This is a genomic window from Pseudoalteromonas sp. SG43-1, from assembly GCF_014164415.1.
GTDB classification, from domain to species: domain Bacteria; phylum Pseudomonadota; class Gammaproteobacteria; order Enterobacterales; family Alteromonadaceae; genus Pseudoalteromonas; species Pseudoalteromonas distincta.
In genome coordinates, this window is record NZ_JACJFD010000001.1 from 285,874 (window position 1) to 343,213 (window position 57,340).

Consider the following 57,340-nt stretch of genomic DNA (forward strand, 5'->3'; position numbering starts at 1 on the left):
TGTTTTTATAGTATATGGGCAGTCAAACGCGAGAGGGACACCATTAACAACTGATGGAAAAATTGAATATATATCTGATAAAGCGTTTATGTATGATGGGAGTGAGGTAGTAAAGCTATCTACTAAGATGAGAACCCAGAATGATGGTGATTCGATTGGTTCTGCTTGGCCTGCCTTTGCAAATGAGTACATTGCAAAGACAGGTAGAAAATGTGTTATTGCAAATTGTGCAAAGGGATCACAATCCATTAAGGACTTACAAAAAGGTGAGTCGAATACTAACTATAGTGGATTAGTTGATTGGCATAATGAAGTGGTAGCGATGATTTCTAACAACGGAAACATAGTAGGAAATGTGTCAATTCTTTTCAATCAAGGCGAACAAGATCAAAAATTGCAAACAAGTTACAAAGACTATTACAGTTTTTTGCATCAGTTATGGATGGATATTAAAAGTGATACAACGATAACTCAATTATTCATTTGGGAGCTAGGTCTTCATTTAGGATCTTCAATAAGAGGTGCATGGGCTATACAAGCTGCACAGAGGCTGTTTTGTAATGATAATGCTGATGTTTGTATGGCTTACGACAAGTTAGGAGGATTTAATTCATCTAATGGACTAAGTGATAACGCCCATTTAACCCAAATTGGTTATAACAAAATGGGAAGAGAAGGTGCAAAAGCGGTTGCTTCAACTTTATTTGACAATGGTGTAGCTAGTGATGATTCGCCGAATAAAAATGGCACATTAGAATTGTCGAGTTTTCAAAAGTGGCAATATGCAACGGCTACTTTTACTAAAAATAATGGTAGTTGGGACTATAATAATACAACAGGAAGGTCAGGGTCTTTTATTATAGAAATTGATGATGAAAGCGACCTAAATGAACTAAAACTTAAAGTAAGTAGCCCAGTAAAACAATATATACATTATTCGATTACAGCTGAACAACAACAGGCATCTGTGGGTATTTCGCCTTGTATGCGAGTTAATAGTAATACTGATGAAACTTCAAACGATTATGTAGGAGTAAAATTTTTTATAAATAGTCTGCCTATAAGAGTTGATTTAGAGCAGCAAACAATGGATGTAGACTCTTTGGGTAGCTCACTAAATTATGGTGAACTGCTTAACAGTATTACTGCTGATTGGGGCATAGGCTCACTAGATTTAATTACACCTAATCAAAACGGCCTGCCTTATGGCTCTATAAGAGGTGCAGTTGGTAAACATTTACGTGTTAATTCATTAGGAACAACGAGTACGAAAGTTAGGTTAACTGATTTAGCAGATGAACCTATTAATGATTCAATCAATTTAACTTTAAATAATGTAGAGATTCCACTGGCAGATATTCCTAACGGTGTTGAGGTGTCTGTAGGGTTAATATTCTCAACATATAGGGTTTAGGTTTATGCAACTAAACTCATTAGTAATTAATCTTAAATCACTCCGCATTATTGCAAGCCTTGAGCTTGCCAGCGAGGATGCAAGCGGCCAATCATCCAGTACCGACCAAGCTGAAACAGGAACTAAAGCTAAAAAGCTGACGGTGAGTGGTTTATTACCATTCACTAAGGCTGATCATTTAGCTGAGCTGTTTACATTGGCCGAAGCAACTGAAAGTGGTGCGCGTTCTATTTATCGTATAAGTAACCCCACGGCCAGTGCAATGGGTGTTAAGCAAGTGCGCTTTAGTAGCAAGATTGAAGCGGTGGAGCAAGAAACCACACGCCAATGGGCTGTAAGTTTTACGCTGAGCGAATACCGATCAGTACCACAAAAAGTGGAAGAACGTACACCCGATGCAACGGCCAATGTGCAAGGCGGTGATACTGGTGTTCAATATGCAAATATTAGCCAGCATTTAAACGAAAACTTTGCCGCATTGAGAACAGTATAATGGCGACGGCTAACGCGCGTTTTTTATCACGTGCTTATGTCAACGATTCAAAAGTTGATATGAAAGAGCACTGGATAGTACTGCAATCATCAACGCCAGGTACATGCCAAATTACGGTTAATCAAAAGGCTGTTAAATTGGCACCGGTTGCGGTTGATTTAGGCTGGGGTGATATGGTCGACCGTGTATTTAGCGGCTATGTTGAGCGTGTAATGCCAGCAGTAAATGGCTGGTATACATTGTTTTGCCGTGAATGGGCTGCATCGCTTGCTTATAATTTAAGTGTAATGCTGCGCCACCCAACTATGCGTCAGGTACTTGACGAAATTACTCATCAAACAGGTATAGAGTTTGTTATACCAAACGCTGCTTATGTTGATACGGCCATACCGTGTTTTTACTCTGATTGCTCAGGCTATGCCATTTTAAATAACATAGGCCGCGCATTTAAGATTGATGATTTTGTATGGTATCAGCAGGGCAACGGTAAAGTTTACGTGGGCAGTTATGCTGATTCGTTTTGGTCTGATAAACCAATTTCTATAGCGAACGGCCTAATGACAGATCATCAAGCAGGTAAAGCTGCCACTATGCCAGCCGCCCCAATGATACGCCCAAACGTAACCGCTAATGACGAACGTATAACAGCGGTTGAGTTTAAAGGCACTAACATGCAGATAAGTTGGTGAATATGGATAAATCAATTCAAAGAATAGTGCGCCGGTTGTTTCCAGAACTAACCGGACAATTACATTTACCGCGCTGGGGTAGAGTAGTTGCATTGCCTGAACTACCAACTGATGATGGCGAACGCGGTAGCGATGCATTCTACCCACGCTATGCTGTTAATGTTCAGCTTATTGACGAAAACGGAACAGACACCAAATCAAAGCCACTTCAAGCCGTGCCGTTACCATTACCAGGTGCGGGTGATAAAGCAGGTCGATTAGAACCGCCGGCTATTAATTCTATTGTAGAAATTGGCTTTGCCTATGGCCGAGCTGATAAACCGTTCATTAGAACAGTATTACCTTTTGGCTGGGACTTACCTGCTATTAAAGAAGGTGAAACCCGTACCCAAGTACGTGAAGGGGTTTATCAACACATTGATGACGCTGGTAACTTTGAAAACAAAACCGACGAATCATTAAAAGACATCATCGGCAAATTAGCCGACCTACAATGTGAAACCCGCAAAGTAATAGCAACTAAAGAGCAAGACCACCGTAGCCCAAAAACATGGTTAGGCAGTGAAGGCGAAAACGTACTTAAGTTATTATCAGAACTAATGGCAACAGTCAGTGCCTTGGCTAACACATGCGCAAGCCACACACACCCGGGCGTCGCTGCAGGAACCGCAAAAACCCAAGTACCAGAACAAGCCGGAGACTTTAGCGGTCAAGCATCACAAGCCGACAGCCAAAAAGGCAGGCTCGACCCAATAACAAAATAACGCACAAGCCCTACAATCAAACCCAGCCACTCGCTGGGTTTTTTATTGCCCGCCATTCACTGCAGTAAAGTTATCACCGTCTATGTTGGGCAGTGTAGTTTCAGCCACGGAAAACAACCCCACACAGAATGTATGCCACGAAATCCGCACTCTTCCTCACCCTCCTGCGCGCTCTTTATCGTTATTTTATTACAGTTTTAAAGTACTTCATTTAAAGCGCCAGCCAGCGCCCTATATAAGGTTCTTAGCAGATCAAAGATCTGAAAAGATCGTGATTAATTTCACTGTTTTACAGTTTAACCGCCTGTAATTCATAATAAATAAAACAAAATAGAATTGCCAAACAATAACTTAGCTCGTTTACGTGAGGTTTTGAGGATCAATAGTTTTTTTTGGGTTAACTAAAAAGTTACTTTAAAACATGAGCTTAATAATGACTTAAACTGAAAAGTAGTAAATTTGTTTTTGGATGTAAAATAAGCTATTTTTAAAAAATGGAATAAATAAATAGAGAAAAAAATGGACCCATTTAATTCGTTACCAACAAGAAGTATGTCAGATATGGCTGAACTTCTATCACCTCCAGGCTTACCTGAGATAAAAAACCAAAATTCAGCTTCTGAGTTTCATGATAGATTGATTGCATGGATTAATGATTTTCATCGTGGTTTAGATGATGAACATGAAGCTGGTGCACAGCTAGTTAACTTTGGACAATCTATTACATTTCATATTGAAGATATAGGGTATTGGAACCCATCATTAATTTCATTCATTGGAAAAAATGAGAATGGAGAAACTATTAAGCTTGTACAACATGTGTCACAAATAAGTGTTTTATTGATAGGACTAAAAAGAACTAATTTAGAGCAACCTAAAAGACCAATAGGCTTTGCTAGTTGGGAAGAATACGACACAGAAATGAAAGATTAATTTGAATTAGTCTCTAAACTTCTCATGCAATTTATGCGGGAATAATTGCGTATAAACTTGCCACAAAATATTTAAATTACGGTGGCCTGTAACTTGGGCCACTTCTTCAATTGAATAACCTTTTTCAAATAATCGGCTAGCGCCTTCGCGGCGTAAATCGTGATAGCGCAAATCTTCAATACCTAACGAATTACGCACCCGCTGAAAACCAGCAGTAACCGATCGTGAGTTATAAGGAAATATCAAAGCATCATTTCTAGGCTGCTTAATTGCAATATCAAATGAGCCAGCTAGCAAAGGCACAATCATATGATTACCTTCTTTCTTGCGCGGGTCCTTTCTATCGCGGACTAAAATAGTTTTGTGAGCTTCGTTTAAATCTTCCCAGCGCAGTTTGCAAACTTCACCAATACGCATGCAGGTTAAAATACTAAAATCTAAAATATCTAAAAAAGGAATGCGCACTTTACCGTTTGGCCTGTAGTCCATGCGTTCCTTTAAGCCTTCACGCAATTTATCTAATTCATTATCGGTAGGGCGGCGTGTTCGCTTTTGGCTTTTGCCAACTAACCCCATTTCGATTAGCACCGGTACTGCGTCTTCAAATATTTTATGGTTAGCATCAATATTCCATACTGGCCCAGCCTTTTTCATAACACTGCGCAAATATGCAATATCATGATAAATAGTCGCAGGCCCTGCACCAGCGCTACGCCTATTTTTACAATGTTCAATTAAATCACTAGTGCGTAACTCATTTGATAAAACCGATGCTATGTCGCAATCAATCAGCATCTTAATAACAAATTGTTTAGTACGGCCTGTAGCATTCCATAAATCATGGTTTTCATAATACATATTCATCAGGGTGCCTAGGGTGACCACTTGCTTTGTTTCAGTCACCCTCGATTGCTCAATATCGTTAACTTGTTTCTTGCCCCAGCTCTCAGCCAACACTCTTTTACTGAATGTTTTACTTTCATTGTGTATAATCTTGCCCTTAGATTTCTCGCGTACTACGCACTTATAGCGGTAGTCGCCTGAAGCAAGACGGCGTTTTTCGATATTATATGAAGCCATGATTTAACCCTAAGTTATTGAACAGTCCAACCCCATGAGGGTGACTATAGGGTGACTGTATATCGAAACTCGCGGCGATTCAAGGCAATTCAAGGCAATTCAGACTATATGAATAACACACTAAATATGGGCTCTAGCCCAGTAATGGCAAGTAATACAGGGTTTAGACGGTTTAGCGTGGCACCTATGCTTGATTGGACTGATCGCCATTGTCGTACTTTTCATCGCAAAATGACTAAACATACTGTGCTTTATACTGAAATGATAACCACAGGGGCTATTTTATTTGGTCGAGGCGACTACTTACATTTTAATAAACACGAAGGCCCAGTTGCGCTGCAACTTGGTGGCTCTGATCCTAAAGCGCTTGCGCAATGTGCAAAACTTGCAGGTGAGCGTGGTTATGACGAAATAAATTTAAATGTAGGTTGCCCGTCAGACAGAGTTCAAAATGGCCGATTTGGCGCATGTTTAATGGCTGAACCTCAATTAGTTGCTGAGTGCGTAGCAGCAATGAAAAACGAAGTAAGCATTCCTGTTACCGTTAAAACGCGTATTGGTATTGATGAGCAAGATTCGTATGAGTTTTTATGTGCGCTTATTGAAGCGTCTCATAAAGTAGGGTGTGATGATTTTATTATTCATGCTCGTAAAGCATGGCTTAATGGTTTAAGCCCGAAAGAAAATCGTGAAGTTCCACCGCTTGATTATCCACGTGTTTATCAACTTAAAAAAGATTATCCGCAGCTAGACTTAAGCCTAAATGGCGGTGTTAAAACAATTGAGCAGAGCCTAGAACATTTGCAACATATTGATGGTGTAATGATTGGGCGTGAGGCTTACAGCAACCCATTTATGCTCAATGACGTTGATGAGAAAATTTATGGTGATGCTGCAAACACGCAGTCACGCCACGACGTAGTGCGTTCAATGTATGACTACATTGAAGAAGAAATGCGTTTGGGTGCTAATTTTTGGCATATTGCACGTCACATGCTCGGTATTTTTCAGGGGCAGCCTGGTGCGCGAGGTTTTAGACGCCACCTTTCTGAAAGTGGTCACGGTAAGCAAGCTGATTTATCGGTAATGGATAAAGCATTAAGCTTTGTACCAGAATAAAAGCTAAGCTTTAAAAATTCTAAATTTTAGCCACTTTCGAGTGGCTTTTTTGATCCTAAAAATTAGTCAAAATCATAATTTATTGGCCAATTACACTCTATGTTGTTCAGCTTAAAGTCACTAAAATTTAGAGTGATTATTGTTTATCATTATGATTTTAAATGTTTTATTTTTGTTTTGATGGACTTGGCACAACTCTTGGAATCTTCTTGTTGAAATTAATTAAAAATCAACAGGAGAATACCATGGGAATCTTTAACCGCGTAAATGATGTAATTCAATCAAACATTGTCGCCATGCTTGATAAAGCAGAAGATCCAGAAAAACTTTTAAACCTAATGCTTACCGAGATGCAAGATGCATTGAATGAGTGTCGTAGTACAGCAGCCGCTTTATTGTGTGAAGAGAAAGTAATTAATCGCCAAATTGATACTAAAAAAACAGAATTAGCAGCTTGGCAAATAAAAGCAGAACGTGCGGTTGAGAAGGGCAGTGATGACCTTGCTAAATCAGCTTTACTTGAGAAGCAACGCGTTAACGAAAGCATTGAAAATAAGCAAACTCAACTAGAAACATTGCAAGAGTCTATTGCAAAAATTAAGTCTGATTGTGAACGCTTGCAGCAAAAAATGGCTATGGCTAAAACTAAGCAAGCTCAGTTAATGCAACGCCATAATGTTGCTATTGCTAGAGGGCGAATCAGTACGCAACTACAAAGCGATAAAGTAGCTCATGCGTTGTCTCGTTTTGAACAAATAGAGCAGCGTGTTGAAGGTATTGAAGCTCAAGTAGAGGCTTATGAGCTGACTGATACAGCAAGTTCTACCAGTGCCCAAATTGAGTCGTTAGTTAAAAATGAAAAAGTTGATGCTGAGTTGGCTCGCTTAAAGGCGAACTTAAATACTAATTTAAAACACACTGCTTAGGAGATTGCTATGAACAGCTTTAATCGTCAACAAGGTTGGTATAAAGATACTCTGAATAAAAAAATATCTGGTGTTTGTAGTGGTTTAGCCCATAGATTGGACTTTCCGGTTTGGGCAACACGCGTAGTTACTATTTTGTTGTTTTTGAGTTTTCCGTTTGCAGTTGCACTTGGCTATTTTATAGCGCATTGCTGCCTTGAAAATAAAGAGTATTAATACCAACAGGCATAAATATTTGAACAATTTAACGAATTAAATCACCCTATAACGTTGTTAAAAATTTTAATTTAGAACAGCTAGGTATAAAAATTTTTGCCTAGTTATAGCGCAATTTTCTTATCGTTAAATAGACCTCATGTATAAGCCGGTTGGTATAAGGAGAATTACTATGAAAGCTTTGGCAGTATGTGTAATTATCTATTTATTACTGTTTACTGATTTAATAACGTTTGTGCAGATTGATTCTTGGCAGTTGCCGTTATGGATTGCTGACATTAGTTGGGCTGGGCTCGAGCTTGTAGGTGCTTTGGCCGCAATTATTGCTGTAGTTGCGGTAGTGGCTTTAATTACTATGGGATTAGTTGGTGCTGGTGTAGTGGCATTAGCAGGGACTGTTTTAGCGCTTTTATTCGGATCTATAATGATTGCATGGCCGTTACTATTTGTTGCAGTGTTGTGTTGGCTTGTTGCCGATAACAAAAAAGTAGCCTCTTAATCCTTAATTTGACTGACTATTATAGGTTAACTATGTTAAATTTAGCCTGTAATTTAAAGTTTTCATAAGGATAAGAATGATGACGAAACTATGTTTTTCGATGGCTTCTGCATTAATATTTAGTTTTTTTTCGTCATCGTTGGCGGCGCACTCAGGGCACGATCATGGTTCTGATGTGGCTGTGCTCGAAGTAACTAACGCGCAAGTTAGAGAGTTTTTACCTGGCAGTACTTCAACTGTAGGTTATTTAACCCTTATTAATCACAGTGGAGCCGCAGCAACTTTAACTAAGGCAACTATTGATGGCTTAGGGCGTGTTGAAATACACGAACATTCACATGTAGACGGCATGATGAAAATGCTACAAGTTGAATCGGTTGAAATTAAGGCGCACGAAAGTGTCAGCTTTCAGCCTGGCGGTTATCATTTAATGGTATTTGAACCACAAGAGCCATTAAAAGTAGGACAAGAACGTAAACTCACACTATATTTTAGTGACGGTAATCGCTTATTTACTAATGCTCAAGTCGTGTCGCTTGAAGCGCAAGCTAAGCAGTCAAAACCATCTACTCAACACGCTCATCATTAGGAGTACACATGTCGCAACATAAAGGAAAAATAGCAGGAATAATTGTTTTACTGCTTATCATTTTTTACGCAATTGCTGTTTATTGGAGCACAGAACCTTCACGTTTTGACGTTGTTGCAAACGCGAAAGAGCAAGCGCACCTTCGTAATGAAAAAATAGTAACGGGTTATGTAACTACTTCTACATTAATTACGGTAGCCAATACCTTACTAGATAAACCGGGTGGCTACTTATCAAATGATGTAATACCACCAAGTATTATTATGGATGATATGCCAGCGTGGGAATATGGCGCACTAGAAATGGTACGTGATTTATCGCTTTCTATGCGAAAAGATTTTAGCCGTTCTCAATCACAATCAACGGAACATGAAGCCCTTAAAAAGGCGCAGCCGCAGTTTAATATAAGCTCTGAGGCATGGGCATGGCCAAGTGCCGAAGGTGAGTACCAAAAAGGTATTGACTACTTAATGGTATATCGTGGACAAATTGCTAATGAGCATGAGCGCGATAGCCAATTTTACGCACGAGCAGATAACTTACGTAGTTGGCTTAAAGAAGCTGAAAAACGTTTAGGTAGCTTAAGCCAACGTTTAAGTGCCAGTGTAGGCCAAGAAAAAGTAAACACCGATTTAGCGGGTAATTCATCTAATAAACAAGCAACTCTTGCGCCACTGCAGCAGCAAGTAAGAACACCATGGTTAGAAATTGACGATGTGTTTTACGAGTCGCGCGGTGCTACTTGGGCGTTACTGCATTTTTTACAAGCGATAGAGTATGACTTTAATGACGTGCTTGAAAAGAAAAATGCACGTGTAAGCTTACAACAAATCATACGTGAACTTGAGGCGACTCAAGAAACAGTATGGAGCCCACTTATTTTAAACGGCAATGGTTTTGGCTATGTGGCAAACCATTCTTTAGTTATGGCAAATTATATTTCTAGAGCCAATGCGGCTTTAATCGAACTCAGCGAACTACTAGCTCAAGGATAAAAAATGAAAAAGTATTGTTTAGCAGCAGCCCTTTCAATGGCATGTTTAGCACCAGCAGCGCAAGCTGACACTCTACTAGGTTTATACGTAGGTGTTGATGGGTGGAAGTCAGATAACGATGGTCAATTTTCTTATAAAAATAATGCATCTCAAGATTTTAATTTTGAAGATGAGACTTTTGTAAGTTACTACGCGGCACTTGAGCACCCTGTACCATTAGTTCCAAATATTAAATTAAAGTATACCGAGCTTGAGTTAAATGGTTCTGCGCTACTTACAGATACATTTAGCTTTAATGGCTCTGATTATGTTGTAGGCTCTACGGTAAATACGGTAAGTGATTTAACACACATCGATTACATTTTTTATTATGAGATTTTTGATAACGATTTAATCTCAATTGACTTAGGTTTAAATGCTAAGCAGTTTGATGGTGATATTGTTGTAAATGGTACTACTCAAAATGGTGGTACTAACTTTACCGAAACAAAAGATTTCTCTGGTTTTGTTCCTCTTGCATATGGCCGTGCCGAAGCCGGCTTACCATTTACTGGTTTAAGTGTATTTTTTGAAGGTAGCTTTTTGGCTATTGACGATAGCAAAGTACAAGATTACCAAGTAGGCGTAGCGTGGGAACTTATTGATAACCTAGCAGTAGATGTTGCTGTTAAAGCAGGTTACCGCTCTATGGTATTAGAACTTGATGATGTAGATGATATTACGACTGATATTGATGCATCTGGCCCATTTGCGGGTATTCAGGTTCACTTTTAATTAGTATTTTCTAATTAAACAAAGCGTGGCATATTATTTTATTGCGTGCCACGCTAAATCAAACTCTCCCTCCAGCGCATTATTAATTAACTGCTTATAAATTTTATTTACAGGAAAATTAATGAGTTTAGATAACTCATCACCTGTTTGCGTGAATTTATAATAGCTCAATACCAAATCACTACTTTTTGCTTTTAACGTTACTTTTTGCGATAAAAATGAAAGGGTAAGTTCTTGCCCCGCTTTAAGCACTGCAGATTCAATTTCTTTTCTATACAGTAAATTAAGATCCATGAGCGTTAAAATATCAGGAAAGCTAATACCCGTTTTTCCTAAATTTAAAGATACTTTATTGCCTTTTCGTAGCAAATCAAACAATGACGGTTTTTTGTAAAAGCCGAGTAATATAAAGTGGCTGTCGTCTTTTTCGTTATAGCCTGAGAGCGACACACATTTTTGTAAAGAGTCAGCTTCTCGCTGTGTCATATGCTTTAATGTTTGCAGACTTTTAATTGAAAACGTACCAGGGTTGAGTGTTTCTCCCGTTAAAATTTTGGCCCATAAAGTTTGCATTGACGCATTTGAAGTATCCTCGCACAGTGCGATAAAATGCTCTACCCAGTCAGCATCGGGTTGTTTAGTACTTGCTACATCGGGGCAAAACCCCATAGCCATTGCTAAAATTGACTCTATATTTTGTTGTTGTTTTATTAGTAATAAATCTTGGCGCTTTTGGGCACGAGCTAAAACAGAGTTTTCACTGTTGATATGATAAAGCGGCTTAACTTGGCCTTTAATATCGTAATTTTGTTCGGGGGTAGGCAGTACTCCGTTACTGCCTATTTTTGTTATAGGGTAACCAAGTAAGGATTCGATAATGTTAGCAAGGTTAATTCTCGCTTGTGCTGTCTTGACTGTCATGGCTGTGCATTGTCCTTTGTGAATGACTAAGCTGAGCAACAGTTTTAAGGTTATTTAACCCCATTGAAACTGTATTACGGAGCACATATTCGCTCAAAATTGCGGTGTAACCCGATATTAAAGGGGCGGTTGTTTGTCCGTTAATCTTACATATTAAAGTGACGATACCGTTTTGCTCACTAAAATTAAAAGTCCCCCTAATAATATGCTCAGCATTTAAAAGTATATTAAAGCTGACCTTATTTTGATTCACCGAAGTTATGATCATTTCACCATACCCCCATTTTCCTTTCCAAGACTGATGAGCCCCTAGGCCAGAGCTAGGTTCGCCCAAGGTAAAACGTATACTTGGGTCTACTTTTTCCCATGGAGACCATTTTTGCCATTGATTAAAGTCAGTAATAAGCGGTTTTACTGCGTCAATATTTGCATTGATTTCTATTGTTTTATTTACACTATAACTTTGAGGAAGTATTAGCCCTACCAGTACTAATACCAATAGCAATAACAGTACGCCTTTGATCAATATTTTTAATGGTTTAATAAGCACACCTTTTATTAGTTTTTTGAGTTGAAATACAACAACTTTTTATTAATCGACTATAGTATGAATTAGATTATAAACCAAAAATAATTTATAAATTGCTACCTAGGAGAGCGAATGTCGTCAGATCAAAACGATTTTTTATTTTTTGAACAAGACTATGAAGATGACGCAGTAATTGAGCCGACTAAGTTTTGGGATATTTTAATTGTTGATGACGAACCTGAGATCCACTCTGTAACAAAGTTAGCTTTGTCTGGGGTTGAGTTTTTGGGGGCAGGCTTGCGATTTCATGATGCCTATTCGGGAGCTGAAGCAATAGAGATTTTAGCTGAAAATAACGATATTTCAGTTATTTTTTTAGACGTTATTATGGAAACTGACGATGCTGGCTTGCAGGTTGTAAAAAGGGTGCGTGACGAATTAAATAATCAACATGTGAGAATTATTTTAAGAACAGGGCAAGCTGGTAATATACCAGAAGAAAAAGTAATACGTGAATACGATATAAATGATTATAAAACTAAAACAGAACTCACTCGCTCTAAATTAGTAACATCGCTCATAACCGCTATTCGCTCTTACGAGCAGGTATGCCAGCTTGAATATCAAAGTGATGCAATGAACACGATTGTTTCTGCATCAAAGTCTATTTTAGGGCTTACTGATATTAAGCAACTATGCAAAGAAATCATCAAGCACATGAGTATTATTTTAAAGTGTTCACCTCGAGGGCTTGTGTGCAGCAAATTAGACGGCGATGACTTTATTCAAGTATTAGGTGGTTGTGGGCATTACGAAGACTACTTTGGTGAAAAATTAATTAATGTTGATAGCAAAGTATTTAAACAAGTTGAGTTGTGTTTTGATTTATTAAAGCATCAACATACAGACTCAAGTGCAACATTTGTATTAAAAAGTAAGCATAGAAAAGCGGCTTTATATATAGAATGTGACCATGTTCCTTTGCAAGCACAATTGCAGTTTGCTGAAATCTTCTTAACAAATGTGAGTGTTGCCCTGGATAATATAAGGCTGTTTGTAAAGTTAAGAGATGCAGCTTATAAAGATGTGCTTACAGGTATTTCAAATCGTACCAATTTTATTGAACGGGTAGAGCGTTATCAAAAGCCGCACGTGAATGATTATGTATTTGTACTACTTGATATAGTTAATTTTGCAGATATTAATAATGGCTTAGGGCAAGAGGTCGGCAATAAAGTATTAATTGGCATTGTGCAAAGGTTAAAAGAAAACTACCCAACAGCTAAGTTACTATCTCGTATTGGTGCTGATGTTTTTGGTTTTATTATTCGCCGTGATGAACTCGACTTAAAAAAATTGAATGAGCAGTTAGGTGTTCCATTTTGCGCAGAAGAGCATACATTGCCTATCGATTTTAGATTGGGTTTATGCCAACAGCAAGACTTTCAAAGTAGCGGGATTGATACACTTAAAGTTGCTTATATTGCACTTAATCAAGCTAAAAAAACAAAACACAAAGAGGGAATTTATTACAGTGTAGACATGCAAGATAAAATGGCTTGGCGCATAGGAATTATTAGGCAATTACGCCATGATTTTGCTCGAAACAAGTTAGAGGTATGGTACCAACCTCAACTTTCATTAGGAGACTTGTCTTTAATTGGGTGTGAGGCATTACTTAGGTGGCCCACCGGTAATGGAGCGTATATATCGCCAGCGGTATTTGTTCCACTTGCAGAAGATGCGGGCTTGATTGTTGATATAGGGCAGTGGGTTTTAGAGCAAGCTTGCCAACAACAAAAGCGCCTAGAAAATATGGGTACCGAAATTTGTATTGCGGTTAATGTGTCTGTTCCGCAGTTTAAAGTAAAAGGCTATGCTCAAAACGTTAAAAATACATTATTAAAATATGGCGTTAAGCCAAAAAACATAGAATTAGAAGTCACTGAAAGCGTAGTAATGGATGAACTCGAAACTGTTATTAATACACTTAGAGAGCTTCAAGAGCTAGGGATGGAAGTTGCTATTGATGACTTTGGGACTGGCTTTTCATCGCTTAGTTATATACAAAGTTTACCCTTGGATAGATTGAAAATAGATCGTGCATTTATTAAGGATCTGCCAAATGATGACACTGGCGCTATTGCTGCCTTAGTTATTTCTCTTGGTGCTAAGTTGGGTTTAAAAACGATTGCTGAAGGCGTTGAAACACAAGAACAAGCTCAGTTCTTAAAAAACTTAGGCTGTGATGAGGTACAAGGTTTTATGTATGCTAAACCAATGCCTGAGCATGAATTGATAGAATTTATAAATAAACGCTAAAAAAGATTAACTTATTATTTAAGCTAATGAACGATTTAGAATTTAAAGCGCGATATGCTTTGACTACTTTGTATATATAAAGAATTTAGTAGGGTATAATTCGCGCCTTTTGTTATTCTACGGCCACAATTATGAGCACACTCAAAGCTAAGCGCGCCTTATTTTCTTACCCTAAATACTGGGCTGAATGTTATGGCACCGCGCCATTTTTACCAACTACACGTGAAGAAATGGATGCACTTGGCTGGGATAGTTGCGACATAATAATAATTAGTGGCGATGCGTACGTTGATCATCCTAGTTTTGGGATGGCTGTAATTGGCCGTGTACTTGAAGCGCAAGGCTTTAGAGTGGGGATTATTGCCCAACCTGCATGGGACTCTAAAGATGCATTTATGGAGCTCGGCAGACCGAATTTATTTTTTGGTGTAACAGCCGGCAACATGGATTCGATGATCAACCGCTATACAGCGGAAAAACGCATGCGCCACGATGATGCTTACACGCCTAATAACGTTGGCGGTAAGCGCCCAGATCGCGCCGTGATGATTTACTCGCAAAAATGCCGTGAAGCATACAAAGGTATCCCAATTGTTATTGGCGGTATTGAAGCCAGCCTTCGCCGTATTGCTCATTACGACTATTGGCAGGAAAAAGTACGTCGTAGTATTTTGTTTGATGCAAAAGCCGATATTTTAATTTACGGTAACGCAGAGCGCCCGCTAGTTGAAGTTGCACACCGTATTGCGGCGGGTGAAACGATGGATACGATTCAGGATATTCGCGGCACGGCTGTTATTCGAAAAGAGCCTCTACCTGGTTGGCGTGGCAGTGATTCTACCGCTATTGATAAAATTGGTAAAATAGACCCTATTCCAAACCCATATGGCGCGGATGATGTTGGCTGTAGTAAATCTGAATTTAAACAAGCGGGTATTGATTTAAAAGCAGAAGCGGCAAAACCAATCATGGTTCAGCCTGCACGTCCTAAGCCGTGGGAAAAAACCTATGTTAAGTTACCTGCTTATGAGCAAGTAAGTGTTAACAAACCTTTATACGCCCATGCCTCGAGAATTTTACATCAAGAAACAAACCCTGGTTGTGCAAGAGCGCTTTACCAACGACATGGCGATCGCTCTATTTGGGTAAACCCGCCAGCATATCCATTAGAAACACATGAAATGGATGCTGTATTTGGTTTGCCGTATCAGCGTATTCCTCACCCAAGTTATGGTGATGCTAAAATCCCTGCTTACGATATGATTAAAACGTCTGTTAATATTATGCGTGGCTGTTTTGGTGGTTGTTCGTTTTGCTCAATTACAGAGCATGAAGGGCGCATTATTCAAAGTCGTTCACAAGAATCTATTATTGAAGAAATTGAACAAATTAGAGATAAAGTTCCCGGCTTTACTGGTGTTATTTCTGATTTAGGTGGCCCAACGGCGAATATGTATAAGCTGCGCTGTACGAGCAAAAAGGCCGAGAGTACCTGTAGACGCTTATCATGTGTATATCCAGATATTTGTAAACACATGGATACAGATCATACGCCAACAATAGATTTGTATAAAAAAGCACGTGAAGTTAAGGGTATTAAAAAGGTATTGATTGCTTCAGGTGTACGTTACGATTTAGCTGTACGCGACCCGCGTTACGTTAAAGAATTAGTAACGCACCATGTAGGCGGTTACTTAAAAATAGCGCCAGAGCATACAGAGGATGGTCCATTATCAAAAATGATGAAACCAGGTATGGGAGCGTACGATCAATTTAAAGAACTATTTGATAAGTACTCTAAAGAAGCCGGTAAAAAGCAGTATTTAATTCCTTACTTTATATCTGCTCACCCAGGTACAAAAGATGAAGACATGGTAAACATGGCTTTATGGCTTAAATCAAACGACTTTAAGCTTGATCAGGTACAAAATTTTTACCCATCACCTATGGCTAATGCTACGACTATTTACCATACAGAGATGAACTCTTTACGTAATATAAAAAACAACTCAGAAGTTGTTCCAGTACCTAAAGGCGCACGCCAACGTAGATTACATAAAGCTATTTTACGCTACCACGATGCAGCTGGTTGGCCAATGATACGTGAAGCTCTACGTAAAATGGGTAAAGCTAATTTAATTGGTAAAGGGCCTAACTGTTTAGTGCCAGAAGAAGGGCGCGATGAAAAATCAGGTAAAGGTGGTAAAAAAGGTGGGCGTCCGGCACTAACGCGACATACTGGTTTTAGCCAATTTAAAAAGGCAAACACTAAGCCAAAAGTGGGCGCTAATCGTCAAAGCACACGTTAGTAATTTTATTCGCTAATAGATAAGGCTAATTGCGGTACGCGTTTTTTAGCTTTTGTATACGTAAATTAAGTCAGCTTTGCTCTTTATTATCTATATTATTGTAGGTGATAAAGAGTGAGGTTTTAGAGCCCCCCTCTCTTTAGATATCCTGTGCTAAGTTTAGCTTTTTTTTAAAGCATTGATGATAACCACAAACGCAATTTAAGTGACCATAACGGCTGAATGCCGGTGAGTCCTTGCGTCATTTTATTATCTTTTAAGATTATATAAGATGGCGTGACTTGTCCCTGCCAATCGGAAAATATCTCCCCGTGTTGATCGTTAACAGTACTGAAGCTGTAGCCTTGCTCATTTAAATAATCATGCAGCTCTTGATCAGAGCCTGATTTTATCGCGATGCTCACGACGGGGTATTTATTCTCGTTTGCGAGTTCGTTTATGGCAGGGGAGGTAATACTACAAATAGGACACCAAGTTCCCCAAAAATACACAAGCGTGGGTTTATCTTGGCTCATTGCTGCTAAATCTATGTTTTGCCCTTCATAGTCGATTAATTGTAATTGAGGATTTGCTGGCATGACAGGTTGCCGCCACCAATTGACGGCGGTATAAATGACGAAAAATATAGAGCTATATACCAGTACACTTTTTAATATGGATACGCTTTTTTGTTTTAGCGTTTTTTTAGGTATGTCATTTTTATGTTTGGTATCCGTTGCCATAGCTACTGATTTACCCTAACTATTTTTGCTGTAGTTTTTTACATTTAAAGCGTTTAATTTATATCAGCAACCATGTAGCAGTACCTAAAAAGGCGAATATACCAACAATATCAGTCACTGTGGTTAGCACCACACTCCCTGCAAGAGCAGGGTCTATATTCATTCTTTTAAGAATTATTGGAATACTTGCACCAGCAACACCTGCCACCACTAAGTTCATAAACATAGCGAAGGCGAGTACGCCACCAAGCATAAAGTCCCACTGCCATAGCGCAATAACACCCGCAATTAATAGTGACCACAAAATACCGTTTAGCGCGCCAATGGCCAGTTCTTTCATCATCAAGAAACGTTGGTTTGTTTGGTTTATATGACCTACTGCAATACCACGGATAACAAGCGTTAATGATTGGCTACCAGCAACACCACCCATAGAAGGGACAATACCGTTAAGCACAGCCAAAATAGGGAGCACATCTAAAGTGCCTTCAAAAAAGCTAGCTACAAAAGCAGCTGCAAGTGCGGTTAGTAAGTTAACTCCTAGCCAAACTGAGCGTTTTTTAGAGCTTTTTAGTACTGGCGCGAATGTATCCTCTTCATCATCAAGACCGGCTAGGCTTAATAAGCTATGCTCGGCATCTTCTCGGATTACATCAACGATGTCATCGATAGTAACACGACCGAGGAGTTGGTCGTTATCGTCCACCACTGGGGCCGATATCCAATTATGACGCTCAAATAATTGCGCTACTTCACTTTCATCCATTGAGATTGGGATAGACTCACAATCTTCATCCATTAAATCGCGGACAATTTTTTCTGGCGGATTAGTTAATAATGTACTCAGCGATAAAGCGCCTATAAAGCAGTTATGTTTATCAACAACATATAAATCATCTGTACCCTCTGGTAACTCACCACGCAGTCTAATATAACGAAGTACAACATCGAGTGTTACATCAGGGCGAATGGTCACCGTATCGGTGTTCATTAGCGCACCTGCTGAACGCTCTTGATATGACAGTGCTTGCGTGGCACGTTCACGGTCTTGAATGTCCATCGCGCTAACAACGTCTTTATAGACGGTATCTGGCAGGCTACGTAATACTTCACCTAAGTCATCGTGGCCCATGTCTTCAGTTGCGGCGGCAATATGCTTAGGTTCCATTTGGGCAATAATGCCTAAACGAACATCTTCAGATAATTCTTCAAGAACATCACCCTGCACATCAGGATCGACCAATTGCCAAAGCAGTCGGCGAATTTTATGCGGTGATGATTCTAATAATAATGCGGTATCACAAGGAGCCGTTTTTGCGAGCATGCGCCTAACTTGAACAAATTGACCACTATTGAGTGACTTCGTCACCTGCTTTAGTTGCTGTAGTGGATAATCTTGTTCAAAAGCTTCTGGCATTGGCGTCCTTTATAAATTGTTATATTACTTTATGGGGGGAGGTGAGTTAACTGGCGTTACTAACCTATTTATTTTATATATCTGTTTTAATTGAAGCACTAGTAATGCGAATATTGTTTTTATAAAACAGATTATTCTTGTTCATTAAAGCGTTGTGCTATTAATTCTCCAACAGCGTGTAAAGCTTGCTCAGAATCAGGGCCTTTACAAACAACTTTAACTTCTTTTCCTTGGCTACTTTCAAGTAACATTAATGCAAGTACGCTATCGCCTGCTGCTTCTTTGTCATCTTGGAATAATGTGATTGTCGCATCAAATTGTACTGCTAATTGCGCAAGCACAGTAGCTGCTCTGGCGTGTAAGCCTAATTTGTTTTTTATTAAAAAGGTATCTTCACAATGCATAACTTACTCTACCTAAGCTGAACAGGTGATTATTCAGCTATATTATTTTTCTTGCTCGCGATGGCGAATTTTTACATTGGGATGTGTCATTGCAAAACTTTCACCGATAGTTTGCGCTAAATACACAGAGCGATGTTGCCCGCCTGTACACCCAATAGCAATGGTTAAATAACTGCGGTTATTTCTTTCTAAATGCGGTAACCACGTTTGTACAAATGTTTGAATTTGCCATGTGAATTTTTGCACTATGCTGTGATTAGCTAAATAGTCTTTAACCGGTTGATCTAACCCATTTAAAGGCTTCAACTCTGGTTCCCAGTGTGGATTTGGTAAAAAGCGTGCATCAAATACGTAGTCTGCTTCTTTTGGTATACCGTGTTTAAAGCCAAATGATTCAAATGTGACAATCAGTTGCTTATCTTTTTTACCTAAAATCTTTTCACGAATAGATTCAGCGAGTTGATGAACACTTAAATCAGTCGTATCTATCATAAAGTCGGCGCGAGTGGTTAATACATCAAGTAATTCTTTTTCTTTTTTGATGGCTAAATCAAGGGGCAACGAGTCTATTGATAGTGGGTGTAATCTGCGTGTTTCAGAAAAACGTTTGATCAATGTCTGATCGTCGCTATCTAAATAAAATAACGTAGGGTTTGCAAAGCCTGGTAAGTATTCAAGAATATCGTTAAATTCATCTTGTTCTTTAGGGATGTTGCGCACATCTATGCTAACAGCAATTTTATCGTAGCTATCAGATACACTGCGAACTAATGAAGGTAGTAGGTTTACTGGAATATTATCTACGCAATAATAACCTAAATCTTCTACAACGCGCAAAGCAACCGACTTTCCAGAACCAGAACGGCCGCTTATGATAATTAACTCCATTTAACACCCTTTATAAAACTATGATTGATCGACAATAACTTGGTAAAGCTCAGTATCAGATTTTGCACTGCGTAACTGTTTACAAAAATCTTTGTTGTTTAGTTTATCAGCAATGGTTGCTAGAGTCTTTAAGTGCTGCTGGTTATCGCCATCTGGTACGATGAGTGCGACAAAAATATCAACAGGGCGATTATCGATTGCATCAAAGTTTATTGGAGTTTCGCTAACGAGCACTAAAGCCAAAGGCTCTTCTGCACCGCTCATTCTTCCATGAGGAATAGCAATGCCACGCCCTATACCTGTACTACCTAATTTCTCTCTGCTCATTAAAGCATTAAGAATATCTTGTTGCGGTAAATACGGAAGTTTGTCGTGAGCAAGTTCGCTAATGAACTCTAAAATTCTTTTTTTGCTATTAAAAAGGACCGCAGCTTTGCTGCAGTCCTGGCATATAAGTGAACTTAATTTCATCATATTAGTGTCGAGCAAGCTTCTCTTTGTGTTTGATTACTTGGCGATCGAGCTTGTCGATCAACGAGTCAATAGCGGCATACATATCTTGATGTTCTGTAGAGGCAAATAGCTCAGCACCGCTTACGTGTATTGTGGCTTCTGCTTTTTGATTTAATTTTTCTACATCGAGAATGACATGAACATTATTAATATGATCAGAGTGTCTTTCAAGCTTCGCAAATTTAGTATTAATATAGTCTCTTAGTGAATCGGTTAATTCTACGTGACGACCAGTTAAGTTTAGTTGCATAAGCATTACCCTCTTAGTTTAGCGTCTTAAATCAGACTTTTACGCTGATTTGACGGTGGAATAGCAAGAGATTCGCGGTATTTTGCGATTGTACGTCTCGCTACTTTAATTCCTTGCTCAGCCAATATATCCGCTATTTTGCTATCACTCAATGGTTTTGCTGAGTTTTCTGCTGCGATTAATTTTCGGATAAGCGCACGTATTGCTGTAGATGAACATTCACCACCGTTTTCAGTACTTACATGGCTTGAGAAAAAATATTTAAGCTCAAATATACCACGGGGTGTATGCATGTACTTTTGAGTAGTAACACGCGAAATTGTCGATTCGTGCATTTCTACCATTTCAGCCACATCATTTAAAACCATTGGTTTCATGGCTTCAGGGCCATGTTCAAAAAAGCCTTGTTGTTGCTTAACAATACAATTAGTAACTTTTAATAGCGTGTCGTTTCTACTTTCTAAGCTTTTAATAAACCATTTAGCTTCTTGTAAATGTGAGCGAATAAACTGGCTGTCGCCACTTGATTTTACAGTGCGAGACATTGCTGCGTATTGGCTATTAACACGAATTTTAGGCATGCTATCTGGGTTTAATTCGACAACCCAGCGGCCTTTAATTTTTTTAACTGACACATCAGGAATAACATACTCAGATTCTTCCCTTACAATAGTATCTGCAGGTTTTGGGTTGAGAGTATGTATTAGTGTCATTACTTCTTTAAGCTCTTCTTCTTTGAGCTTAGTTTTTTTCATTAATGTACGATAGTCGCGAGCTGCTAATAGATCAATATGCTCGGTTAAAATCATTTTCGTTTCATTAATATAAGGTGTTTCTTTATCAAATTGATTAAGCTGAATACACAAACACTCTTGTAAACTACGTGCAGCAATACCAACAGGATCAAACAGTTGGATGCGTTTTAATACCGCTTCAATTTCATCAAGTTCGACTTCGTTATCATCTTCGTTTTCTTGATTAAAGCTTTCTAAAATCTCTTCGCAGCTTAGTGTTAAAATACCTGAATCATCGACAGCTTCTACAATAGCAATAGCAATAGCTTCGTCTGTAGGGCTAAATGGCGTTAGTTGTAATTGCCACATTAAATACTCATGGAGCGTTTCAGTAGAGGCGCCTTGGTATATTGATTCGTCTTCGGGCATTGGACCTGATGAGGCTGCAGGAGCGGCACTCATGTACTCATCCCAACTAACATCCATAGCCATGTCGTCACTTAGCGTGTCTTTTGCAAGTGCTTCACCAGTATCTTGTTCATATTCGCTCGGAGCATCATCAGCAGATGCGCTAACAGTTATGTCATCGGTATCAGCTTTTTGCTCGTTTTTACCAGCAGCGTCTTCGGAATAGTCTGCCTCTTCAACCTCTAATAGTGGATTACTGTCGAGAGCTTCTTGTATTTCTTGCTGGAGATCCAATGTACTGAGTTGCAACAAACGAATAGCTTGTTGCAACTGTGGAGTCATTGTAAGTTGCTGGCCCATGCGCAGCTGTAGTGATTGCCTCATGTATCTCTAACAATCCTTTTATGTTGTTATAATTAATACTAGCAGATGCTTAAAGACATGGCGTAAATGTTACAGCCTAAATTGCTCGCCTAAGTAAACATCGCGTACTGTTTTATCATTTAATACGTGTTCTGGAGTACCTGATGCAATCAGCTCCCCATGAGAAACAATGTAGGCTTTTTCACAAACATCAAGGGTCTCTCTTACGTTATGGTCGGTAATTAATACACCAATCCCACGATTTTTAAGATGTTCTATTATTTTCTTTATATCTAATACCGAAATAGGGTCAACACCGGCAAACGGTTCATCCAGTAATATAAATTTAGGATCTGCTGCCAGCGCTCGTGCTATTTCTACACGACGACGTTCTCCACCCGATAATGCCATACCTTGGCTATCACGAATGTGTTGTATGCTAAATTCATCTAATAAGTTATTGAGCGTGTCTTCTCTGGCTTGTTTATTTAGTTCTTTGCGTGTTTCTAAAATGGCCATTAAGTTTTGATAAACAGTCAGCTTTCTAAAAATCGATGACTCTTGTGGTAAGTAGCCTATGCCTAATCTAGCACGACTATGCATAGGTAAAAGAGTAATATCGTTATCATCAATAGATATTTTACCTTTGTCGCTAGGAACAAGCCCTACAATCATATAAAAAGTCGTTGTTTTACCAGCACCGTTAGGGCCAAGTAAGCCAACTATACTGCCAGCTTGTACTTCAAGGCCGACGTTTTTTACAACTTCACGACCTTTATAGCTTTTTGCCAATAGTTCTGCTTTTAATGTGCTCATGGTTGACCTTTATCGCCTTTTTTACTTTTTTTAGCTTCGATCGGTACTAAAATTGTGTGAACGCGGTCAGTTGAGTTTTCATCTTTTTCGGCACTGATGAGCTGCTGCTCTATGTCGTAGGTAATGCTTTTAGCATTTATTTTTTGTCCGGCTTGCGAAACTTGTGCATTACCAACAAGCGTTAAAAAACGCTTAGATACATCATAACGTACTTCGTCAGCACTGGCGCTCATAGTCGTGCCGTCTGATTGCTTTTCTTCAAAGTGCGCAGGGCTACCTGTGGCAATTAATAATTGTTTATTATCACCAAGTTCATCACGTTTGTGTACTTCTAGGCGATCGGCTGTAATGCGGCGATTACCGTGAATAATCTCAACGTTTTTCTCAAAAATACCCACATTAGCTTTCAATTGACCTTCTTGCTTGTCGGCACTTATTGAAATTTGATTGGCAGCAGGTTGCGTGTTTTGCTCTGCAGCACTACTATTAAACGCTAGTATAAGTGTAGGAATTATAAGTGATTTTAATATTTTATTGGTCATAATATATGGTTCGCGTATGGTTAATTAGTTTTATCACTTCGGTTTTCAAGTCGGCTTCTAGGCCTTTACCGGTGATTTTTAAATTGGGTCCAGTGATAATGACGGGTTGCTCCGAACGCATTGTTAATAACTTTATATCAACCTGAATATTATCAGCATTGATTTTGTCTATCATGGCGTTATCGGTTAAATTTTTGGCAACCACATTACCTTCTAAAATTAATTGTTTATCTTCATATAATGTTGCTTCGTCTGCATTTATTTGCCACGTTTGTTGCTCGTTATATAAAGTAAAAATGGGTTTTTCAAAAAACGTGAAACCTAATTGCTGGTATAGCTCCATTTTAGCCGCAGTGACTTTGTGGCTAATTTTACCTTGCTCATCATAGGCTGTCTGTTTGAGCTCAATAGCTATGTAATCAGGCTTAGCAACAACTTCAGGCTCAGCCTGAGGCACAATATTTGTTTGTGTAAAATAAGGGTACCAAAGCCAAACCATACAGCTAATGAATAAAACGCTTAATATTATGCGCGCTGCATTCATGAACTAGTGCCTTGTGTAGTCAATGCTTTACCATTTTCAAGCATGAGCAAATCGGTGAGTTCTCTCACAGCGCCAAAACCACCAGGCATTTGCGTTACATAATGTGACAAACGCTTAATAAGAGGGTGGGCATCATTTACTGCAACGGCAAAGCCTACTAACTCCATAACAGGCATGTCAGGACCGTCATCACCAATATAAGCAATTTGTTCATCGCTAAGGTTGAGTTTATCTTTTAATTCTTGATAGGCAATGAGCTTATTTTCTTGGCCTTGATAAATATGCTGTACGGTTAAGCTGCTCATACGTTGTTGTACTATCTGTGAATGACGACCAGTAATAACAGCTACTTCAAAGCCACTGTTTATAAGTGCTTTAATGCCAAAACCATCTTTTGTATTAAATGCTTTTAGCTCTTCACCTTGATTGCCAAGGTAAATACGGCCATCAGAAAATACACCATCAATATCGCATATAAGTAGTTTTACTTTTTTAGCGCGTGCTTTTGCATCATCGCTCAGCGGTTGATAGAGTTCTTCAAATTGCATTTATAACACTCCTGCTTTTAATAGGTCTTGCATATTTAATGCGCCAATAGGTTGGTTTTTCTCATTGACGACGATTAGGCCATTTATACGTTTACGTTCCATAATATTGAGCGCTTCAGCGGCTAAAATATCTTGTGTAGCTGTAGTGCATGACTTAGTCATAACAACATCTATTTGTGTTGTATGAATATCAATTCTTTGTTCTAAAATGCGACGTAAGTCACCATCGGTAAATAACCCTACGAGTTGCTGATTTTCATCAACAATGGCTGTCATACCTAATCCTTTAGCTGACATTTCTATTAGAGCATCTTTAACTGTTTGTGAAACATCAATAATAGGTGTATTTGCGCCGCTGTGCATAACATCTTTTAAAGTAAGTAATAAGCGCTTGCCTAAACTACCACCTGGGTGAGATAGCGCGAAGTCATCAGCTGTAAAGCCGCGAGCTTCTAATAATGCAACTGCCATGGCATCGCCCATCGCAAGCGTTGCAGTGGTACTTGATGTAGGGGCTAGACCCAATGAACAAGCTTCTTTTTCTACTTTAATGCACACATGTACATTAGCAAGGGTTGCCATGGTTGATTGTGTATTGCCAGTCATCGCTATCATTTTGGCACCAAGTCGTTTTAAAACCGGAATGATATTTAAAACTTCGCTGGTTTCCCCTGAATTAGAAATAAGCATAACCACGTCATTTTTAGTGATCATACCTAAATCACCATGACTTGCTTCACCAGGGTGAACAAAAAACGCTGGGCTGCCAGTACTTGCAAGGGTTGCCGCTATTTTATTGCCAATATGGCCTGATTTTCCCATGCCAATGACAATAATACGGCCTTCACAGTCGTACATTAATTTGCACGCGTTATGAAAATTTTCATCTACATATTGTGCAATATCACTAAGTGCTTGGCGCTCAACATCTAAAACGCGAAGGCCTTGTTCAATAAAGTTTAGCGTTGCCATCATTTACCCTACTTGACTAAAAATATACCCTTGGTAACCCAAAAACGCTATTAGCAATAAGCCGCCTTCTACCCTATTGATACGCTGGGTGCCTCTAAAGTTCAATGACATAATAATAAGAGCAAGTGTTGCACCAATCATAATTAATATATCTCGGCTTACTAACGATGGATCAATTGCTGAAGGATTAATAATACCTGCTAGAGGTAATACAGCTAAAATATTAAATATGTTTGAGCCAACAATATTACCTAGTGCTAAATCATCTTCATTTTTAAGTACACCTGCAACCGAGGCGGCAAGTTCAGGCAAGCTAGTACCAATGGCAATAATTGTTAAACCAATGACTAAGTCGCTTAAGCCGAAGTATTTAGCAATATCAACAGCTGAGCCGATTAAAAAATGAGAACTAACCGGCAGGAGTATCATGCCAACAATTAACCAAAATACCGCTTTTTTAGTAGGTACATCGTTTGGTACATCGTCGCAGGCTTCTGAGACAAATGGGTCATCTTGGTTTTTTGCACGCATAGATACAATGATTAACCCACCGATGAATACGATAAAGCCAACTAAAAGCGCAACACCTTCACTAAATGAAAAGTAGTTATCTGAGAACACATACCAAGTAGCTAAAGATACGAGCATCACTAATGGCATTTCACGTTTTAACGTACTAGATGAAACTGAAAGAGGGCGAAATAGAGCAGTGATACCTAACACAAGTAAAATGTTTGTAATATTAGAGCCAACAGCATTGCCAACGGCTGTGTCGGTTTTGTTAGCCAGAGCGGCAGAGGCTGAAACCATCATTTCAGGGGCTGAAGAGCCCATGGCTACAACGGTCAAACCAACAATAAGTGTAGGTACACCAAAGTTTTTAGCAAGAGCCGCAGCCCCATAAACAAACCTATCGGCACTCCAAACAAGAGCTGCAAAACCAAGAATTAAAATAACAAACGAGGTAACCATTGTGTTAAGCCAGTTATACAAAATACGGATGGCGCGAATAGTAACAAAAGCCAAGATGAAAGTATAAATAAAAGAGTAAGGTCAACTAGGTAACAATGTTGCTTTTAAACAGCTAATTTAAAAATTTAAGCCGGGGTTAAGCTGTTTTGAGCGAGTCTTATAATCCTTTTCATGGGTGTATTACAAAATCTTACGAATTGTTTTTTCCATCTTTGACAAAAAAGCTTTAAAATAGGGGCACTAGTGAACATTTTTATGGAGAGCGACTTGTCGCAATCAATAGTAGAAGTCAAGGATGTTAGCTTTTCGAGAGGCAATAGAACCATATATAAAAATATGAGTTTTAGCGTTCCTAAAGGTAAAATTACTGCGATTATGGGGCCAAGCGGAATTGGCAAAACCACTATGTTGCGTTTAATTGGTGGTCAGCTTAAACCAGATTCAGGTGATATTTTATTTGAAGGTGGCAGCATTCCTAAAATGTCTCGTAAAGAGTTATACGAAGCACGTACTAAAATGAGTATGCTTTTTCAAAGTGGTGCGTTGTTTACTGATATGTCGGTATTTGACAATATCGCGTTCCCTATAAGAGAGCACACAAAGCTAAGTGAAGACCTGATTCGATTAGTTGTGTTAATGAAACTGCAAGCGGTTGGACTACGTGGCGCTAAAGATTTAATGCCATCTGAGTTATCCGGCGGTATGGCAAGGCGTGCTGCACTTGCACGCGCTATAGCACTTGATCCAGAGCTAATCATGTACGATGAACCATTTGCAGGGCAAGATCCTATTTCGATGGGCGTATTGGTTAAGCTAATTAAGTCGCTCAACGAAGTATTAGGTTTATCGTCTTTAATCGTGACGCACGATGTAACAGAGGTAATGAGTATTGCCGAACACGTTATAATTATCGCCGATCAAGGGGTAATTGGTTCTGGTACTCCAGATGAAATGCGTAATCATGAATCTCCTTTAGTTCAACAGTTTTTAAAAGGCTTGTCGGATGGTCCTGTACCATTTCATTTTCCGGCTCAGGCTTATGCAGACGAACTACTTGGAGAAAAAGCATAATGTTGGATTTATTTCAAAAGCTAGGACATAAAACGCTAGGACGCTTTGCGGCCCTTGGTCGTTCTGCTTATATGCTGTTTAGTGCATTAGCGCATGTTCCTAATTTTAAAAAAGGCACACCGTTACTTGTTCGCCAGCTTTATATGGTTGGTTCGCAATCGTTACTCATTATTATGGTGTCGGGTTTGTTTATCGGTATGGTGTTGGCTTTACAAGGTTACACCGTATTGGTTGGTTATGGCGCTGAGGATAGTTTAGGGCCGTTAGTGGCACTGAGCTTATTGCGAGAACTAGGCCCGGTTGTTACTGCATTATTATTTGCAGGACGCGCAGGTAGCGCTTTGACAGCTGAAATTGGCTTAATGAAAGCAACAGAGCAACTTTCATCACTTGAGATGATGGCAATCGATCCGCTAAAACGTATTATTGCACCGCGCTTTTGGGCGGGTTTTATAAGCATGCCATTGCTTGCATTGATATTTTCAGCTGTAGCAATTATAGGCGCTCATTTAGTGGGGGTAGATTGGCTGGGGGTTGATACTGGTAGTTTTTGGTCAATCATGCAATCGCAAGTGTCGTTTCAGCAAGACATACTAAACGGTATTATTAAAAGCTTTGTATTTGCCATAGTGGTGACCTGGATTGCGCTTTATAAAGGATATGACTGTGTGCCGACCTCAGAAGGGATCAGCAAAGCAACCACCGAAACGGTTGTTCATTCGTCATTAGCAGTTTTAGGTTTTGACTTTATTTTGACAGCGGTAATGTTTACCAGCTAATAGGGTATAGATAATGAATTCACGGAAATTAGAAATTTTAGTTGGTTTTTTTGTAGCACTTGGCATTTTAGCTTTTGCGATGCTTGCACTTAAAGTTGCCAATTCAGGTATTAGTGGCTCTGGCGAAACATATACGCTTAATGCCAAGTTTGAAAACATCGGCTCGTTAAAAGCGCGTGCGCCAGTAAAAGTAGGTGGTGTTGTAATTGGCCGTGTTGAATCAATTTATGTTCACCCACAAGAGTTTTTACCAGTCGTTAATATGACCATTGACGCACAGTACTTATGTCGTTTTTCAGACACAAGCTCAATCTCTATTTTAACGTCGGGTATTTTAGGTGAGCAGTACTTAGGTATTCACCCTGTAATTTCTCCAGATTCTGCTAAGCAACGTTGTTTAGGCGAAACAGTGACAGAAAACAAGCAAGATGAAGCAATTGACGATTTATTTGGTGTGGAAAGTAAAGCACTAGGTGATGGCGATTCAATCACTGATACTAAGTCTGCCATTGTACTTGAAGAATTAATCGGGCAGTTTTTATTCAACCAAGGTAGTGAGTAATTATTATGTTGAAAAAGTTTTTAGCTATTGTAGCAATTGGCACAATGACGCTAACTCAAAGCGTAAGTGCAGCAGATGTGAAATTAGTCGATCCTAATAAAATGGTACGCCAAGTTGCCGATAATACATTTGCGCGCATTAAAAAAGATCAGCCATTAATTGTTAAAGATCAGGAATACCTTCGCGTAATAGTCGAAGAAGAATTAATGCCTTATATCGACTATAAATATGCAGCACTTCGTGTACTTGGCAGTGAAGTATCTAAAGTTCGTGCAATTACCGACGAGGCTGAAAAGGCCAAAGCAATTAAAGAAATTCAACGCTTTATTGGTGTATTTAGAGAGTACTTAGTTGCTACTTATGCAGGTGTATTTACTCAATACACAAATCAGAAAGTTGAGTTTGGTGCAGAGCAAGCGTTTAAAGGTAAAGACGTCGTTGTTGTTAAGACTAAAATTATTGAAGACGGTAAACCTGATATCAGAATCGATTTTAAAGTACGCGAAGACCGCGACGGTGAATGGCGCGCGTACGATATGATTGCCGAAGGTATTAGTTTACTGGATGCAAAGCAAAGCGAGCTGCAAGGTATTTTGCGTCAGCAAGGTATTGATAATGTAAGTAACCTTTTAGAGCAAAAGAGTCAGCTACCAGTTCAGTTTAGAGGCAGTAACTCGAATGACTAAATTGGCAATAAGCCAAGTTGATGGACAACATTTTGGAGTAAGCGGTGAGCTTACTCGAAATTCAATTGGCGATGAACAGCTTCTGAACAATAAGTTATTAACTAAGCATAAAATCATCTATTTCGACCTAAGTGGAGTATCAAGGGTTGACACAGCTGGCTTAGCTTGGTTAATTCACTCTTTTGCAGAATTAAAGCAGCAAGGCATTCGCCTTGAATTGCAAAACCTACCTGAGCAATTGCAAAATTTAATGCAATTGGGTCAGGTTACAACCCTATTTGAGTGAGAGTTATGGAAACTAGCCAAGTCGAAACATTATTACGCGAAGAACTTCAATTAGCTGAAGTACATGTAAAAGCCAATGGTAGTCATTATGAAGTTGTTGCAGTAGGCGAATGCTTTGACGGTTTAAGCCGAGTTAAAAAGCAGCAGCTAGTTTATGGTCCATTAATGAATACAATTTCAGATGGGACAATTCACGCAGTATCTATTCGTGCATTTACTCCTGTAGAGTGGAAGCGTGAACAAAAATTCATTTTACCGCAATAACTAGGGCCTCCTAATGGATCAATTTGTAATTCAAGGTGGCACTTCACTTGCTGGTGAAGTGACTATTTCGGGCGCTAAAAATGCCGCACTTCCTATCTTATTTGCTTCACTATTAGCTGATGGTAAAAGTATATTTACTAATGTACCGCGTCTTCGCGACATAGTGACCACTGAAGCCTTATTAAAAACTTTAGGTGCAGATGTTAATTGGCAGGGCGATACGCTAGTAATTGACGGTGCAACGGTTAATAAAACATTAGCGCCTTACGACTTAGTAAAGCAAATGCGCGCCTCTGTGCTTGCATTAGGCCCTCTAGTTGCACGTTTTGGTGAGGCTCAAGTGTCTTTACCTGGTGGGTGCGCTATTGGTGCTCGCCCTGTTGATATCCATATTCAAGGTTTGGAGCGCATGGGCGCACAAATAAACGTTGAAAATGGTTATATTAATGCCAAGGTTAATGGTCGCTTAAAAGGCGCTGAAATTTTTATGGAAATGGTAAGTGTAGGCGCTACCGAAAACCTATTAATGGCAGCGGCCCTCGCTGATGGTAAAACCATACTTGATAATGCGGCACGCGAGCCTGAAATAATTGATTTAGCTAACTGCCTAATTGCTATGGGCGCTAAAATCACAGGTGCAGGTACTAGCCGCATTGAAGTTGAAGGCGTTGAGCGTTTAGCTGGCTGTGAACACAGTATTTTACCTGACCGAATTGAAACTGGGACGTTTTTAGTCGCAGCAGCAATGGCTGGCGGTGAAGTACTTTGTAAAAATACAGACTTTCATTCTCTTGAGCCTGTGATTGAAAAGCTACGTGCTACGAATGCGCACCTAGAAGTACATAACGATAGTATTTATCTTGATATGCGCGGCCGAGAACTTAAAGCCGTGAATATTAAAACAGCTCCACACCCAGGTTTTCCTACGGATATGCAAGCTCAGTTTACAGCATTGAATGTAGTAGCAAATGGTAGTGCAACGATCACAGAAACGATTTTTGAAAACCGTTTTATGCATGTACCAGAGTTGCAGCGTATGGGCGCTAATATTCGTTTAGAAGGGCATACCGCAATTTGTGGTGAGACTGAAAGCTTAACGGGTGCGCAAGTGATGGCAACCGATTTACGCGCTTCAGCTAGCTTAATTTTAACGGGTATAGTGGCACAGGGTGAAACGGTTGTTGACCGTATTTATCACGTTGATAGAGGCTATCAGCGCATTGAAGATAAGCTAAGTGCGTTGGGTGCAAACATTAAACGTAGAAGTAGCTAAGTAGATAACTAGTTAAGCTATTTAAAAAAGGTCGGATACGCAAATTGCTATCCGACCTTTTTATTGACGATTGGTATTACTCTTTTTTAAAGCTTTGTTTCAAGCTCAGCTACCACCACCATGATTTTTTCTATTTTGCCATCTCTGTATAGCTCAAATTCTATTTCTTTACCGGGCTCCGTATTACCTATTTTTTCAAGCACTTTTTGTGGGTTTGCTACCGAAAGCCCTGCAATTTTAATGACGATATCTTGCTCTTCAATGCCTGCTTGCCATGCTGGCCCCAAAGGGTCTAAATTAGTAATACGCATGCCGGTAACCGGCGTTAGGCTGTCGTTTACTTCTTTACCCGTACTATCTACTGCTGTGCCTTCAAAGCCTAAATAGCCGCGCACAACCCGACCGTGACGAATGAGTTTACCCATCACTTTTTTAGCAAGTGAGTAAGGAACCGCGAAAAATATTCCTTGAATATTCAAGTTCTCACGCGTTTTAAATTGTGCAGAAGTAATGCCGACTAAATCACCATTGGAGTTAACTAATGCGCCGCCGGAGTTGCCCACGTTAATAGCTGCATCCATTTGCAATAAGTTATTGTAAGGGCTATCTGTAATTTTTTGCTTACCCGTTGCACTAATAATGCCTTGAGTGATTGTTTGCCCTAAGTTAAGCGGGTTGCCTATAGCAAGTACAACATCGCCTACATTTGATACATAGCTATCGTTTACGGGAATCACTGGGAGGTGATCTGCATTGATTTTAAGTAAGGCTAAATCAGTAATAGTATCAAAACCAATGAGTTGCACATCAAAAAAGCGTCGGCCATCGGTTAAGATAACCATAATTTGGTCTGCATTATTAACAACATGATAGTTAGTAAGAATATAACCGTCTTGCGACATAATGACGCCAGAGCCTAGCTCTTGTACCGTGTTTTTTCTTTTATAACGAGGTTCTTTGGAAATGCTTTCTGAAAAAATAGTAACTACAGAAGGAGCTGCTCGTTTAACTGCATCAGAAAAACTTAGGTGACTCGCACTCATCGCGCTTGGAAGGGGAACATTAGGAAGTAAGGCGGCTCGCATATTAGGGCTGAAAAAAACCACTAAAAAAGCAATACTTAGACCTGCAAATAAAGGGGGAAGAATAAATTTTATTAATTTCAGCACAGTTTTCTTATTATGTAAGTGAGCAATCTCTTTATGATGACATAAAAAAAATAACAGCGGCAAGTGCCACTGTTATTTTTATTACATTAATAGTGTTATTTATTACTGAATTAAAATAAATATAGACTCACGACCACGTTGCACGCCAAGTACGATATTACCTTTAGTGTTTTCGATAATCTTATTCATATCACGGATAGTCTCTACTCTTTGGCGATTCACTTGCATAATAATATCACCTTCTTCAAGGCCAACACGGGCAGAAGGTGAGCGAGGGTCTACAGACGTAACCTCAACACCTTTATTACTATTTTTTTGCACGTTTTCAAGTGTCGCGCCTTGGAACGCAGGATGCAGCTCTTCGCCAGTCGCTGTAACACCTGATGCACCATCAAGAGTTACTTTTACCGTTTTAATTTTACCATCGCGGTAAATACCAAGTTTTATTTCGCGGCCTTCACCTAGCGTAGCAATTTTGCTGCGTAGTTCATGGAAACCACTAATATCACCGCCATTAATGCTAACAATTACGTCACCTGCTTTTATACCTGCTTTACTTGCAGCAGTGTCGTCCATTACTTGCATTACATAAGCACCTTGTTTAACGTCAAGTTGCTGCGCTTTAGCAAGGCCTGCATCAAGTGGGCGGCCAGAAATACCCAGCGAACCTCGGCGTACTTCACCGTGTTCAACAATTTGATCAACTAAGTTTTTCATCATGTTTGATGGAATGGCAAAACCAATACCCACGTTACCGCCAGAAGCACCTAAAATCGCAGTGTTAATACCAATCAATTCACCGTTTAAGTTAACTAATGCACCACCAGAGTTGCCTTGGTTAATAGCAGCATCGGTTTGAATGAAATCTTCGTAGCCCTCAATATTTAAACCACTACGACCAAGAGCACTAACAATACCAGATGTAACTGTGTGGCTAAGTCCAAATGGGTTACCAATAGCAACAGCAAAGTCGCCCACTCGTAAACTGTCTGAATTTGCGAGTTTTATTTCAGTTAAGTCATCAGCGTCTATTTGTAAAAGAGCGATGTCTGATTCTGTATCAGTACCAATTTTAGTTGCTTCAAATTCACGGCCATCTTCGAGGGTTACTACCATTTTTTCGGCATCTTGGATTACGTGATTATTAGTGACTACATAACCCTCATCAGCATCAATAATCACCCCAGAGCCTAATCCACTAAATTGACGCTTTTGACTGCGAGGCTGTTGCTGTCCAAAAAAGTATTCAAGCGGATCTGCACGGCGGCGTACTTCTTTTGAGCCTGAAACTTGGATACTTACAACACCTGGAGATATTTTCTCTAGCATGGGGGCAAGAGTTGGTAGTTGTTGACCATTTACTGCAATTGGCATTTTTGCATAAGACGCTACTGGGCTCATTAACAAGCTTGTAGATAAAATAGCTGCGCTGATAAGTGATAATTTCATTTTCATAGTCAGGGGTAACTCCACTTAAGATAAAGCAAAACAAAAAGGGCTACTTTACAGCAGCCCTTTTCGGTTTATTAAGATAAAACAACAAAGCTGTTATATCTAAAGACTATGGGGTCTAAAAAAAGTTCATCAAGATGCTTTAGAATGTTCTGAAACTTTATTTTGACCAGCAAATAAACCAGATTCACCTGATACATAATCAGCGGGTTGCGCTGCAGCAGATGAGCGATCTGAACTACGTTCTTTCAAAGACGCCTGCAATTGCTCTGTGGTTTCTTTAGAAAAGAATGGTTCCGCTGGTACTTTATTTCTATCTTCTAGAAGAAGCTGGTTTGTTTCTTCAACGTGACTAAGCAGTTGATCATAGTTTTCTTTCATTTTATTTACGAGCTTACCCGTATTTGCTAAATGATCAGCGACATCTTGGCGATACTGCTCTAATGCGTTTTCAGCTTGCTCAGCCTGTTCTTTTAATTCATCTTGTTTGAACTGTTTTTTAGTAACAAATGCACCAATAAAAAATGCTACTACAGCAACAATAACAACCAAACCTACCCACATAACTGTGCCCATAAAAACTACCCCTTTGGGAAAATAACTAACGAATGCTTGATTCAATTATAAATCATACTAAGTGTAATATACCCCGAGTTATGATGCGTGTTAATATACTTTGCAAATTAAACTGTGTTTTAACTGTAAATAGATATGACTCCTTGGCAAACATACCAACAAGACTTGAAGCGAGATGACTTTGTACACGACGCAGCACAAGAAAATGCTGTGCGCCATTTACAACGTCTATACGATGACCTAACTCAGACAAAGCCAAAACAAAAAGGCTTTTTTGCTAAGCTATTTAGTAAAGAAGAACCTGCGCCTGTAAAAGGTTTGTACTTTTGGGGGGGAGTAGGGCGTGGTAAAACTTATTTAGTTGACACTTTTTACGAATCATTACCGGGCACACGTAAAATGCGTGTGCACTTTCATCGATTTATGCACCGAGTGCATAACGAGCTTAAAAAGCTAAATAATACGGCTAATCCATTAGAAAAAATTGCTGACACTTTTAAAGCAGAAACAGACATTATTTGCTTTGATGAGTTTTTTGTACAAGACATTACTGATGCCATGCTATTAGGTGGCTTAATGGAAACGCTATTTGCACGGGGCATAGTACTTGTAGCAACCTCTAATATAGTGCCAGATGAACTTTACAGAAATGGCTTACAGCGAGCTCGTTTTATGCCAGCTATTGAGCTTGTTAAAAAAAATACCGAGATAGTTAATGTAGATTCAGGTATCGATTATCGCTTACGTACTTTAGAGCAAGCTGAAATTTTTCATAGTCCGTTAGATGAAGATGCGGATAAAAACCTATTTGAGTACTTCGATAAGTTATCGCCAGAGCCAGGGCAATTAGATGAGCCGATAGAGATAGAAGGGCGAAAAATCAAAACGCGTAAAGTAGCTAAATGCGTTGTGATGTTTGAGTTTAGTGAATTGTGCGAAACAGCACGTAGCCAGGTCGATTACATGGAGATTAGCCGCTTATACAATACGGTGATTATTTCTAACGTAAAACAGCTAGGTCAAACTAATGATGATGCTGCTAGACGTTTTATTGCTTTAGTGGATGAATTTTACGAGCGCCATGTAACTTTAATTATATCGGCTGAAAAACCTATTACCGAACTTTATACCCAAGGTAATTTAAATTTTGAATTTAAGCGTTGTATTAGTCGTTTACAAGAAATGCAATCCTTAGAATATTTAGCTAGAGAGCATTTAGTTTAAATAAGTAAGTAAATGTGTAATAGGGCAACTATAAAAAAAGAGGTACATATATAGTACTTCTTATTTCTGAAATTTCTTGTGGAAAAAACAACCGGCGAGTAGCAATGTGTTTTAAGTGCTGGTATACTCCCGCGTCTGCCACGTTGCGTTCTATGTCCTCATATAGTCTAGCCACTTGTGAGCGGCGCAAAAGTCTAAAACTCGAAGGGGTTATAGCAAACTTAGAGCAGTAGTTAATATTAACTACTTGTGGTTTTAATTGAAAAACATTGGATTTTTATAAATGAAAACGTTTGTTGCTAAACCAGAAACAGTAAAACGTGACTGGTACGTAGTTGACGCTGAAGGTAAAACTTTAGGTCGCATCGCTACTGAAATCGCTCACCGCCTACGCGGTAAGCATAAAGCTGAATACACTCCTCACGTAGATACTGGTGATTACATCATCGTTATCAACGCTGAAAAAGTTACTGTAACTGGTAACAAATTCAAAGATAAAGTGTACTACGCTCACTCTGGTTTTCCAGGTGGCCTTAAGTCTACTACTTTTGATAAACTTCAAGCTGCAAAGCCTGAAATGATCATCGAGAAAGCTGTAAAAGGCATGTTGCCACGTGGTCCTTTAGGCCGCGCTATGTACCGTAAACTTAAAGTTTACGCAGGTACTGAGCATAACCATGCTGCACAACAGCCTCAGGTTCTAGACATTTAAGGAGCACCATCATGGCAAATCAATACTACGGTACAGGTCGTCGTAAAAGTTCAAGTGCTCGCGTATTCTTACGCCCAGGCACTGGTAACATCGTAATCAACAAACGCTCTCTAGAAGAGTATTTTGGTCGCGAAACAGCACGCATGGTTGTTCATCAAGCTCTTGAGCTAGTTGATATGACTGAAAAATTTGACCTTTACATCACCGTTTCTGGTGGTGGTACAACTGGTCAAGCTGGTGCTATCCGTCACGGTATCACTCGTGCACTTATGGAGTTTGACGAGTCACTACGTCCACAACTTCGTAAAGCAGGTTTTGTTACACGTGATGCACGTAAAGTTGAACGTAAGAAAGTGGGTCTTAAGAAAGCGCGTAAGCGTCCACAGTTCTCAAAACGTTAATCTATACGTTATCAAGAATTCAAAAACCCAGCTTATGCTGGGTTTTTTGTTTTCAAATCAAAAAGTTTACATTTGCTACTTAATTTAAATTTGTTTATAGCGGTCGCCATACTTGGTATTGCTGTAATTAATGATGATCAAATTTATTAATAACTGCGTATTAATCGAACGAAAGTTAAAAAACACTCAGATAGCTGCAAAAAAGTTAAATAATTATCGTAATTAGTTTAAATCCATCAGTTAATTGGTGGAATTTTTTGCTACAATTGGCGTGGAAGTAAAATGAGTGAGTTTAACGACACTATGTACAGTTTTTACTGTTTCCTCTTAGTGGTGTTGATCTCGGTCAGTATATTGTTTTTACAGAAGCGTTATTATAGTCGTTCGGCTTTATTCTCGAGCTAGCTTAATCAAATTTTTGATCAAGTCAGGTTTATTCGAGCATGGGGCTTTGAATAACCTTGTTTTAATCAAGGGTTTTAATTATGATCGCTTCTATTTTAAAAATTTCGAATAATTAACCTGCTGTAACTGATGTTCTCAATATAGCAAGTGTTGAGAATCATAGTGGAGATAAGTGGATGAGCAATGCGCCTGTAGACAATGGCCGACGTCGCTTTTTAACCATAGCTACCTCTGTTGTAGGTGGTGTTGGTGCGGCTGGGGCTGCTGTTCCTTTTATTGCGTCTTGGAATCCAAGTGAGCGAGCTAAATCTGCGGGTGCGCCTGTAGAAGTAGATATCAGCAAACTTGAGCCTGGACAATTAATACGTGTCGAGTGGCGTGGTAAACCTGTATGGGTTGTATCACGTACCCCAAAAATGCTTGAGCAGATGAAAGAACATGAAGGTCAACTTCGTGATCCGCAATCGCAAGAGCCACAACAATTAGAATCATCAACAAATGATTACCGTTCATTACGTCCAGAAATATTTTTGGCTGTAGGTATTTGTACGCATTTAGGATGTTCACCAGGCTTTTTACAAGGTAATTTTGGTGAGAAAGTAGAAGGGACTGATGACGGTTTCTACTGCCCGTGCCACGGTTCTAAATTTGATATGGCTGGTCGAGTATTTCAATCGGTACCTGCACCATTAAACTTAGAAATACCACCTTATACTTTTCTAGATGACACCACTATTTTAGTGGGCGAAGAAAGAGGGGTAGCCTAATGTTTGGTAAGATTATTGGTTGGATAGACGACCGAATCCCAATGACACGTGTTTGGAACATGCACATTGCACAGTATCCAGCACCTAAAAACTTTAACTTCTGGTACTTTTTTGGCTCACTAGCCATGTTAGTACTAGTAAACCAAATCCTAACAGGTATTTGGTTAACGATGAACTTTGTTCCGTCTGCTGAAGGTGCTTTTGCTTCGGTAGAGTACATCATGCGTGATGTAGAATATGGCTGGTTACTACGTTACTTGCACTCAACAGGTGCATCAGCGTTTTTCATCGTTGTATATATGCATATGTTCCGTGGCATGATCTACGGTTCTTACCAAAAACCGCGTGAATTACTGTGGTTATTTGGTATGTTCATTTTCTTAGCGCTAATGGCTGAAGCATTCATGGGATATTTATTACCATGGGGCCAAATGTCGTTCTGGGGCGCACAAGTAATCATTTCATTATTCGGTGCTATTCCGGTTATTGGTGATGACTTAACACTTTGGATCCGTGGTGACTACGTAATATCAGGTGCAACACTTAATCGCTTCTTTGCATTACATGTAATTGCACTACCACTGGTTATTGTAATCTTAGTTTTCTTACACATTGTTGCTCTACACGAAGTGGGTTCAAATAACCCTGAAGGTATTGAGATTAAACGTAAGAAAGGCTCAGTAGCTGAAGAAGATAAGCCTAAATTTAAATTCCACGAGTATTACACTAACAAAAAAGACATTGTTGATGCGATACCGTTCCACCCTTACTACACAGTTAAAGATATTGTGGGTGTGGTTGGTTTCTTAATACTGTTTTGTTGGGTTGTGTTCTTTATGCCGGCGATGAATGGCTTCTTTTTAGAAGGTCCAAACTTCGAGGCAGCTAACCCACTTAAAACACCTGAGCATATTTTCCCGGTTTGGTACTTTACGCCATTCTATGCAATCTTACGTGCAATCCCTGATAAGTTAATCGGTGTTGCGGCGATGGGTGCATCGATTGTAGTACTTGCATTACTACCTTGGATAGACCGTGGTAGAGTTAAATCGGTTCGTTACCGTTGTGGTTTCCATAAATGGAACATTGCAGGCTTTGTTGTAACTTTCGTTCTTCTTGGTTGGGTGGGTGCAACTCCACAAACTGATATGAAAACGATTATTTCTCAAATCTGTACTGTGACTTACTTTATGTTCTTCGTACTGTTGTTTGTATACAGTAAGAACGAAAAAACTAAGCCATTGCCAGAGAGGTTAACGAAATGATGAAGAAGCTTATTATTGGTTTATTTGCTTTATCAGTAAACTTGTTGCCTAACATGGTTATGGCAGCAGGTCCGTCGGTTCCTTTAATGGAAGCGAATAACGACCTTACTGATCAACCATCTTTACAACGCGGTGCAAAGTTGTTCATGAACTACTGTCTTGGTTGTCACCAAATGCAGTATCAACGTTATGAGCGTACTTTTCGTGATATCGGTATCCCAACAGAAGTTGGTTTAGAGCAGTTAATTTTTGACGGCTCTAAAGTCGGTAGCCATATCACAAACGCAATTACAAAAGACGATGCAGCAAAATGGTTTGGTGCGGCTCCGCCGGATTTAACTCTTATTGCACGTGTAAAATCACCAGATTATATTTACACGTACCTAAAATCGTTTTATAAAGATGAATCTCGCCCGTTTGGAGTTAACAATATTGTTTTTCCATCGGTAGGTATGCCTCATGTTCTTCAAGAACTACAAGGTTTACCAACGCCTATCACTAAAGAAGTAGAAGAACATGGCCACACTGTGACCAAAGTTATTGCTACTGAAACTGATGGTACGGGTGAATTAAGCGTAGATGAATACGACCAAGCGGCTCGTGATTTAACAAACTTCCTTGAGTACGTGGGTGAACCTTCACGTCTTGAATCGGAAGCGCTAGGTATTAAGGTAATAGGATTCTTAATAATTCTATTTATCTTGGCATTTATGCTTAAGAAAGAATACTGGAGAGATGTTCATTAAGTTGAACATTTTTAAAGGTAATTTTGCAATAGGGGCTTAAGCCCCTTTTGCTGTTTTAGTTATTTAACGGAGGTATAGGCATGGCCGTAGCTGCCAATAAGCGCCCTGTAATGACCCTTTTTTCTGGTGCTAACTGTATGTATAGCCACCAAGTACGTATTGTACTTGCGGAAAAAGGTGTAAGTGTAGATATTCATTTGGCTGAAAAAGATAACTTGCCAGAAGCACTTCACGAAATTAACCCTTACGGCACAGTGCCAACACTGATTGACCGTGAGCTTGGTTTATACCAGGCAAACATCATCATGGAATACCTTGATGAGCGTTTTCCTCATCCTCCACTAATGCCTGTTTACCCGGTAATGCGTGGTCGTAGCCGCTTAATGATGCATCGTATTGATACTGACTGGTACAGCCTAGCTGACAAAATCAGTAACAACACGTCAGATGCTGCTCAAGCTCGTAAAGAGCTAACAGAAGCATTACTTGCTGTAGCACCTATTTTTAGCGAAGCACCTTACTTTATGAGTGAAGAGTTTAGCTTAGTAGATTGTTATTTAGCTCCACTATTATGGCGTTTACCAGAGTTTGGTATTGAGCTTAATGGTGCAGGTTCTAAAGAGCTTAAAGAGTACATGATCCGTTTATTTGAACGTGAGTCATTCCAAGCCTCTTTAACTGAAGCTGAGCGTGAGATCCGTTTATAATGACGCCTAATCGTCCTTATTTATTACGTGCTTTTTTTGATTGGATAGTCGATAACGAGTGTACACCGCATTTAGTGGTAGACGCTGGGTTTGCAAATGTACAAGTGCCAACACAGTTTGTTCAAGACGGACAAATTGTTTTAAACATAAGTCCATCAGCGGTCACACAGTTTTCGTTAGACTTAACCCAACTTAGCTTCAATGCGCGCTTTGGTGGTCAGCCAATGCAAGTGTATGTGCCTCTAGGTGCTGTGCTTGCAATATACGCGCGTGAAAATGGCGAAGGAACAGTCTTTACTGCAGATGAGTTTTTAGAGGACGAAGACGATTTTGTGCCTGAGCTTGAAAGTGTTGATTCATCAGCTGAATTTATTGATGAAACACCACCAGAAAAGCCACAGAAGAAAAAAGGCTCTCATTTACGCGTTATTAAATAATAAGTAAATGCAAAAAAAACCGCTTAATAAGCGGTTTTTTTATGTCTGTATTTTACTTTACATATATTCGAATACTTTAATTACACGCTCTACGCCAGATACATTTCGGGCAATGTTTACAGCTTGAGTAGACTCAGAGTCAGATACTAAACCCATTAAAAATACTTCAGCGTTTTCAGTAACTACTTTAATGTTATTACTGCTAATGTCTTTTGCTGTTAGTAGCTGAGCTTTTACTTTAGATGTTAACCAAGAGTCATGCGTTTGTGTAGTAATGCCAATATTTGAGCCAATACGAATTTGGTTATGTATCTTACGAATACCTGAAACGCCCTCAATGGTACGCTGTGCTTCGTTTCTCATTTCTTCATTAGATACTTGGCCTACAAGTAAAACAATACCGTTAACGCTTACAGCGCTTATATTGGCAAACTTTTCAAGGCGTTCTACTTCGCTAAGTGCAATACTGGCTTTTATTTCAATATTGTTATCGTCAATTTGAGAGCCAATGGTACGGCGATCGTTCGCTGCAGTTACTGCACTGGCTGTACCTGCAACAACAGCAGCTGCGCAGCCTTGTAGTAATACAACAGTACCTAAAACAATAAGAGAGCGTTTAAACATAATTTTCATCCTGAGGGAAAAGCGTTAAATCAACAAGTTCGCTTAAACAATGTAAGTTAACTAAATGGGATTCGATAATGCGGCTAGGGCGTTTAGATGGCGATCTAATTTCAACATCGTTAGGGCCAAGTAGGCCAACCAACTCGCCACCATCATCACCAACCATAACTATGACCTTCATATCTTTAGTTAGTGCTGCTTCAACGGCAGAAATAACATGCTTTTCGTTACCGTTAATAGCCAGTACGAGCAATAAGTCGCCTTGCTGGGCAAAAGCGCGGACTTGACGAGCAAATGTATCGTGATCGTCTACCTGGGTACTTTGCCCAAGATTAACGTTTTCTTGCGATAGAGCGATTGCCGGCAAACAAGGACGCTCGGTTTCATAGTGATTAACCAATACACCCGCCATATGCTGAGCGAGCATGTGGCAATTTGCAGTACCGCAGCAAATGAGTTTATTTCCGTTGATCAGACTTTGTGCAATAGTAAATGCAGCTGACTCAAGCGCACTAGGTAGCACTTCACCAGCAGCGATTTGAACTTGAATGCTTTCTGTAAAAATTTCTTTAATTGTGTCTTGCATAGCCTACCAATAATTTATCTTTGTATTTGCGTTCAAAATACATTTTTAAGCCAATTAATATTAGGAGATGCTTCTCCTGTAATGGCTACATAATCAATTCTTAGTGCTTGGTTAGTTAAATTTTTAGCTGCTAAGTAATGATAAATACTACGTTTTAATCGAGCTTGTTTTTGTGGGCTAAGTGCATAGTTGGCACCGCCACGGGCATTATTTTTGCGAAACTTGACCTCAATGAATACAAGGGTGTCGCCTTCTTTCATAATGACATCAAGCTCGCCAAAGGGGCAGTAATAATTACGTTCAATGGGTGTTAAGCCCTGAGTAACTAAGTATTTTTGCGCTTCAAGCTCATAATACTGGCCTTTTTCGCGACTATTTTGCCACAGCTCTTTAAACCACGACATGCCGCCCCCTTAACTTAATAAAGTTTAATTTATAGTTTGTATATCACCCGCTGATTGCATAAACAATGGTACCGGGCGTTGTGTTTCTAATTGCACAGGCTTAATGCGACGGTTTGTATATTGAGCCCAGTCGAGCATGCGTTCTATATGGCCGCTGGTATTAACAGACAACTTACCACTTAAACCACTATATTGATTGCCTGGCATTACGCTTAACTGTCTAATGTCATGTAATATTGATACTGCATCGTACGCCATTGCAAATAAGCGTTGGCTAATATCAATTTGCTCAGGCCATAGAGAGTTGTACTGCTGGCGTAAATTATGTTGTTTAATTTGCGAATCGAGCATCCACGGTAATTCTGTGAAGTATAGGCCGTCTAAGTCGCCTTTGTCTGTACTGTCAATTTGTTTACTATGACTTTTAGAGCTTGCATAAAGTGGGATACGATCAGCAAATGTACTGACGTTTACATCAAGGTAAGGTTTAATTAAGCGAGTTTCTATGGCATCACCCAAAATATAAATAACGTCTATATCACTGCGTGAACGCGTTTCGTTTTCTACTTCTTGCTTAAATAATGCTTTAACTGTTTGTATGCGATCTTTTGACTTATCAACTTCTAATAAGCTGGTAATTGTGTTTGGCATATCTTTTTTATCGTTATAAAAACCGATTTGTGGCTTGGTTTCGCTGTAGCGTTGCCACTGTAGGTTAAAATAATCAACTAAACGTTGGCCATTTGCATTATTTGGCGCAAGCAGCATAGGCTTTTGATAGCCCTTAGTTAAAAAGTGTTCCAGAGCTTGTTGTACTTCGTGCTCAGGGTTCAATGCAAAGTAATAATGCTGAAGCGAAATGCGCTCACCATCAAAGGTGTTTAAATGCAGTACCGGAGTATCAATAAGAGTTTGTGCATTGGCTAGTTTATCAATATTTGCTTTAAGTAGAGGACCAATTACAAAATCAGGCTTTATTTCTTCAAGTTGCGCTGCAATTTCTTCTGTACTTAAGTTTTCATCAATAAAAATAGTGTCGTTGATAGTTTGCGTATCAAGTGCAGCTAACACACCCGCTTTAAGCGCATCACCTAAGCGTTCGTTAGGGCCTGATTGTGGAAACAACACAACTAAACGCTCTATATTGATAGGGGCGAGCTCAGTAAGCATTTCGTCTTGTTCAGGTAATACAGAAAAAGCCGGATGCCCAATATAGCGTCTGCGCCAATTATTAATTGCTTGGTCTAGTTCCACGCCGCTACTTGCATATACTTGATAGTATAGACCAAGGTTTACCCAGCCTTGCTGGATAACCGAACCACGGTTAAAACGTTCAAGTGCATATGAAGAGAGCTGTTTTAAGTTATCCCACAAATTTTGATTGAGCTGAGGGATTTCTATATTGTTTTTTGTGGCTGTTTCAGAAGCTCTAAAGAAATAGGGGGCAGCTTTTTTTGGAAAATTTTGCGATGCATAAATACTGGCCGTTAAAAACTGATGCCATGCAAAATGCTCGGGTTGAGTCAGTTGTCCGTCTAGCGATTGCAAAATCACCAAAGCTTGATCATTCTTATTCTGTTGTTTTTGTGCAAATGCAATATAAAGACGGTTTTGGATTTGATCAACACTGGCGGTTAATTCAAGCTCATTACCAATTTTCTCTAACAAAGGCCAGTTTTGCTCACTAATTGCGGCATCACGGGCGCTATACAATAACTGTATTTTATCGGCACCTTGGCGGTTTTGCGCCAATTGGTAGATAGATTGCGCACTGGTTGCCTGATTTTGCAGTGCATTAGTGCGGTTACTTACGTTATCGCTGTTTTTAGTTGGTTTTTCGGTTGTGCTACACGCCGATAACCCTGACAATATAATTAATAGACTAACTAGTTTAAGTCGCACAATGATTTCCCAATACGTTAACGCGATTTGCTTATATTACTGACTGACGCAGGAGACCTCAATGTTAAATGAGGAGAATTCACAGAAAATTGGCACTCTTTACATTGTTGCCACCCCAATTGGCAATTATGACGACTTAAGTCACCGTGCCATTGCGACATTATCGCAAGTTGACTTAATAGCTGCTGAAGACACTCGCCATACCGGCAAGCTACTTAGCCACTTTGGAATTAAGGCAAAAACGTTTGCATTACACGACCACAACGAAAAGCAAAAAGCACAACAAATTATTGATCAACTTAATCAAGGTTTAAATATTGCTTTAGTATCTGACGCTGGTACGCCACTAATAAGTGATCCAGGCTACGCTGTGGTAAATCTATGTCGCGAACAAGGCGCTCATGTTACACCTGTTCCAGGTGCATGTGCTGCAATTACAGCCGTATGTTGTTCAGGCTTACCAACTGACCGCTTTCAGTTTATTGGTTTTACGCCAGCTAAAAGCAAAGCTCGCCAAGACTTTTTTACCGAAGCTGTCAACTCAGGTATCACCAGCATAATGTACGAAAGTACGCACCGTATTATGGCAAGCCTTGATGATTTAGCACTAGCCCTAGGTGATGAGCAGCAAGTTGTATTTGCTAAAGAGCTAACCAAAACCTTTGAAACATTTTTTAATGGTAGTGTAAGTGAGCTTAAACAGTTTTTAACAGATGATCCCACTAAGCAACGCGGCGAAATTGTATTAATGTTGCCGGGCAAACCAAAACTAGTAGACGATGTTCCACCAGAAGCGCGCAAAATGCTGGCACTGCTTGAGAGTGAAATGCCAATGAAAAAAGCCTGTGGCGTTGTTGCTGAATACTTTGGAATGAAGAAAAACGCTTTATACAAAACAATTATTGAAGAAAAAGAGTAAATTTTACTGCGCTTGGTATTAGCCTCATGTATACTGCGCGCCGAGTCAGCCAAGATGATCGCTGCCTGTGACGAAAATGATCAGGGGGAGGAAAGTCCGGGCTCCATAGGGCAGAGTGCCAGCTAACGGCTGGGGGGCGTGAGCCCACGACAAGTGCAGCAGAGAGGAGACCGCCAATCTCGATTGGTAAGGGTGAAAGGGTGCGGTAAGAGCGCACCGGGCCGCTAGTAATAGTCGGTTGCAAGGTAAACTCCACTCGGAGCAAGACCAAATAGGGTTCTATCATTTTAAATAATGAACGCGTGGCCCACGTGAGAACCGGGTAGGTTGCTTGAGCCATAGAGCGATTTATGGCCTAGACGAATGATTATCACTTTCTTCGGAAAGGACAAAACCCGGCTTACCGGCTGACTCACTCATTCAATAAAAAAGCCCGCAGTTAACGCTGCGGGCTTTTTTGTGCTTGTAAATTAAGGCAAGTAATTAGTTTTTGGCTATCTGTTTGCAGTACTCGTTAGAATTTCAACAAAGAGTGATAACCGGGCAGTGAGAAATTATGATGTATGAAGTCAAGATTTGGCCCCGTTGGCTTTTGCACATTGGCTTTTGTTAAATTTCACATAACACTAACAGCTTTACTTGTTAATAAAAAACCGCCATTTGGCGGTTTTTTTGTATAATTTCATTTTAGGAAGGTTTTGCTAATGCTATCGCTTCACCCGCAAGTGCGAAAATATTTTTAAGCATTAATTGTAAAATATGTCTAATCGAAGCGTAAGTAAAAGAAATTACCTTAAATGGATAGCCACAAAATGTTAGTATGTGCCCTAAAATCCCTTTTATATCTTTGGTACAGTTTTTAGAGAAGTCAATGCTATCAGCTAATGCTTTAGCTATCTGATCGTACACTGTGAGAGCGTTCGATAAATGATTTTGTATCGCATATAGCTTACCAGTATCACGTAAATGAGTTATTAAAGCTGCACCAATTTTCCTAGCCCATTTAGACGTGCGGCTACATTCGAGCCGTCTATCATAATCAAGCCTTACCTCTTCTTGAATTCGTTTTTCCATTCCTTTGTTGATAGCAGAGTAACTTTTGAAGTTGCTTGCTGTATGTAAATATCCTGGCGTCTCATTAGTCATACTATGTGCTTTTGGAGTAATAGTGGCAGCACCGTGTAAAATGTATTCTTGTTCAGTATGCATAAATGGCCACACAGGCACTAAAGGAACTGGATCTGCGGCATGTACGCAACGATAGATGTTGTTATCTGTTGCGGACTCTGTTTTTACAGCAAAGCTATTATAACCAACGCGCGGCGCACCAAAAGTATATAATTTTACATTGGCACCGAAACGTTGCTTTAGCCAGTTAGCAGCTAAGTTTGCTAAAGCCCCACCTAAACTATGACCTACAACATGAATGTTTAACTTTTTCTTAGTGCTTTTTTTGAAGTATAGTTCTAACTGATTTTTGAAAGAGTTAAATGTATGGTTAAAGCCTGCATGTACAGGTTGATTATTACTACAAGTACTTAAACCACAATGTAAATCAGTGACAACATCACGAACTTTAGCCGTGCCTCGTAAAGCTAAAACATAATCATCTTCATATGCTCCTTTCTTACCCTTTGCAATGCAGCCAAAATTGGTCGAGTGGTTAAAAACTCGTTCGAGAATAGAACCACTTACACCTTTTATAGATTCTGATTCGAATGAAAATAAAGAGCTAATTCTTTCAAAATATGGATTAGCTCTCAAGCCTCTTTTGTCAAGGCTTTCGTATGAGATAGCTGCAAAATTAGCAGCTATTGCAGGGCTTAAAACATTCATTAATATTTCCTTATAATTTAGTTTTTGATTTATTAATTATTATCCGTTTCAATTTCTGAAAGGTCAAAATAAGCATTTTGTTCCACTACTTCAAAATCATCAGACCAACGACAAATACTTAAAGCCTCAAATTTATAGCCTTCAGTTTTCTTATTCTGAAATTTAAAAAGAACCTTTCCATTAGAGATGTCGGCTATTAATTGCCTTAACTTTCTTGCATATTCCTCTCGATATTTAACGCCTGATAATCTAGAACCCCAAAGGCAATATTCTTCATTATTGTAGGATAGATAAATAGCTTGAGAAGTGAAAATCTCAGCAAGTGGGACTGCTGGTTGATTAGAACGGATATTAATTTCAGGTAATGAGAAGCCCCCATTATTATCCGTGTAAGTGAAATCTTCAACACTTTTACCATCAGAAAAATTCAATACTCTCTCTATTTTTACATTCGATAAAGGTTTGCCTTTTTCACTAGCTTGGCCTTTTACCTCAGGGCACAAGTGCACTTTGTAAGCACCAATATGATTACCAAACTTTTTAAGTGTTGTTAAAAATGACATAAACAAGAAGCCTTAAAAATAGGCTGTGAATTTTTTGTGGGGAGGCTACATGATTCCCTTGCAAACTTTAATATTCACATGCCTTTGTAAATAGATCTCATATGATAAACAAGCTTATATAAAATACAATAGTTAAAACTTAAGATGTATAGATAAAGCGAAAGATGAAGCTGGGCGCGAAGAAAATGACTTTGAGCTAAGGTCATTAATATAAAGGTAGGAGGGTGTTAACTGCTTTTTAGCGATTCGGCAGGGTCAAATCTTACCTTCATACATCAATGATCTAGATTTATAGTTTATTGCTCATTGAGTTTATTATTATGGCTAGACCACTACGAATAGAGTATGAAAATGTGTTTTATCATGTGATGAATCGCGGAAGAGGGCGTGAAAACACCTTTTTGAGTGATGACGATTCTAAGCATTTTTTATACTGCATTGAGGAAGCCAGTTTTCGTTTTAATATTGAAGTGCATTCGTATTATTTAATGACCGATCATTACCACCTACTAATAAAAATCCCTGATGCAAACATGGGCAGAGCCATGAAACATATTAATGGTCTCTATACGCAATATTCTAATAGAACACATAATACAGATGGTGAACTGTTTAGAGGTCGATACAAGGCGGTGTTGGTGGATTGTAGTAGTAACTAGACCAGACTAGCTGTGGGCATCTGACCAATGAAGTAAATTTAAATCCAGAGAAAAAAGAAGCAATGCGGGCGGCATAAAATTTTATTTGATGTGACAACTAACTTGAAAAACTCCGCAAACAAAGGGCAAAAGTCGATTAATATCCTATAAAGCCTTTTGCCTTTTCATAAGATACTTCCTAACCAGCGTTAATATATATTAGCGTTGATTACTTATTTTGCTTATTTTGCTTATTTTGCTTATTGGGTCGAGAGTATTAATATTGAGCTAAATACTAATATATACAACTTCAGCATTATTAAATAATATTTTTACCTTGTTCTGGGTCTCTTGATTGCTCTGCTTGTTCACGTATTTCGTCGGTATCACTGCTCACATCATCAAGTGTTTTAGTTTGATCAACTGTTTCACTTTTTTCGCTTTGCACTTGCGATGGTTGTTTTTCCTCTAAATTAGAAACATTTTCACTAGGGTCGGTGAGTATAATTCTTTCTCGTGCATCATCAGGCATGCTGATGTTTTGTTTTGTGAACTCATTGACTAATTCGCGCATAAGCTGGGAAGCTACTTTTAATGGACTGTGCTGCTCGCTATTAACCCAAAAATACAAAACGAAATTAATAGTAGATGAACCTAAGTTTTTTATTAAAACCTGCGCAGGTGGATCGCTAAGTACCGCATTTTGTTGATTGGCAATATCTAGGGCGAGGGTTTGTGCGCTGCGTATATCGTTATCATAGCCAATACCAATTTCTACTTTTCCGCGCATTTTTGGATTGGCAGTCAGGTTTTTAATGGTATTTTTATATACCGTCGCATTGGGTATTTGAATATGATTGCCATCGTAATCAACAAGTGTGGTTGCTCTTGCGGTTACTTTTTTAACAACACCTAAACGATTGTCTACTTCAATTACATCGTCGATTTTAAAAGGCCTTTGTATGCTCAGTAATAAACTAGCGATAAAGTTCTCAGCTATGTCTCTAAAGGCAAAACCTAATATAAGTCCTATTAGTCCCGTGCCACTCATAATGGCAACAGCAAACTCTGTAAGCCCTGCTAAACGCAGGAATAAGTACACGCCAAATAAAATAATTAAAGTGCTTATACTACGCCTTACAACTAGATGAACTAGTTTACTGTCAGTCATGTAGTCAATAGGCTTTATAAGCAATCGAGAAAGTGGCCCTGCAATTAAATAGCTTAATGCTAAAAGTATTATACCGAGTAATAGTGTGGGTAATATTTGCGCTGTTGCATGAAGTAATTGCACAGCTTGTTCATGAAAAAACTGCCACGAAAACACATTGCCTTGAAAACTTTGCGTGCTGTGAGGCGTATTGTTTAAAGCTATAATGTTTGATTGGCTACTAGGCATGGCTTATCGTCCGTGTTTGGTTTTTATAATCGTTAATATTAGGTAACAGCAAGTTTAGTACCAAATACTTTATTTAACTTGGCAAACATTTTGCTGTAGTAATGTAATACAAATATTGAGGTTTAGAATGAAAGAAGCTAAACGAGGACAGCAAGCTGAGCAGCCTAGTCATATCCCTTTTATAGGTTGGTGGGATATTGTTAAGCGCATTTTTAAGCAAATGAGTGAAGATAACTTATCTATAGTGGCAGCGGGTGTGGCATTTTATGCGTTACTTGCTATTTTTCCGGCCATTGCGGCGATGGTATCTGTGTATGCGTACTTTTCATCCCCTGCAGATATTAGTGATCATTTAAGTAAAATAGTTACTTTGCTCCCACCAAGTACCAGTGAACTAATTTTATCTCAGGTTTCTAGCCTTGCAAAAACATCAAGTGCAAGCTTGAGCTTAAGTGCAATTGGTACGCTTATACTTACTATTTGGAGTAGTTCTAAGGGCAGCCAAGCACTTATTACTGCGTGTAATATTAGTTATCGTGAATATGAAAAGCGTTCATTTTTTAAAGCTCAATTAGTACGCTTTTTATTTTCGGTAGGGGCGATTGTTGTCGCAATTTTTGCGTTATTAATTATTGGTATTTTGCCTATTGTGCTTAATTTAGTGGGGCTAAAAGAAAGTATAGATTTATTAATTAAACTCATCTCTTGGCCATTATTAGCTTTTACCTTTAATTTTGCATTAGTACTTTTATATCGTTATGCCCCACACCGTAAACCAGCCAAATGGCGTTGGATCACGATGGGTTCGTCTATTGCTACTGTGCTTTGGATTTTGGCATCTATAGGTTTTTCTTTTTATGTGTCGCGTTTTTCTAGTTACAACGAAACTTACGGCTCACTAGGTGGTGTAGTGATCATGTTGATGTGGTTGTACATCAGCGCTTATATAATCACATTAGGTGCTGTTATTAATGCTGCAACTGAGCAGCAAACAGGTAAAGACAGTACTATAGGCCCAGCTAAAGAGCGCGGGCAGCGAGGCGCCTATGTAGCAGATCACCTCGATGTAAAAAATGAATAGCTATTAGCTAGCTAAGTTAGTGAGAGCCGTAAGCTGCTCTTTAAACTCTTGTGCTGCAGGACCAAGCCTGTCGTTGTCGTTGCACATTAAATATAAATTAAGGGTACGGGTTGTACCTTGGTCTAAATTAAGTGGGATGAGCGTTTTATTTTCAATTAAATGTGCTATTTGTGTTTTTGGCAGCCAAGCGTAACCCAAATTTTGACTAACCATATCAATAGAGTTGCGTAAATGGCTGACTGTCCAGCGCATATCAGCACCTAACCAGCCATCATTGTGACTGGTGTGGGTTGCTGAGTCGCGAACTACTATTTGCCGGTGTAGCTTTAAATCGCGAAAGTTGAGTTGTTCAGTTTGTTGGTGTAATACATGGTCTTTATGCGCAACGGCTATAAACTCTATATCGCATAACGTACTGCAACTAATTCCATAGATAGGGATTGATGAAATGGCTAAATCAACCACTGAGTTATGTAGTAATTCGTTTGCACCGGTTAGCACGCTTTCTACTAAATCAATCTTTAAAAGCGGGTAAAGTTCACTCGTGTTAGCAAGTGCCTGGTATAAAATGGTGTGTGGAAAAACCTCATCAACAGCTATTTTTAACGTGCTTTCTACGCCTTCGCTTAGTGTACTTGCTACCGATTCTATTTTAGTTGCTTCTTCAATTAAAAATTCAGCTCTGCGTAAAATTAGTTTACCGCTATCGGTTAAAAATGCTTTACGACCTTTTACTTCAAGCAACTTAATTTGCAAGGCGGCTTCAAGTTTTTGAACAGCATGGTGTACGGTTGACTGACTTTTATGTACAGCCGCACTTGCGCCTGCAAATCCGCCGTGATCCACAACCGCTTTAAACATTCGCCATTGCTCTAATGTTGCTTTTGCCATTTTTAAATCCTGTTACTACTTATATCTGATTGCTTAACTTGACCGCGCAGACGCATTATTTATTGCGTAACAGTGATTTTTTGTTTATTTATTTTAATAAAGCGACTTTTTTATCAGCTAGAAGTGCCATAAAGCTGCTTTTATTTAAAGGTCTTGAAAATAAATAACCTTGTCCGTAATCACATCCGGCTTCGAGTAATAGCTGCATTTGTAATTCAGTTTCAATTCCTTCGGCGATTACTTTTAAGCCCAGTTGATGCGCCATAACAATTATTGCTTCACACAGTGCAAGTTCTTGACTGCCTACTTGGATATTATCAACAAAACGTTTATCTATTTTTAAATAATCGGTATCCATTTCTTGTAAGTAAGCGAGTGACGAATATCCTGTACCAAAATCATCAAGGGCAAGCTGCATACCTGATTTTACTATTTCTTTTAAGCGACGTTGCGTTAATGCTTCGGGGTTAATCATTAGGCCTTCAGTTATTTCTGCCACAATTGAGGATGCAGGTAATTTTGCAGCTTTTAGCATATCGTACCATTCATCTATACCACTCTCTGGCGTGGATAACTGCACTGGCGACACGTTTACACTTATTTGAAAAGTGTCATCGGTTAGGGTTTTTATATCGTTAAGCGTTTGCAAGGTTTGAGCAAATACAAATTGGCCAATTGCATTTATTTGCCTAGTTTCTTCAGCAAGAGGAATAAATGCGACAGGGCTAATTAGGCCTTTTTCGGGATGTTGCCAACGAATAAGTGCTTCAGCTTTATGAATATGTAAATCATTCAAAGCAACAATGGGCTGATAAAACAACTCAAACTGTTCAAGTTCAATGGCACTTCGTAAGTCTTTTAATAGCACCACGCGCGCGTGTGCATATTCGCGCATGTCAGCAGAGAAAAATTCAAAACAGTTACGACCATTACTTTTTGCTTTATACATAGCCTGATCGGCTGCTTTTAAAAGCTGTTCAGTATTTTCACCATCATTAGGGGCGCATGCTATGCCCATGCTGGCGCTAATAAATAATTCTTCGTTTTCAAGATGCAAAGCCGACGATAGGCTAAGCAAAATATTACTGGCAATTTGATTAATATGACGCGTACTTTTTATACGATTAAACACAATAACAAACTCATCACCACCAATACGTGCCACAAACTCAGCATTTTTTGCCGACTGGACTATACGCTGAGATACGAGTTTTAATAAGTTATCACCATAGTGATGGCCTAATGTGTCATTAATATCTTTAAAGTGATCTATGTCTAAAAGCATGACAACCAATTGATTGTCGGGAGTAACAACGTTTGAAAATCGTTGATTTAATCGCTCCTTTAACTCTAAACGATTTGGTAAGTCAGTTAGGTGATCATAGTGAGCTTGTCGCCAAATTGTTTCATCGGCTTGTTTTTTCTCAGTGAGGTCTGTGAATATCGCGATTCGACGAATAGGTGCGTTGTTTGTATCATAAACCGTATCGATTGTGAGCCACTCAGAGTATAGCTGCCCGTTCTTTTTACGGTTAATAACCTCGCCTTGCCAGCGGCCTGTTTGCTGTAATTCAGACCACATTTTATTGTAAAAATTCTTATCATGTTTTCCTGATGAAAGAATTGAAGAGGAGCGCCCAATAACTTCTTCTTTATTATATAAAGTCGTTTTGCAAAACGCAGGGTTTACATCAAATATTATACCCGCTGGATCGGTGATTGCCATGCCTTCACTACTGTTGTTATACACTAGCGAGGCAAGGTGGAGTGCTTCTTCATTTATTTTTCGTTGTGTTATATCTCTTAGCACAACAACGTATTCATTTTTACTTTGCATTGCACTAATACGCGCTTCAAAGCTGCGTTTAGGATCTGATTTTTCGAGTGTAAATTCTAAATTACTCGAAACATCAAGCTTAGATAACTGCGATAACAAAAGCTGCACATTGTTGTGAGAAAGTATTGATGATAAATGAGGTACTGCAGTGCTGTTTGGGTTTACTTGAGGCTTAAATTGCCCCGTTATGTTGAGAATATCGCCATGGATGTTAATTCTAACGTAACTGTCGGGTAGAGTATTAAGCAAGCTGGTAAGCTCATCGTGCTTGTTTTTTAAATTAGCCTCGGCGGTTAACCTAGTTTGCGCCATTGATTTAAAACGCTGATAGAGAGTATTGAGCTCTGGATTATTTGGCTGTATTTTTTGTGACGGCATTTCGCCCTTGGCCAATACGTTTGTTGCATTTGTTAGATTATTAATTGGGTCGATAATGCTGGTTTTAAGCAGCTTACGTGCAATTAAACATAGCACTAGCAGTGATAAAATAAACACACCAATCGCTATAAAAAAATTATTATTTATTTGCTTTAAAGCATGCGTAATAGGAAGTGCAATATGTATATTTAAGCTGTTATTACTCGGATCTTTATAAATAATAGAGTGATGAAGCATTCGATCTTCACCCTCAATAGATTTTATTTTTGTTAATGCCTCATTATCAATCGAAGAATCAGTTGCTAATAAAGTCTTTGCAATATTATCGCCAAGGGCTGCAGTTGTTGGTGGGTAACGCGCTAAAATTTTTCCATTAGAATCAGCGATTGCAGCAATAGAGCCAGGTGGCAGTTCAATATTATTAAAAGCATTGTTCCACCAGTCAAGCGCAACAACGATAACTACAACGCCCTGAATTACATTTTTTTTATTAATGATAGGCAACGCAAAGTTAAGGGTGTTTTTTTGCAAGTTTCTATCGTGCTGAAAATAACCTACCGACAATTGGTTACTTTTTAAGGCATTTTGAAAATACGCACGATCTGCAATACTTATTGTTCTGGCTAATCCGCTTGTTGTACACATGACAATGCCATTTGGATCTATAATCCCGATATTGGCAACATGGGCATAAATAGCTCTAAATTGATTAAAATAATTAGGGCAGGACGTTGCTAGATTTTCTTTCTTACTTTCCTCTTTAGACAAATAACGCGCTAAACGGTCAATATCATCGACTAAGTGCTTTTGCTGTAAAATTAATTGCTTAGCAATGTTTTCTACTTTTTTTTCACTTTGCTCAATAGAGTGGTGGCGTTCAAGCAGCAGGGTCAAAATAATTACAGCGGTGCCCGGAATGCTTAGCAATATAAGCAAACGATAAAGCTGATGTTTGAGAGAATAAGTAAAAATAACCATTCCTTAGTTTCGTATTTTGCAATAACAATTGTATCCAAATTCACTCCAAATAACCATAGTAATTATAAGGTTGAAAATGTAACCAATGAATCAATATCGTTCTATTTTTTAGAACCTTAAGCTCGATTTAAAGACATAGTTGTTTTGTTTAATGAATGATTTAATAGCCTCATAAACTTATTCTTTAGAGTGAATTAAAAAATGAAAATATCAAAAATACTTACAGCTTATGCAACTCAAGATGGCGATGGCGTGAGCATTAGCCGTATACCTGGGTTTGATGGTAAATATTTAGATCCATTTTTGATGATTGATGAACTTAAGTCAGACGACAAAAAAGATTATATGGGAGGCTTTCCTGAGCATCCGCACCGAGGAATTGAAACGTTTACTTATATTCTAAAAGGTGGCTTTGAGCATCGTGACCAAATGGGTAACAAAGAAGCAATTAAAGCAGGCGATGTGCAATGGATGAGCACAGGGCGCGGCGTCATGCACAGTGAAATGCCACTCGCTGATGCTATAGATGGTCTGCATGGCTTTCAAATTTGGATAAACATGCCAAGCGCAGAAAAAATGCGTGATTCACGTTATCAAGATACGACTAAAAACCCAGCTCCTAGTTTTACAAATACGCAAGGCGTGACGTTAAAAGCACTTGCGGGATCGTGGCAGTTCGAAAGTGAAACGCTTGCAAGCGAGCTGCAAAGTTTAGCTGCTAATGCGGCGCTCGCTGATATTACATTACCTGCTGGTAAAAGCATTTATTTAGAGCCTCTTAGCCAACAAAAAGTAATGCTTTATATTCATAGCGGCTCACTAATAATGAGCGACAATCAAACAATACCAGCGGGTAAGTTACTTATTTTAGAACCAGGCAGTGATATTAATATTAGCTCTGAACAAGGCGCTGGCGTTTTGGTTTTAGCAGGCGATCCACTTAATCAGCCAATTGCTCATATGGGTCCGTTTGTAATGACGACGCAAGCTGAAGTACAGCAAGCAGTGCGTGATTATCAAAACGGCAAGTTTGGCAAAATATAACGGTATTTTTAGGAGAGTTTTATGGGATTATTAGTTAACGGCCAATGGCAAGATAAATGGTACGACACAGATTCAAGTAACGGTAAGTTTGAACGCGAAACGGCGCAGTTACGTCACTGGGTAACTGTTGATGGTAGCGCTGGAATAACGGGCGAGGCCGGTTTTAAAGCACAAGCGAACAGGTATCATTTATATGTATCACTTGCGTGTCCTTGGGCGCATCGAACGCTTATATTTAGAGCGTTAAAAGGGTTGCAAGATTTAATTACGGTGTCGGTTGTTAGTCCTGATATGCTTGATAGTGGTTGGGCTTTTGATACGCAAAACCACAGTACTGGTGATGCTTTATTTAATAGTAACTACTTACATCAAGTGTATACAAAAAATAATCCTAAGTATTCCGGGCGAGTTACAGTACCCGTATTGTGGGATAAAAAGCTAAATAAAATTGTCAGTAATGAGTCTGCCGATATTATACGTATGTTCAATAGTGCGTTTAATGAGTTAACAGGTAATAACGATGACTACTATCCGGAGGCACTACGACCAAAAATTGATGAATTAAATGCGTTGATTTATCCAAATATAAATAATGGTGTTTATCGTACGGGATTCGCAACAACTCAAGATGCATACGAAGAGGCGTTTAACGATTTATTCAAAGCACTCGATAAAGTAGAAGGGATACTGAGCAAGCAGCGTTATTTAACAGGTAATAGGCTCACCGAGGCAGATTGGCGATTATTCACTACACTCATTCGGTTTGATAGTGTGTACGTTGGCCATTTTAAATGTAATTTACGCACAATTGAAA

At 39.2% G+C, this 57,340-nt stretch carries 62 protein-coding genes and 1 other RNA gene (2 of these 63 running past the window's edge); 35 read left to right on the forward strand and 28 right to left on the reverse strand.

What is annotated here, in order from left to right; genetic code table 11:
• From H5159_RS01295 to H5159_RS01315, 5 genes are all read left to right on the forward strand, one after another.
• Positions 1-1,414: the 3' portion of a phage tail protein gene (locus tag H5159_RS01295; RefSeq protein ID WP_182779584.1), read on the forward strand. The gene continues 908 nt to the left of window position 1, outside the view; 1,414 of the gene's 2,322 nt are visible here — the last part of the coding sequence; the start codon falls outside the window, past its left edge; it ends in the stop codon at positions 1,412-1,414.
• Between the two features lie 4 nt (positions 1,415-1,418).
• On the forward strand, positions 1,419-1,907 hold the full coding sequence (locus tag H5159_RS01300; RefSeq protein WP_182779585.1) for an adenine glycosylase: 489 nt from the start codon (positions 1,419-1,421) through the stop codon (positions 1,905-1,907).
• Positions 1,907-2,596 (forward strand): hypothetical protein, encoded by a 690-nt coding sequence (locus H5159_RS01305; protein ID WP_182779586.1) that lies wholly within the window; start codon positions 1,907-1,909, stop codon positions 2,594-2,596. The genes H5159_RS01300 and H5159_RS01305 overlap by 1 nt, the downstream gene beginning before the upstream one ends.
• Before the next feature lie 2 nt (positions 2,597-2,598).
• On the forward strand, positions 2,599-3,360 hold the full coding sequence (locus H5159_RS01310) for a hypothetical protein (protein WP_182779587.1): 762 nt from the start codon (positions 2,599-2,601) through the stop codon (positions 3,358-3,360).
• Positions 3,361-3,879: 519 nt separating this feature from the next.
• Positions 3,880-4,293, forward strand: a complete 414-nt coding sequence (locus H5159_RS01315) for a DUF6173 family protein (protein WP_182779588.1) — start codon at positions 3,880-3,882, stop codon at positions 4,291-4,293.
• A gap of 6 nt (positions 4,294-4,299) precedes the next feature.
• Here H5159_RS01315 and H5159_RS01320 read toward each other — a convergent pair whose 3' ends face one another.
• Positions 4,300-5,373: a site-specific integrase gene (locus H5159_RS01320; RefSeq protein WP_182779589.1), complete on the reverse strand. Its 1,074-nt coding sequence runs from the start codon at positions 5,371-5,373 to the stop codon at positions 4,300-4,302.
• 144 nt (positions 5,374-5,517) lie between these two features.
• Between H5159_RS01320 and dusA the strand changes: the two genes are divergently transcribed.
• From dusA to H5159_RS01355, 7 genes are all read left to right on the forward strand, one after another.
• Positions 5,518-6,492, forward strand: coding sequence for a tRNA dihydrouridine(20/20a) synthase DusA (gene dusA / locus H5159_RS01325; RefSeq protein ID WP_182779626.1), 975 nt, complete (start codon positions 5,518-5,520; stop codon positions 6,490-6,492).
• 245 nt (positions 6,493-6,737) lie between these two features.
• A complete protein-coding gene (locus H5159_RS01330; protein ID WP_182732820.1) occupies positions 6,738-7,418 on the forward strand; it encodes a PspA/IM30 family protein in 681 nt (226 codons plus the stop codon).
• 9 nt (positions 7,419-7,427) lie between these two features.
• Entirely contained in the window at positions 7,428-7,634 is a 207-nt protein-coding gene (locus H5159_RS01335) for a PspC domain-containing protein (RefSeq protein WP_002957924.1), read from the forward strand.
• Positions 7,635-7,806: 172 nt separating this feature from the next.
• Complete coding sequence (locus H5159_RS01340; protein WP_002957925.1) at positions 7,807-8,133, forward strand: hypothetical protein; 327 nt, start codon at positions 7,807-7,809, stop codon at positions 8,131-8,133.
• Between the two features lie 79 nt (positions 8,134-8,212).
• A complete protein-coding gene (locus H5159_RS01345; protein ID WP_409072600.1) occupies positions 8,213-8,722 on the forward strand; it encodes a copper chaperone PCu(A)C in 510 nt (169 codons plus the stop codon).
• Between the two features lie 8 nt (positions 8,723-8,730).
• Complete coding sequence (locus tag H5159_RS01350; protein WP_182736247.1) at positions 8,731-9,717, forward strand: DUF2333 family protein; 987 nt, start codon at positions 8,731-8,733, stop codon at positions 9,715-9,717.
• A gap of 3 nt (positions 9,718-9,720) precedes the next feature.
• Positions 9,721-10,491, forward strand: a complete 771-nt coding sequence (locus H5159_RS01355; protein ID WP_002957929.1) for a TIGR04219 family outer membrane beta-barrel protein — start codon at positions 9,721-9,723, stop codon at positions 10,489-10,491.
• 33 nt (positions 10,492-10,524) lie between these two features.
• Here the strand turns inward: H5159_RS01355 and H5159_RS01360 are convergent, their stop codons facing one another.
• Together H5159_RS01360 and H5159_RS01365 are read right to left on the reverse strand one after the other, a co-directional pair.
• Positions 10,525-11,412 (reverse strand): TIGR03899 family protein, encoded by an 888-nt coding sequence (locus H5159_RS01360; protein WP_024606363.1) that lies wholly within the window; start codon positions 11,410-11,412, stop codon positions 10,525-10,527.
• On the reverse strand, positions 11,381-11,962 hold the full coding sequence (locus H5159_RS01365; protein ID WP_024606362.1) for an SRPBCC family protein: 582 nt from the start codon (positions 11,960-11,962) through the stop codon (positions 11,381-11,383). Before H5159_RS01365 ends, H5159_RS01360 begins: the two co-directional genes overlap by 32 nt.
• Positions 11,963-12,073: 111 nt before the next feature.
• Between H5159_RS01365 and H5159_RS01370 the strand changes: the two genes are divergently transcribed.
• Both H5159_RS01370 and H5159_RS01375 read left to right on the forward strand, forming a co-directional pair.
• The gene (locus H5159_RS01370) at positions 12,074-14,263 is read left to right on the forward strand and encodes an EAL domain-containing protein (protein WP_182779591.1); all 2,190 of its coding nucleotides are present in this window, start codon (positions 12,074-12,076) and stop codon (positions 14,261-14,263) included.
• Between the two features lie 131 nt (positions 14,264-14,394).
• Positions 14,395-16,572 (forward strand): YgiQ family radical SAM protein, encoded by a 2,178-nt coding sequence (locus H5159_RS01375; RefSeq protein WP_154903848.1) that lies wholly within the window; start codon positions 14,395-14,397, stop codon positions 16,570-16,572.
• A gap of 170 nt (positions 16,573-16,742) precedes the next feature.
• Here the strand turns inward: H5159_RS01375 and H5159_RS01380 are convergent, their stop codons facing one another.
• The 13 genes from H5159_RS01380 to H5159_RS01440 all read right to left on the reverse strand — a co-directional run bounded on the left by H5159_RS01380 (position 16,743) and on the right by H5159_RS01440 (position 26,665).
• Complete coding sequence (locus H5159_RS01380) at positions 16,743-17,150, reverse strand: protein disulfide oxidoreductase (RefSeq protein ID WP_259398088.1); 408 nt, start codon at positions 17,148-17,150, stop codon at positions 16,743-16,745.
• Between the two features lie 202 nt (positions 17,151-17,352).
• Positions 17,353-18,711 (reverse strand): magnesium transporter, encoded by a 1,359-nt coding sequence (gene mgtE, locus H5159_RS01385; protein ID WP_002957935.1) that lies wholly within the window; start codon positions 18,709-18,711, stop codon positions 17,353-17,355.
• 131 nt (positions 18,712-18,842) lie between these two features.
• Positions 18,843-19,115 (reverse strand): HPr family phosphocarrier protein, encoded by a 273-nt coding sequence (locus tag H5159_RS01390; RefSeq protein ID WP_002957937.1) that lies wholly within the window; start codon positions 19,113-19,115, stop codon positions 18,843-18,845.
• Positions 19,116-19,157: 42 nt separating this feature from the next.
• Positions 19,158-20,003 (reverse strand): RNase adapter RapZ, encoded by an 846-nt coding sequence (gene rapZ / locus H5159_RS01395; protein WP_002957938.1) that lies wholly within the window; start codon positions 20,001-20,003, stop codon positions 19,158-19,160.
• An 18-nt stretch (positions 20,004-20,021) separates the two neighbouring features.
• Positions 20,022-20,474, reverse strand: coding sequence for a PTS IIA-like nitrogen regulatory protein PtsN (gene ptsN / locus H5159_RS01400; RefSeq protein ID WP_024595797.1), 453 nt, complete (start codon positions 20,472-20,474; stop codon positions 20,022-20,024).
• A gap of 4 nt (positions 20,475-20,478) precedes the next feature.
• Positions 20,479-20,766, reverse strand: coding sequence for a ribosome hibernation promoting factor (hpf, locus tag H5159_RS01405; RefSeq protein WP_007580301.1), 288 nt, complete (start codon positions 20,764-20,766; stop codon positions 20,479-20,481).
• A 26-nt stretch (positions 20,767-20,792) separates the two neighbouring features.
• Positions 20,793-22,292 carry an RNA polymerase factor sigma-54 gene (locus H5159_RS01410; protein WP_002957941.1) on the reverse strand — a complete coding sequence of 500 codons (1,500 nt, stop codon included), beginning with the start codon at positions 22,290-22,292 and terminating at the stop codon, positions 20,793-20,795.
• A 69-nt stretch (positions 22,293-22,361) separates the two neighbouring features.
• A complete protein-coding gene (gene lptB / locus H5159_RS01415; protein WP_002957942.1) occupies positions 22,362-23,087 on the reverse strand; it encodes an LPS export ABC transporter ATP-binding protein in 726 nt (241 codons plus the stop codon).
• Positions 23,084-23,629, reverse strand: a complete 546-nt coding sequence (gene lptA / locus H5159_RS01420; RefSeq protein ID WP_182715713.1) for a lipopolysaccharide transport periplasmic protein LptA — start codon at positions 23,627-23,629, stop codon at positions 23,084-23,086. The genes lptB and lptA overlap by 4 nt, the downstream gene beginning before the upstream one ends.
• Positions 23,619-24,173: an LPS export ABC transporter periplasmic protein LptC gene (gene lptC / locus H5159_RS01425; protein ID WP_002957944.1), complete on the reverse strand. Its 555-nt coding sequence runs from the start codon at positions 24,171-24,173 to the stop codon at positions 23,619-23,621. The genes lptA and lptC overlap by 11 nt, the downstream gene beginning before the upstream one ends.
• Positions 24,170-24,721 carry a 3-deoxy-manno-octulosonate-8-phosphatase KdsC gene (gene kdsC, locus H5159_RS01430; protein ID WP_007580311.1) on the reverse strand — a complete coding sequence of 184 codons (552 nt, stop codon included), beginning with the start codon at positions 24,719-24,721 and terminating at the stop codon, positions 24,170-24,172. The genes lptC and kdsC overlap by 4 nt, the downstream gene beginning before the upstream one ends.
• The gene (locus tag H5159_RS01435; RefSeq protein ID WP_182719925.1) at positions 24,722-25,693 is read right to left on the reverse strand and encodes a KpsF/GutQ family sugar-phosphate isomerase; all 972 of its coding nucleotides are present in this window, start codon (positions 25,691-25,693) and stop codon (positions 24,722-24,724) included.
• A gap of 3 nt (positions 25,694-25,696) precedes the next feature.
• Positions 25,697-26,665: a calcium/sodium antiporter gene (locus tag H5159_RS01440; RefSeq protein WP_002957947.1), complete on the reverse strand. Its 969-nt coding sequence runs from the start codon at positions 26,663-26,665 to the stop codon at positions 25,697-25,699.
• Positions 26,666-26,920: 255 nt separating this feature from the next.
• Here H5159_RS01440 and H5159_RS01445 point away from each other — a divergent pair, with 255 nt between their 5' ends.
• From H5159_RS01445 to murA, 7 genes are read left to right on the forward strand one after another with little or no spacing between them, the layout of a single operon-like run.
• Complete coding sequence (locus tag H5159_RS01445) at positions 26,921-27,736, forward strand: ATP-binding cassette domain-containing protein (protein WP_080945050.1); 816 nt, start codon at positions 26,921-26,923, stop codon at positions 27,734-27,736.
• A complete protein-coding gene (mlaE, locus tag H5159_RS01450; protein ID WP_002957949.1) occupies positions 27,736-28,515 on the forward strand; it encodes a lipid asymmetry maintenance ABC transporter permease subunit MlaE in 780 nt (259 codons plus the stop codon). The genes H5159_RS01445 and mlaE overlap by 1 nt, the downstream gene beginning before the upstream one ends.
• Positions 28,516-28,528: 13 nt before the next feature.
• Complete coding sequence (gene mlaD / locus H5159_RS01455; protein ID WP_002957950.1) at positions 28,529-29,077, forward strand: outer membrane lipid asymmetry maintenance protein MlaD; 549 nt, start codon at positions 28,529-28,531, stop codon at positions 29,075-29,077.
• A gap of 5 nt (positions 29,078-29,082) precedes the next feature.
• Complete coding sequence (locus H5159_RS01460) at positions 29,083-29,763, forward strand: phospholipid-binding protein MlaC (RefSeq protein WP_039485391.1); 681 nt, start codon at positions 29,083-29,085, stop codon at positions 29,761-29,763.
• Entirely contained in the window at positions 29,756-30,049 is a 294-nt protein-coding gene (locus H5159_RS01465) for a lipid asymmetry maintenance protein MlaB (protein WP_002957952.1), read from the forward strand. Before H5159_RS01460 ends, H5159_RS01465 begins: the two co-directional genes overlap by 8 nt.
• A 5-nt stretch (positions 30,050-30,054) precedes the next feature.
• Positions 30,055-30,312, forward strand: a complete 258-nt coding sequence (locus H5159_RS01470) for a BolA family protein (protein ID WP_002957953.1) — start codon at positions 30,055-30,057, stop codon at positions 30,310-30,312.
• A gap of 13 nt (positions 30,313-30,325) precedes the next feature.
• Complete coding sequence (gene murA / locus H5159_RS01475; protein ID WP_002957954.1) at positions 30,326-31,585, forward strand: UDP-N-acetylglucosamine 1-carboxyvinyltransferase; 1,260 nt, start codon at positions 30,326-30,328, stop codon at positions 31,583-31,585.
• A gap of 86 nt (positions 31,586-31,671) precedes the next feature.
• Here the strand turns inward: murA and H5159_RS01480 are convergent, their stop codons facing one another.
• From H5159_RS01480 to H5159_RS01490, 3 genes are all read right to left on the reverse strand, one after another.
• Entirely contained in the window at positions 31,672-32,754 is a 1,083-nt protein-coding gene (locus H5159_RS01480) for a trypsin-like peptidase domain-containing protein (protein ID WP_024595792.1), read from the reverse strand.
• A 102-nt stretch (positions 32,755-32,856) separates the two neighbouring features.
• Positions 32,857-34,209, reverse strand: coding sequence for a Do family serine endopeptidase (locus H5159_RS01485; protein ID WP_024606350.1), 1,353 nt, complete (start codon positions 34,207-34,209; stop codon positions 32,857-32,859).
• A gap of 129 nt (positions 34,210-34,338) precedes the next feature.
• Positions 34,339-34,782: a YhcB family protein gene (locus H5159_RS01490; RefSeq protein ID WP_076923715.1), complete on the reverse strand. Its 444-nt coding sequence runs from the start codon at positions 34,780-34,782 to the stop codon at positions 34,339-34,341.
• 135 nt (positions 34,783-34,917) lie between these two features.
• Here H5159_RS01490 and zapE point away from each other — a divergent pair, with 135 nt between their 5' ends.
• The 8 genes from zapE to H5159_RS01530 all read left to right on the forward strand — a co-directional run bounded on the left by zapE (position 34,918) and on the right by H5159_RS01530 (position 41,446).
• Positions 34,918-36,006, forward strand: coding sequence for a cell division protein ZapE (gene zapE / locus H5159_RS01495; RefSeq protein ID WP_182779593.1), 1,089 nt, complete (start codon positions 34,918-34,920; stop codon positions 36,004-36,006).
• A gap of 283 nt (positions 36,007-36,289) precedes the next feature.
• Positions 36,290-36,718: a 50S ribosomal protein L13 gene (gene rplM / locus H5159_RS01500; protein ID WP_002957960.1), complete on the forward strand. Its 429-nt coding sequence runs from the start codon at positions 36,290-36,292 to the stop codon at positions 36,716-36,718.
• A gap of 8 nt (positions 36,719-36,726) precedes the next feature.
• Positions 36,727-37,119, forward strand: coding sequence for a 30S ribosomal protein S9 (gene rpsI, locus H5159_RS01505; protein WP_024595789.1), 393 nt, complete (start codon positions 36,727-36,729; stop codon positions 37,117-37,119).
• 581 nt (positions 37,120-37,700) lie between these two features.
• Entirely contained in the window at positions 37,701-38,291 is a 591-nt protein-coding gene (gene petA / locus H5159_RS01510) for a ubiquinol-cytochrome c reductase iron-sulfur subunit (RefSeq protein WP_002957962.1), read from the forward strand.
• Entirely contained in the window at positions 38,291-39,556 is a 1,266-nt protein-coding gene (locus H5159_RS01515; RefSeq protein WP_002957963.1) for a cytochrome b N-terminal domain-containing protein, read from the forward strand. Before petA ends, H5159_RS01515 begins: the two co-directional genes overlap by 1 nt.
• Complete coding sequence (locus H5159_RS01520) at positions 39,553-40,302, forward strand: cytochrome c1 (RefSeq protein ID WP_002957964.1); 750 nt, start codon at positions 39,553-39,555, stop codon at positions 40,300-40,302. The genes H5159_RS01515 and H5159_RS01520 overlap by 4 nt, the downstream gene beginning before the upstream one ends.
• Before the next feature lie 80 nt (positions 40,303-40,382).
• Positions 40,383-41,009, forward strand: coding sequence for a stringent starvation protein SspA (gene sspA, locus H5159_RS01525; protein ID WP_002957965.1), 627 nt, complete (start codon positions 40,383-40,385; stop codon positions 41,007-41,009).
• Positions 41,009-41,446 carry a ClpXP protease specificity-enhancing factor gene (locus tag H5159_RS01530; protein WP_002957966.1) on the forward strand — a complete coding sequence of 146 codons (438 nt, stop codon included), beginning with the start codon at positions 41,009-41,011 and terminating at the stop codon, positions 41,444-41,446. The genes sspA and H5159_RS01530 overlap by 1 nt, the downstream gene beginning before the upstream one ends.
• A gap of 57 nt (positions 41,447-41,503) precedes the next feature.
• Here the strand turns inward: H5159_RS01530 and dolP are convergent, their stop codons facing one another.
• Genes dolP through H5159_RS01550 form a run of 4 tightly spaced genes read right to left on the reverse strand, consistent with a single transcriptional unit; the run spans position 41,504 to position 44,962 of the window.
• A complete protein-coding gene (dolP, locus tag H5159_RS01535) occupies positions 41,504-42,070 on the reverse strand; it encodes a division/outer membrane stress-associated lipid-binding lipoprotein (protein WP_039485369.1) in 567 nt (188 codons plus the stop codon).
• Positions 42,063-42,656: an SIS domain-containing protein gene (locus H5159_RS01540; protein ID WP_002957968.1), complete on the reverse strand. Its 594-nt coding sequence runs from the start codon at positions 42,654-42,656 to the stop codon at positions 42,063-42,065. The genes dolP and H5159_RS01540 overlap by 8 nt, the downstream gene beginning before the upstream one ends.
• Positions 42,657-42,688: 32 nt before the next feature.
• Positions 42,689-43,060, reverse strand: coding sequence for a YraN family protein (locus H5159_RS01545; RefSeq protein ID WP_182694726.1), 372 nt, complete (start codon positions 43,058-43,060; stop codon positions 42,689-42,691).
• Positions 43,061-43,084: 24 nt separating this feature from the next.
• Entirely contained in the window at positions 43,085-44,962 is a 1,878-nt protein-coding gene (locus H5159_RS01550) for a penicillin-binding protein activator (RefSeq protein WP_002957971.1), read from the reverse strand.
• A gap of 61 nt (positions 44,963-45,023) precedes the next feature.
• On the opposite strand from H5159_RS01550, the gene rsmI reads away from it, so the two are divergent.
• Both rsmI and rnpB read left to right on the forward strand, forming a co-directional pair.
• Positions 45,024-45,881, forward strand: coding sequence for a 16S rRNA (cytidine(1402)-2'-O)-methyltransferase (gene rsmI, locus H5159_RS01555; protein WP_154903851.1), 858 nt, complete (start codon positions 45,024-45,026; stop codon positions 45,879-45,881).
• 41 nt (positions 45,882-45,922) lie between these two features.
• Positions 45,923-46,300, forward strand: an RNA gene (rnpB, locus tag H5159_RS01560) — RNase P RNA component class A.
• 268 nt (positions 46,301-46,568) lie between these two features.
• On the opposite strand, the gene H5159_RS01565 is transcribed toward rnpB, so the two are convergent.
• Entirely contained in the window at positions 46,569-47,717 is a 1,149-nt protein-coding gene (locus tag H5159_RS01565) for a lipase family protein (protein WP_154903852.1), read from the reverse strand.
• A gap of 32 nt (positions 47,718-47,749) precedes the next feature.
• Complete coding sequence (locus H5159_RS01570; protein WP_154903853.1) at positions 47,750-48,280, reverse strand: DUF6795 domain-containing protein; 531 nt, start codon at positions 48,278-48,280, stop codon at positions 47,750-47,752.
• 320 nt (positions 48,281-48,600) lie between these two features.
• On the opposite strand from H5159_RS01570, the gene H5159_RS01575 reads away from it, so the two are divergent.
• The gene (locus H5159_RS01575) at positions 48,601-48,939 is read left to right on the forward strand and encodes a transposase (protein WP_259395014.1); all 339 of its coding nucleotides are present in this window, start codon (positions 48,601-48,603) and stop codon (positions 48,937-48,939) included.
• A gap of 298 nt (positions 48,940-49,237) precedes the next feature.
• Here the strand turns inward: H5159_RS01575 and H5159_RS01580 are convergent, their stop codons facing one another.
• Entirely contained in the window at positions 49,238-50,317 is a 1,080-nt protein-coding gene (locus H5159_RS01580; protein ID WP_154903854.1) for a mechanosensitive ion channel family protein, read from the reverse strand.
• Positions 50,318-50,444: 127 nt separating this feature from the next.
• Between H5159_RS01580 and H5159_RS01585 the strand changes: the two genes are divergently transcribed.
• Entirely contained in the window at positions 50,445-51,398 is a 954-nt protein-coding gene (locus tag H5159_RS01585; RefSeq protein ID WP_154903855.1) for a YihY/virulence factor BrkB family protein, read from the forward strand.
• Between the two features lie 3 nt (positions 51,399-51,401).
• Here the strand turns inward: H5159_RS01585 and H5159_RS01590 are convergent, their stop codons facing one another.
• Both H5159_RS01590 and H5159_RS01595 read right to left on the reverse strand, forming a co-directional pair.
• Positions 51,402-52,289, reverse strand: coding sequence for a LysR family transcriptional regulator (locus H5159_RS01590; RefSeq protein ID WP_182732811.1), 888 nt, complete (start codon positions 52,287-52,289; stop codon positions 51,402-51,404).
• A gap of 88 nt (positions 52,290-52,377) precedes the next feature.
• Entirely contained in the window at positions 52,378-55,482 is a 3,105-nt protein-coding gene (locus tag H5159_RS01595) for an EAL domain-containing protein (protein ID WP_182779594.1), read from the reverse strand.
• A 201-nt stretch (positions 55,483-55,683) separates the two neighbouring features.
• Between H5159_RS01595 and H5159_RS01600 the strand changes: the two genes are divergently transcribed.
• On the forward strand, positions 55,684-56,526 hold the full coding sequence (locus tag H5159_RS01600; protein WP_182779595.1) for a pirin family protein: 843 nt from the start codon (positions 55,684-55,686) through the stop codon (positions 56,524-56,526).
• Between the two features lie 21 nt (positions 56,527-56,547).
• Positions 56,548-57,340: the 5' portion of a glutathione S-transferase family protein gene (locus H5159_RS01605; RefSeq protein ID WP_182779596.1), read on the forward strand. It continues 182 nt past the right edge of the window; 793 of the gene's 975 nt are visible here — the first part of the coding sequence; the start codon lies at positions 56,548-56,550; the stop codon falls past the right edge of the window.

Bases quoted from the DNA above. Each gene is read 5' to 3' on its own strand.
- H5159_RS01300 (WP_182779585.1), top strand. From the start codon at position 1,419: ATGCAACTAAACTCATTAGTAATTAATCTTAAATCACTCCGCATTATT.
- H5159_RS01305 (WP_182779586.1), top strand. From the start codon at position 1,907: ATGGCGACGGCTAACGCGCGTTTTTTATCACGTGCTTATGTCAACGAT.
- H5159_RS01310 (WP_182779587.1), top strand. From the start codon at position 2,599: ATGGATAAATCAATTCAAAGAATAGTGCGCCGGTTGTTTCCAGAACTA.
- H5159_RS01315 (WP_182779588.1), top strand. From the start codon at position 3,880: ATGGACCCATTTAATTCGTTACCAACAAGAAGTATGTCAGATATGGCT.
- H5159_RS01320 (WP_182779589.1), bottom strand. From the start codon at position 5,373: ATGGCTTCATATAATATCGAAAAACGCCGTCTTGCTTCAGGCGACTAC.
- dusA (WP_182779626.1), top strand. From the start codon at position 5,518: ATGGCAAGTAATACAGGGTTTAGACGGTTTAGCGTGGCACCTATGCTT.
- H5159_RS01330 (WP_182732820.1), top strand. From the start codon at position 6,738: ATGGGAATCTTTAACCGCGTAAATGATGTAATTCAATCAAACATTGTC.
- H5159_RS01335 (WP_002957924.1), top strand. From the start codon at position 7,428: ATGAACAGCTTTAATCGTCAACAAGGTTGGTATAAAGATACTCTGAAT.
- H5159_RS01340 (WP_002957925.1), top strand. From the start codon at position 7,807: ATGAAAGCTTTGGCAGTATGTGTAATTATCTATTTATTACTGTTTACT.
- H5159_RS01345 (WP_409072600.1), top strand. From the start codon at position 8,213: ATGACGAAACTATGTTTTTCGATGGCTTCTGCATTAATATTTAGTTTT.
- H5159_RS01350 (WP_182736247.1), top strand. From the start codon at position 8,731: ATGTCGCAACATAAAGGAAAAATAGCAGGAATAATTGTTTTACTGCTT.
- H5159_RS01355 (WP_002957929.1), top strand. From the start codon at position 9,721: ATGAAAAAGTATTGTTTAGCAGCAGCCCTTTCAATGGCATGTTTAGCA.
- H5159_RS01360 (WP_024606363.1), bottom strand. From the start codon at position 11,412: ATGACAGTCAAGACAGCACAAGCGAGAATTAACCTTGCTAACATTATC.
- H5159_RS01370 (WP_182779591.1), top strand. From the start codon at position 12,074: ATGTCGTCAGATCAAAACGATTTTTTATTTTTTGAACAAGACTATGAA.
- H5159_RS01375 (WP_154903848.1), top strand. From the start codon at position 14,395: ATGAGCACACTCAAAGCTAAGCGCGCCTTATTTTCTTACCCTAAATAC.
- H5159_RS01380 (WP_259398088.1), bottom strand. From the start codon at position 17,150: ATGCCAGCAAATCCTCAATTACAATTAATCGACTATGAAGGGCAAAAC.
- mgtE (WP_002957935.1), bottom strand. From the start codon at position 18,711: ATGCCAGAAGCTTTTGAACAAGATTATCCACTACAGCAACTAAAGCAG.
- H5159_RS01390 (WP_002957937.1), bottom strand. From the start codon at position 19,115: ATGCATTGTGAAGATACCTTTTTAATAAAAAACAAATTAGGCTTACAC.
- rapZ (WP_002957938.1), bottom strand. From the start codon at position 20,003: ATGGAGTTAATTATCATAAGCGGCCGTTCTGGTTCTGGAAAGTCGGTT.
- ptsN (WP_024595797.1), bottom strand. From the start codon at position 20,474: ATGAAATTAAGTTCACTTATATGCCAGGACTGCAGCAAAGCTGCGGTC.
- hpf (WP_007580301.1), bottom strand. From the start codon at position 20,766: ATGCAACTAAACTTAACTGGTCGTCACGTAGAATTAACCGATTCACTA.
- H5159_RS01410 (WP_002957941.1), bottom strand. From the start codon at position 22,292: ATGAGGCAATCACTACAGCTGCGCATGGGCCAGCAACTTACAATGACT.
- lptB (WP_002957942.1), bottom strand. From the start codon at position 23,087: ATGAGCACATTAAAAGCAGAACTATTGGCAAAAAGCTATAAAGGTCGT.
- lptA (WP_182715713.1), bottom strand. From the start codon at position 23,629: ATGACCAATAAAATATTAAAATCACTTATAATTCCTACACTTATACTA.
- lptC (WP_002957944.1), bottom strand. From the start codon at position 24,173: ATGAATGCAGCGCGCATAATATTAAGCGTTTTATTCATTAGCTGTATG.
- kdsC (WP_007580311.1), bottom strand. From the start codon at position 24,721: ATGCAATTTGAAGAACTCTATCAACCGCTGAGCGATGATGCAAAAGCA.
- H5159_RS01435 (WP_182719925.1), bottom strand. From the start codon at position 25,693: ATGGCAACGCTAAACTTTATTGAACAAGGCCTTCGCGTTTTAGATGTT.
- H5159_RS01440 (WP_002957947.1), bottom strand. From the start codon at position 26,665: ATGGTTACCTCGTTTGTTATTTTAATTCTTGGTTTTGCAGCTCTTGTT.
- H5159_RS01445 (WP_080945050.1), top strand. From the start codon at position 26,921: ATGGAGAGCGACTTGTCGCAATCAATAGTAGAAGTCAAGGATGTTAGC.
- mlaE (WP_002957949.1), top strand. From the start codon at position 27,736: ATGTTGGATTTATTTCAAAAGCTAGGACATAAAACGCTAGGACGCTTT.
- mlaD (WP_002957950.1), top strand. From the start codon at position 28,529: ATGAATTCACGGAAATTAGAAATTTTAGTTGGTTTTTTTGTAGCACTT.
- H5159_RS01460 (WP_039485391.1), top strand. From the start codon at position 29,083: ATGTTGAAAAAGTTTTTAGCTATTGTAGCAATTGGCACAATGACGCTA.
- H5159_RS01465 (WP_002957952.1), top strand. From the start codon at position 29,756: ATGACTAAATTGGCAATAAGCCAAGTTGATGGACAACATTTTGGAGTA.
- H5159_RS01470 (WP_002957953.1), top strand. From the start codon at position 30,055: ATGGAAACTAGCCAAGTCGAAACATTATTACGCGAAGAACTTCAATTA.
- murA (WP_002957954.1), top strand. From the start codon at position 30,326: ATGGATCAATTTGTAATTCAAGGTGGCACTTCACTTGCTGGTGAAGTG.
- H5159_RS01485 (WP_024606350.1), bottom strand. From the start codon at position 34,209: ATGAAAATGAAATTATCACTTATCAGCGCAGCTATTTTATCTACAAGC.
- H5159_RS01490 (WP_076923715.1), bottom strand. From the start codon at position 34,782: ATGGGCACAGTTATGTGGGTAGGTTTGGTTGTTATTGTTGCTGTAGTA.
- zapE (WP_182779593.1), top strand. From the start codon at position 34,918: ATGACTCCTTGGCAAACATACCAACAAGACTTGAAGCGAGATGACTTT.
- rplM (WP_002957960.1), top strand. From the start codon at position 36,290: ATGAAAACGTTTGTTGCTAAACCAGAAACAGTAAAACGTGACTGGTAC.
- petA (WP_002957962.1), top strand. From the start codon at position 37,701: ATGAGCAATGCGCCTGTAGACAATGGCCGACGTCGCTTTTTAACCATA.
- H5159_RS01515 (WP_002957963.1), top strand. From the start codon at position 38,291: ATGTTTGGTAAGATTATTGGTTGGATAGACGACCGAATCCCAATGACA.
- H5159_RS01520 (WP_002957964.1), top strand. From the start codon at position 39,553: ATGATGAAGAAGCTTATTATTGGTTTATTTGCTTTATCAGTAAACTTG.
- sspA (WP_002957965.1), top strand. From the start codon at position 40,383: ATGGCCGTAGCTGCCAATAAGCGCCCTGTAATGACCCTTTTTTCTGGT.
- H5159_RS01530 (WP_002957966.1), top strand. From the start codon at position 41,009: ATGACGCCTAATCGTCCTTATTTATTACGTGCTTTTTTTGATTGGATA.
- dolP (WP_039485369.1), bottom strand. From the start codon at position 42,070: ATGTTTAAACGCTCTCTTATTGTTTTAGGTACTGTTGTATTACTACAA.
- H5159_RS01540 (WP_002957968.1), bottom strand. From the start codon at position 42,656: ATGCAAGACACAATTAAAGAAATTTTTACAGAAAGCATTCAAGTTCAA.
- H5159_RS01545 (WP_182694726.1), bottom strand. From the start codon at position 43,060: ATGTCGTGGTTTAAAGAGCTGTGGCAAAATAGTCGCGAAAAAGGCCAG.
- rsmI (WP_154903851.1), top strand. From the start codon at position 45,024: ATGTTAAATGAGGAGAATTCACAGAAAATTGGCACTCTTTACATTGTT.
- H5159_RS01565 (WP_154903852.1), bottom strand. From the start codon at position 47,717: ATGAATGTTTTAAGCCCTGCAATAGCTGCTAATTTTGCAGCTATCTCA.
- H5159_RS01570 (WP_154903853.1), bottom strand. From the start codon at position 48,280: ATGTCATTTTTAACAACACTTAAAAAGTTTGGTAATCATATTGGTGCT.
- H5159_RS01575 (WP_259395014.1), top strand. From the start codon at position 48,601: ATGGCTAGACCACTACGAATAGAGTATGAAAATGTGTTTTATCATGTG.
- H5159_RS01580 (WP_154903854.1), bottom strand. From the start codon at position 50,317: ATGCCTAGTAGCCAATCAAACATTATAGCTTTAAACAATACGCCTCAC.
- H5159_RS01585 (WP_154903855.1), top strand. From the start codon at position 50,445: ATGAAAGAAGCTAAACGAGGACAGCAAGCTGAGCAGCCTAGTCATATC.
- H5159_RS01590 (WP_182732811.1), bottom strand. From the start codon at position 52,289: ATGGCAAAAGCAACATTAGAGCAATGGCGAATGTTTAAAGCGGTTGTG.
- H5159_RS01595 (WP_182779594.1), bottom strand. From the start codon at position 55,482: ATGGTTATTTTTACTTATTCTCTCAAACATCAGCTTTATCGTTTGCTT.
- H5159_RS01600 (WP_182779595.1), top strand. From the start codon at position 55,684: ATGAAAATATCAAAAATACTTACAGCTTATGCAACTCAAGATGGCGAT.